Source organism: Pseudomonas sp. VMV1 (assembly GCF_056790235.1).
This window is the reverse complement of record NZ_JBXGSE010000001.1, coordinates 339,383-396,370: the sequence shown is the minus strand read 5'-3', so window position 1 is coordinate 396,370 and position 56,988 is coordinate 339,383. Positions and strand designations below refer to the sequence as shown.

The 56,988-nt window shown below is 66.7% G+C and carries 47 protein-coding genes and 2 pseudogenes (2 of these 49 only partly in view); 23 read left to right on the top strand and 26 right to left on the bottom strand.

The window, feature by feature from the left end; genetic code table 11:
- Positions 1 to 329, bottom strand: partial view of an RcnB family protein gene (locus tag ACUCV0_RS01775; RefSeq protein WP_059314126.1) — the 5' portion only. Its footprint begins 76 nt before the window's first position; the window shows 329 of its 405 coding nt (coding positions 1-329); its start codon is at positions 327 to 329; its stop codon lies off the left edge, out of view.
- A gap of 250 nt (positions 330 to 579) precedes the next feature.
- Between ACUCV0_RS01775 and ACUCV0_RS01770 the strand changes: the two genes are divergently transcribed.
- The 4 genes from ACUCV0_RS01770 (at position 580) to trmA (ending at position 6,151) form a co-directional block, all read left to right on the top strand.
- Positions 580 to 1,968 (top strand): MFS transporter, encoded by a 1,389-nt coding sequence (locus ACUCV0_RS01770; RefSeq protein ID WP_482211858.1) that lies wholly within the window; start codon positions 580 to 582, stop codon positions 1,966 to 1,968.
- Between the two features lie 218 nt (positions 1,969 to 2,186).
- A complete protein-coding gene (locus tag ACUCV0_RS01765) occupies positions 2,187 to 3,500 on the top strand; it encodes a methyl-accepting chemotaxis protein (protein WP_271654272.1) in 1,314 nt (437 codons plus the stop codon).
- A 205-nt stretch (positions 3,501 to 3,705) separates the two neighbouring features.
- Positions 3,706 to 5,001: an NCS2 family permease gene (locus tag ACUCV0_RS01760; protein ID WP_059314123.1), complete on the top strand. Its 1,296-nt coding sequence runs from the start codon at positions 3,706 to 3,708 to the stop codon at positions 4,999 to 5,001.
- Between the two features lie 61 nt (positions 5,002 to 5,062).
- The gene (trmA, locus tag ACUCV0_RS01755) at positions 5,063 to 6,151 is read left to right on the top strand and encodes a tRNA (uridine(54)-C5)-methyltransferase TrmA (protein ID WP_482211857.1); all 1,089 of its coding nucleotides are present in this window, start codon (positions 5,063 to 5,065) and stop codon (positions 6,149 to 6,151) included.
- Positions 6,152 to 6,586: 435 nt separating this feature from the next.
- On the opposite strand, the gene ACUCV0_RS01750 is transcribed toward trmA, so the two are convergent.
- Positions 6,587 to 7,507, bottom strand: a complete 921-nt coding sequence (locus ACUCV0_RS01750) for a Gfo/Idh/MocA family oxidoreductase (RefSeq protein ID WP_313649293.1) — start codon at positions 7,505 to 7,507, stop codon at positions 6,587 to 6,589.
- Between the two features lie 50 nt (positions 7,508 to 7,557).
- On the bottom strand, positions 7,558 to 8,442 hold the full coding sequence (ptrR, locus tag ACUCV0_RS01745; protein ID WP_482211856.1) for a putrescine utilization regulator PtrR: 885 nt from the start codon (positions 8,440 to 8,442) through the stop codon (positions 7,558 to 7,560).
- Positions 8,443 to 8,552: 110 nt separating this feature from the next.
- On the opposite strand from ptrR, the gene ACUCV0_RS01740 reads away from it, so the two are divergent.
- The 3 genes from ACUCV0_RS01740 (at position 8,553) to ACUCV0_RS01730 (ending at position 11,790) form a co-directional block, all read left to right on the top strand.
- Complete coding sequence (locus tag ACUCV0_RS01740) at positions 8,553 to 9,701, top strand: YbfB/YjiJ family MFS transporter (protein WP_271654266.1); 1,149 nt, start codon at positions 8,553 to 8,555, stop codon at positions 9,699 to 9,701.
- Positions 9,702 to 9,853: 152 nt separating this feature from the next.
- Positions 9,854 to 11,500, top strand: a complete 1,647-nt coding sequence (locus ACUCV0_RS01735) for an acetolactate synthase large subunit (protein WP_482211855.1) — start codon at positions 9,854 to 9,856, stop codon at positions 11,498 to 11,500.
- 104 nt (positions 11,501 to 11,604) lie between these two features.
- The gene (locus ACUCV0_RS01730) at positions 11,605 to 11,790 is read left to right on the top strand and encodes a hypothetical protein (RefSeq protein WP_482211854.1); all 186 of its coding nucleotides are present in this window, start codon (positions 11,605 to 11,607) and stop codon (positions 11,788 to 11,790) included.
- A gap of 398 nt (positions 11,791 to 12,188) precedes the next feature.
- On the opposite strand, the pseudogene ACUCV0_RS01725 reads toward ACUCV0_RS01730, so the two are convergent.
- Positions 12,189 to 13,058, bottom strand: a pseudogene (locus tag ACUCV0_RS01725) (LysR substrate-binding domain-containing protein).
- A gap of 134 nt (positions 13,059 to 13,192) precedes the next feature.
- Between ACUCV0_RS01725 and ACUCV0_RS01720 the strand changes: the two are divergent.
- Positions 13,193 to 13,843, top strand: coding sequence for a DUF998 domain-containing protein (locus ACUCV0_RS01720; protein ID WP_482211853.1), 651 nt, complete (start codon positions 13,193 to 13,195; stop codon positions 13,841 to 13,843).
- A gap of 22 nt (positions 13,844 to 13,865) precedes the next feature.
- On the opposite strand, the gene ACUCV0_RS01715 is transcribed toward ACUCV0_RS01720, so the two are convergent.
- The gene (locus ACUCV0_RS01715; RefSeq protein ID WP_017638984.1) at positions 13,866 to 14,126 is read right to left on the bottom strand and encodes a DUF2798 domain-containing protein; all 261 of its coding nucleotides are present in this window, start codon (positions 14,124 to 14,126) and stop codon (positions 13,866 to 13,868) included.
- 118 nt (positions 14,127 to 14,244) lie between these two features.
- Here ACUCV0_RS01715 and ACUCV0_RS01710 point away from each other — a divergent pair, with 118 nt between their 5' ends.
- Positions 14,245 to 15,159 (top strand): LysR family transcriptional regulator, encoded by a 915-nt coding sequence (locus tag ACUCV0_RS01710; protein WP_482211852.1) that lies wholly within the window; start codon positions 14,245 to 14,247, stop codon positions 15,157 to 15,159.
- A gap of 42 nt (positions 15,160 to 15,201) precedes the next feature.
- On the opposite strand, the gene ACUCV0_RS01705 is transcribed toward ACUCV0_RS01710, so the two are convergent.
- The 9 genes from ACUCV0_RS01705 to ACUCV0_RS01665 form a co-directional block, all read right to left on the bottom strand.
- The gene (locus ACUCV0_RS01705) at positions 15,202 to 16,053 is read right to left on the bottom strand and encodes a universal stress protein (RefSeq protein WP_482211851.1); all 852 of its coding nucleotides are present in this window, start codon (positions 16,051 to 16,053) and stop codon (positions 15,202 to 15,204) included.
- 16 nt (positions 16,054 to 16,069) lie between these two features.
- Positions 16,070 to 17,554 (bottom strand): SulP family inorganic anion transporter, encoded by a 1,485-nt coding sequence (locus ACUCV0_RS01700; RefSeq protein WP_313649299.1) that lies wholly within the window; start codon positions 17,552 to 17,554, stop codon positions 16,070 to 16,072.
- 263 nt (positions 17,555 to 17,817) lie between these two features.
- A complete protein-coding gene (locus tag ACUCV0_RS01695; RefSeq protein ID WP_454252654.1) occupies positions 17,818 to 18,519 on the bottom strand; it encodes an ATP-dependent Clp protease proteolytic subunit in 702 nt (233 codons plus the stop codon).
- Between the two features lie 104 nt (positions 18,520 to 18,623).
- A complete protein-coding gene (locus tag ACUCV0_RS01690) occupies positions 18,624 to 18,980 on the bottom strand; it encodes a YajD family HNH nuclease (protein ID WP_059314111.1) in 357 nt (118 codons plus the stop codon).
- A 128-nt stretch (positions 18,981 to 19,108) separates the two neighbouring features.
- Positions 19,109 to 20,002 carry a transporter gene (locus ACUCV0_RS01685; RefSeq protein ID WP_082696296.1) on the bottom strand — a complete coding sequence of 298 codons (894 nt, stop codon included), beginning with the start codon at positions 20,000 to 20,002 and terminating at the stop codon, positions 19,109 to 19,111.
- Positions 20,003 to 20,014: 12 nt separating this feature from the next.
- Entirely contained in the window at positions 20,015 to 21,991 is a 1,977-nt protein-coding gene (locus ACUCV0_RS01680) for an alkyl/aryl-sulfatase (protein WP_059314110.1), read from the bottom strand.
- Between the two features lie 123 nt (positions 21,992 to 22,114).
- Positions 22,115 to 23,734, bottom strand: a complete 1,620-nt coding sequence (locus ACUCV0_RS01675; RefSeq protein WP_454252652.1) for a bifunctional aspartate transaminase/aspartate 4-decarboxylase — start codon at positions 23,732 to 23,734, stop codon at positions 22,115 to 22,117.
- A 16-nt stretch (positions 23,735 to 23,750) separates the two neighbouring features.
- Complete coding sequence (gene aspT / locus ACUCV0_RS01670) at positions 23,751 to 25,448, bottom strand: aspartate-alanine antiporter (RefSeq protein ID WP_313649304.1); 1,698 nt, start codon at positions 25,446 to 25,448, stop codon at positions 23,751 to 23,753.
- A 481-nt stretch (positions 25,449 to 25,929) separates the two neighbouring features.
- Positions 25,930 to 26,361: a carboxymuconolactone decarboxylase family protein gene (locus tag ACUCV0_RS01665; protein ID WP_454252651.1), complete on the bottom strand. Its 432-nt coding sequence runs from the start codon at positions 26,359 to 26,361 to the stop codon at positions 25,930 to 25,932.
- 211 nt (positions 26,362 to 26,572) lie between these two features.
- Between ACUCV0_RS01665 and pdxR the strand changes: the two genes are divergently transcribed.
- From pdxR to cobF, 10 genes and pseudogenes are all read left to right on the top strand, one after another.
- Positions 26,573 to 27,976 carry a MocR-like pyridoxine biosynthesis transcription factor PdxR gene (pdxR, locus tag ACUCV0_RS01660; RefSeq protein WP_482211850.1) on the top strand — a complete coding sequence of 468 codons (1,404 nt, stop codon included), beginning with the start codon at positions 26,573 to 26,575 and terminating at the stop codon, positions 27,974 to 27,976.
- Between the two features lie 406 nt (positions 27,977 to 28,382).
- Positions 28,383 to 29,159 (top strand): annotated as a pseudogene (locus ACUCV0_RS01655) (CHASE3 domain-containing protein); the annotation flags it as partial.
- Positions 29,151 to 30,014, top strand: a complete 864-nt coding sequence (locus ACUCV0_RS01650) for a methyl-accepting chemotaxis protein (RefSeq protein ID WP_482212246.1) — start codon at positions 29,151 to 29,153, stop codon at positions 30,012 to 30,014. The pseudogene ACUCV0_RS01655 and the gene ACUCV0_RS01650, both read left to right, overlap by 9 nt.
- Before the next feature lie 118 nt (positions 30,015 to 30,132).
- On the top strand, positions 30,133 to 31,326 hold the full coding sequence (locus tag ACUCV0_RS01645; protein ID WP_059314104.1) for a DUF2252 domain-containing protein: 1,194 nt from the start codon (positions 30,133 to 30,135) through the stop codon (positions 31,324 to 31,326).
- A gap of 232 nt (positions 31,327 to 31,558) precedes the next feature.
- On the top strand, positions 31,559 to 32,074 hold the full coding sequence (locus tag ACUCV0_RS01640; protein ID WP_482211849.1) for a sigma-70 family RNA polymerase sigma factor: 516 nt from the start codon (positions 31,559 to 31,561) through the stop codon (positions 32,072 to 32,074).
- Positions 32,071 to 33,024 carry a FecR domain-containing protein gene (locus ACUCV0_RS01635; protein WP_454252648.1) on the top strand — a complete coding sequence of 318 codons (954 nt, stop codon included), beginning with the start codon at positions 32,071 to 32,073 and terminating at the stop codon, positions 33,022 to 33,024. Before ACUCV0_RS01640 ends, ACUCV0_RS01635 begins: the two co-directional genes overlap by 4 nt.
- A 138-nt stretch (positions 33,025 to 33,162) precedes the next feature.
- Entirely contained in the window at positions 33,163 to 35,559 is a 2,397-nt protein-coding gene (locus tag ACUCV0_RS01630) for a TonB-dependent siderophore receptor (RefSeq protein ID WP_454252647.1), read from the top strand.
- A gap of 131 nt (positions 35,560 to 35,690) precedes the next feature.
- The gene (locus ACUCV0_RS01625) at positions 35,691 to 38,306 is read left to right on the top strand and encodes an excinuclease ABC subunit UvrA (protein ID WP_482211848.1); all 2,616 of its coding nucleotides are present in this window, start codon (positions 35,691 to 35,693) and stop codon (positions 38,304 to 38,306) included.
- A gap of 105 nt (positions 38,307 to 38,411) precedes the next feature.
- Positions 38,412 to 38,543: a hypothetical protein gene (locus ACUCV0_RS01620; RefSeq protein WP_482211847.1), complete on the top strand. Its 132-nt coding sequence runs from the start codon at positions 38,412 to 38,414 to the stop codon at positions 38,541 to 38,543.
- A gap of 51 nt (positions 38,544 to 38,594) precedes the next feature.
- Positions 38,595 to 39,356, top strand: coding sequence for a precorrin-6A synthase (deacetylating) (gene cobF / locus ACUCV0_RS01615; protein WP_454252645.1), 762 nt, complete (start codon positions 38,595 to 38,597; stop codon positions 39,354 to 39,356).
- Positions 39,357 to 39,360: 4 nt separating this feature from the next.
- Here cobF and ACUCV0_RS01610 read toward each other — a convergent pair whose 3' ends face one another.
- A complete protein-coding gene (locus tag ACUCV0_RS01610; protein ID WP_482211846.1) occupies positions 39,361 to 39,879 on the bottom strand; it encodes a GNAT family N-acetyltransferase in 519 nt (172 codons plus the stop codon).
- Positions 39,880 to 39,981: 102 nt separating this feature from the next.
- Here ACUCV0_RS01610 and ACUCV0_RS01605 point away from each other — a divergent pair, with 102 nt between their 5' ends.
- The 3 genes from ACUCV0_RS01605 to ACUCV0_RS01595 all read left to right on the top strand — a co-directional run bounded on the left by ACUCV0_RS01605 (position 39,982) and on the right by ACUCV0_RS01595 (position 42,919).
- Positions 39,982 to 40,389, top strand: a complete 408-nt coding sequence (locus ACUCV0_RS01605; RefSeq protein WP_059314097.1) for a hypothetical protein — start codon at positions 39,982 to 39,984, stop codon at positions 40,387 to 40,389.
- Positions 40,390 to 40,477: 88 nt separating this feature from the next.
- Positions 40,478 to 41,857, top strand: coding sequence for a PepSY-associated TM helix domain-containing protein (locus ACUCV0_RS01600; RefSeq protein WP_482211845.1), 1,380 nt, complete (start codon positions 40,478 to 40,480; stop codon positions 41,855 to 41,857).
- Between the two features lie 453 nt (positions 41,858 to 42,310).
- The gene (locus tag ACUCV0_RS01595) at positions 42,311 to 42,919 is read left to right on the top strand and encodes an FMN-dependent NADH-azoreductase (protein WP_454252642.1); all 609 of its coding nucleotides are present in this window, start codon (positions 42,311 to 42,313) and stop codon (positions 42,917 to 42,919) included.
- Between the two features lie 132 nt (positions 42,920 to 43,051).
- On the opposite strand, the gene hutC is transcribed toward ACUCV0_RS01595, so the two are convergent.
- From hutC to ACUCV0_RS01550, 9 genes are all read right to left on the bottom strand, one after another.
- On the bottom strand, positions 43,052 to 43,765 hold the full coding sequence (gene hutC, locus ACUCV0_RS01590) for a histidine utilization transcriptional repressor HutC (RefSeq protein ID WP_271654243.1): 714 nt from the start codon (positions 43,763 to 43,765) through the stop codon (positions 43,052 to 43,054).
- A 76-nt stretch (positions 43,766 to 43,841) separates the two neighbouring features.
- Positions 43,842 to 45,374, bottom strand: coding sequence for a histidine ammonia-lyase (gene hutH / locus ACUCV0_RS01585; RefSeq protein ID WP_454252641.1), 1,533 nt, complete (start codon positions 45,372 to 45,374; stop codon positions 43,842 to 43,844).
- Positions 45,375 to 45,423: 49 nt separating this feature from the next.
- On the bottom strand, positions 45,424 to 46,815 hold the full coding sequence (locus tag ACUCV0_RS01580) for a purine-cytosine permease family protein (RefSeq protein WP_482211844.1): 1,392 nt from the start codon (positions 46,813 to 46,815) through the stop codon (positions 45,424 to 45,426).
- An 84-nt stretch (positions 46,816 to 46,899) separates the two neighbouring features.
- The gene (gene hutU / locus ACUCV0_RS01575) at positions 46,900 to 48,564 is read right to left on the bottom strand and encodes a urocanate hydratase (RefSeq protein ID WP_482211843.1); all 1,665 of its coding nucleotides are present in this window, start codon (positions 48,562 to 48,564) and stop codon (positions 46,900 to 46,902) included.
- A 34-nt stretch (positions 48,565 to 48,598) separates the two neighbouring features.
- Complete coding sequence (gene hutG, locus ACUCV0_RS01570; RefSeq protein WP_482211842.1) at positions 48,599 to 49,543, bottom strand: formimidoylglutamase; 945 nt, start codon at positions 49,541 to 49,543, stop codon at positions 48,599 to 48,601.
- Entirely contained in the window at positions 49,533 to 50,747 is a 1,215-nt protein-coding gene (hutI, locus tag ACUCV0_RS01565) for an imidazolonepropionase (RefSeq protein ID WP_482211841.1), read from the bottom strand. Before hutI ends, hutG begins: the two co-directional genes overlap by 11 nt.
- Before the next feature lie 154 nt (positions 50,748 to 50,901).
- Positions 50,902 to 51,258: a hypothetical protein gene (locus ACUCV0_RS01560; protein ID WP_482211840.1), complete on the bottom strand. Its 357-nt coding sequence runs from the start codon at positions 51,256 to 51,258 to the stop codon at positions 50,902 to 50,904.
- A gap of 27 nt (positions 51,259 to 51,285) precedes the next feature.
- Positions 51,286 to 52,167, bottom strand: coding sequence for a transglutaminase family protein (locus tag ACUCV0_RS01555; protein WP_482211839.1), 882 nt, complete (start codon positions 52,165 to 52,167; stop codon positions 51,286 to 51,288).
- Positions 52,167 to 54,647: a circularly permuted type 2 ATP-grasp protein gene (locus ACUCV0_RS01550; RefSeq protein WP_482211838.1), complete on the bottom strand. Its 2,481-nt coding sequence runs from the start codon at positions 54,645 to 54,647 to the stop codon at positions 52,167 to 52,169. The genes ACUCV0_RS01555 and ACUCV0_RS01550 overlap by 1 nt, the downstream gene beginning before the upstream one ends.
- Before the next feature lie 311 nt (positions 54,648 to 54,958).
- Between ACUCV0_RS01550 and ACUCV0_RS01545 the strand changes: the two genes are divergently transcribed.
- On the top strand, positions 54,959 to 56,158 hold the full coding sequence (locus ACUCV0_RS01545) for a zinc-binding metallopeptidase family protein (RefSeq protein WP_482211837.1): 1,200 nt from the start codon (positions 54,959 to 54,961) through the stop codon (positions 56,156 to 56,158).
- A 12-nt stretch (positions 56,159 to 56,170) separates the two neighbouring features.
- Here the strand turns inward: ACUCV0_RS01545 and ACUCV0_RS01540 are convergent, their stop codons facing one another.
- Positions 56,171 to 56,551, bottom strand: a complete 381-nt coding sequence (locus ACUCV0_RS01540) for a diacylglycerol kinase (protein ID WP_482212245.1) — start codon at positions 56,549 to 56,551, stop codon at positions 56,171 to 56,173.
- A 110-nt stretch (positions 56,552 to 56,661) separates the two neighbouring features.
- Positions 56,662 to 56,988, bottom strand: the 3' portion of a protein-coding gene (erdR, locus tag ACUCV0_RS01535; protein ID WP_482212244.1) for a response regulator transcription factor ErdR. Its footprint extends 321 nt past the window's final position; only the last 327 of its 648 coding nucleotides appear in the window; the start codon falls outside the window, past its right edge; the stop codon is at positions 56,662 to 56,664.

The following is a 56,988-nucleotide window of genomic DNA, read 5'->3' as shown; positions in this document are numbered from 1 at the left end:
ACCCACTGGCTGTCTTCGCCCGGCTGTTCCAGGCCGTGCTTTTTCCAATCCTTGATCACGTACTCATCGCGGATGTACTTGCGTGGCGCCCGACCACCTTCCTCGAGTTCAAAGGTAGGATGATCGGGATCGTGAGTAATGGCCTCATCGCTCTGATTGGCCTCTTTCTTGTTGACCTTGTTCTGATACTGCGAGTTGGTCGGCTCCGAGGCTTCCTTGTCGGCGGCGGGCTTCACCGGGGTCATGGATTCGGGAGCGGCCTGTGCCTGCAGGGCCCCGGCGAGGACGACGGTACCCAGTGCCAGAGAGAGCAGCGATTGCTTGATCATGGGTGTATCTCCTTTGCATTCGAAGGTTGGACCCCCGGGCTGCCGGAAAAGCTCCACGATCCCTTGCAGCGCTTCGCGTCAGCCGGGCCAGCGGTCCTCGTAGCGAGGACGACTGTCTTTTCTCGCCGTCAGCAGGCTGCCTCGGATGACGGCGGCCAATTCCTGACTGTCATGCACGGCCCTTGGACTGGCGGACTTCGCGCCACGTCAGGCAGAGTAGCCCCCCGTCTTAGGCCAGGGACCAAGACTCATGGAACGCTGGAAGCTGCTCGCCTGCCTGGTGAGCTTCACCTTTTTCATGGAAAACCTCGATGCCACCGTGATCGCCACGGCCCTGCCCCAGATGGCGGCGTCTTTCGGTCGCGATCCGGTGGATCTCAACCTGGGCATCAGCGCCTATCTGCTGGCCATCGCCGTGGGCATCCCCGTAAGCGGCTGGATCGCCGAGCGTTTCGGGCCACGCCCCGTCTTTACCCTGGCGATTGGCCTCTTCACCCTGGCCTCGCTGCTCTGTGGCATGGCGCTGTCCCTGGAACAGTTCATCGCCGCACGCATCCTCCAGGGCATCGGGGGCGCCTTGATGGTGCCGGTGGGCCGGCTGGCGGTGCTGCAGGTGACCGAAAAGCACGAACTGGTACGCGCCATCGCCCTCATCACCTGGCCGGGCCTGGTGGCACCGGTTCTGGGCCCGCCGCTGGGTGGCCTCATCACCACCTATGCCGACTGGCGCTGGATCTTCTATCTCAATCTGCCGCTGGGGCTGATCGCCCTGCTGCTGGCCTGGCGCCTGGTACCGGCCGACATCCCGACCCAGCGGCATCCGCTGGACTGGCGCGGCTTCCTGCTGCTGGGTGGCGCCTGCGTGGCCTTCATGTGGGGCGTGGAGCGACTCGGCCAGAACCAGGGCAGCCTGGGCAGCAACCTGGCCTGGATGGGAGTCGGGCTGATCCTCGGCGTCAAGGCCGTGCGCCACATGGCCCGGCTGGAACGGCCGCTGATCGATTTCAGCACCCTGCGCATTCCCACCTACCGGGCGTCCATCCTCGGCGGCGGACTGTTCCGCGTCTCCATCGCCACGGCACCCTTCCTCCTGCCGCTGATGTTCCAGCTGTCCTTCGGACTGGATGCTTTCCAGTCCGGGTTGCTCCTGCTGGCGCTGTTTGCCGGCAACCTGGCGGCCAAGCCCTTCACCACCGCTGCCATGCGCCGCTTTGGCCTGCGCCGCATCCTCACCGTCAACGGCCTGCTCAGCGCCCTGAGCCTGCTGGCTTGCGGCCTGCTCACCCCGGCCTGGCCCCTGCCGCTGGTGCTGCTCCTGCTATTCGCCAGCGGGGTGTTCCGCTCACTGCAGTTCACCGCCAGCAATGCCCTGGCCTTCGCCGACATCCCCAAGGCGCGGTTGAGCCATGCCTCGACCCTCTTCAGTACCAACTTCCAACTGGCCATGGGACTGGGTGTGGCCATCGCCGCCCTGCTGCTGCGCGCCTCGATGGAGTGGCATGGCCACCTGGATCCGCAGCTTCTGGACTTCCGCCTGGCTTTCATTGCCATCGCCGTACTGGGCGTGCTGAGTACCCTGGACAGCTTTCGCCTGGCGCGAGATGCGGGCGACGCGGTAAGCGGCCATCGCCTCCCCTGACAGCACCCGCCGGGAGCAGGCATCGTGCCCTCCTTGTCCACGGCGGCTCGCCCCGCCTGGCTGCAGGATCACCAGCCGCCCCTCTTGCCCCTCATCGCTACCTCTACGCTAGAAATCCCTCTAGCACGCTATAAAGCCCAAGCGAAGCCGGCCGATAACCTCTGACACTGCGCTAACAAAAAGCGTACTAATCATCCGTCTTCCAGGAGCTTTCTCGCATGTCGCTACTTCAGCACTCTGCAGTTCTGCGCGGCATCCGCGCTGCCATCACGGCGATCAACGCCCCGCAACAGGCGATCGGACCAGAACTGCTTCAGGGGCCTGCAGCGATTCGCGAACTGGGCCAGGCCCTGCAGCCTCTGCTCAAGCAGCAGCAGGATCAGCAAGTCCAGATGCAGGAGCTGCAGCAGGATATCCAGGACCTGACCGCCCGACTGGCAAACCGCGAGGCCGAGGTGCAGTTGCTGAAGACGCGCTTCGATCTGGTCAACCGGGCGTCCAGCGAAGGGCTCTGGGACATGGAAGTGGTGGCCGGCGATCCGGTCAACCCGCGCAATGCCTTCTGGTGGTCGGATCAGTTCCGTGCCCTGCTGGGCTTTCGCAATGAGTCTGACTTTCCCAACGAATTGGGCAGCTGGGCCAGCCGCCTGCACCCCGAGGACAGCCAGCCGACGCTGGATGCCTTCGCCCGGCACCTCAACGACCGCAGTGGCCGTACGCCCTACGACGTCGAGTACCGGGTCGCCACCAAGAGCGGCGAGTACCGCTGGTTTCGCGCCAGTGGCGAAACCCTGCGCGATGGCCAGGGCACACCACTACGGGTGGCAGGCTCGCTGCGCGACATCCATGACCAGCGCATGAAGGATGAAGAGCTCGACGTCACCCTGACCCGCTTCGATCTGTCGCGGGAAATGCTCAACGACGGCATCTGGGACATGGCGGTGATCGCTGGCGATCCAGTCAATCCCAAGAACCCCTTCTGGTGGTCACCGCAATTCCGCCGCCTGCTGGGCTTCGAGACCGTGGAAGAATTTCCGGACGTCCTGGACAGCTGGGCCTCGCGCCTGCACCCCGAAGACAAGCAGCGCAGCATCGATGCCTTTGGCGCCCACCTCAATGATCGCAGCGGCCAGACGCCGTTCGACATCACCTACCGGCTCAAGCTCAAGAACGGCGAATACCGCTGGTTCAGGGCCCGTGGCCAGACACGTCGTACCGCCAACGGCATGCCCGTGCGGGTGGTAGGCGCCCTGACCGACATCCATGCCAGCTACGAGCAGGAAGCGCTCCGCGAGCAGCAGCAGGCCCAGCATCAGTCGATGGAGGAAAACCTGTTCAAGCTGACCGAGATCGTGTCCTCCATTCAGGGCATCGCCGCGCAGACCAACCTGCTCGCGCTCAACGCCGCCATCGAGGCGGCCCGCGCTGGCGAGGCCGGCCGTGGCTTCGCAGTGGTCGCCGACGAGGTACGCAAGCTGGCCACCCGGACCGCCGAGGCCACCCAGCACGCGGCCGACATGATCAAGCGCTGATCGACGGGTTACGGCCACCCACCAGGGTGGTCGTGATTCCGCGCCCAGGGCAGCCTATGCTGGAGGCTTCAACGCGAATCCGGCTCCGCTGGCGGTCAAGCGAACGGATCTGATCCTGGTGTGGTCACGCCAGGCTACGGTCGTCGTCCGACCTGCTATCATGCGCGCCGTTTTTCCGATCAGACCGGCGCGCACGAGGCATCCCATGCTGGAACGACTCTTCCAACTCAAGGCCCACAACACCTCTGTCCGCACCGAACTGCTGGCGGGAGTCACCACCTTCCTGGCCATGGCCTACATCCTGTTCGTCAACCCGAGCATTCTCGGCGCGACCGGCATGGACAAGGGCGCGGTCTTCGTCGCCACCTGCCTGGCCGCGGCCATCGGCTCGGCGATCATGGGGCTGATCGCCAACTACCCCATCGCCCTCGCCCCAGGCATGGGCCTCAACGCCTTCTTCACCTACACCGTGGTGCTGCACATGGGGCACACCTGGCAGGCGGCGCTGGGCGCGGTGTTTCTCTCGGCGCTGATGTTCTTCCTGCTGTCGATCTTTCGCATCCGCGAGTGGATCATCAACAACATCCCCCTGGCCCTGCGCTCCGGCATCGCCGCCGGCATCGGCCTGTTCCTGGCGCTGATCGCCCTGCAGAACGCCGGCATCGTGGTCGATAACCCGGCCACCCTGGTGGGTCTCGGCGATCTGGCCAAGCCCGGCCCCATCCTTGCCGTGCTCGGCTTCTTCCTGATCATCGCCCTGGAAGCCCGTCGCATCACCGGCGCGGTGCTGATCGGCATCCTGGCGGTCACCGCCATCGCCATCGCCATGGGCGTCACCCCCTTCGGCGGCGTGGTGTCCATGCCGCCGTCGCTGGCGCCGACCTTCCTGCAGCTGGACATCAAGGGCGCCCTGGACATCGGCCTGGTCAGCGTGATCTTCGCCTTCCTGTTCGTCGACCTGTTCGACAACTCCGGCACCCTGATCGGCGTGGCCAAGCGCGCCGGCCTGATGGGCAAGGACGGCCACCTGCCAAAGATGGGCCGCGCCCTGATCGCCGACAGCTCCGCCGCCATGTTCGGCTCGCTGCTGGGCACCTCCACCACCACCAGCTACATCGAATCCGCCGCGGGTGTCTCCGCCGGTGGCCGCACCGGTCTCACCGCCGTGGTGGTCGCGGTCCTGTTCCTGCTGGCGCTGTTCTTCGCCCCCCTGGCGGGCAGCGTACCGGCCTTCGCCACCGCACCGGCGCTGTTCTTCATCGCCGTGCTGATGACCTCGGGTCTGGCCGAAATCGACTGGGAAGACCTGACCACCGCCGCCCCGGTGCTGGTCACTGCCCTGGCCATGCCGCTGACCTACTCCATCGCCAACGGTATCGCCTTCGGCTTCATCGCCTGGACCGCCATCAAGTTGTTGTCCGGCCGCACCCGCGAGCTGAATTCGGCGCTGATCATCCTGTCGATCCTGTTCGTCATCAAGCTGGGCTGGTTCAACGCCTGACCCCTCCCCTCGGGGCTTCGGCCCCGAGGTTCCCCGCCTCATCGCCTCTCCGGATTCGCCCATGTCCCAGCCCTCCTTCGCCCCCGCCGACTACCAGGTCCAACTCGACGCCAAGGCCACCCGCCTGCGCGAGCTGCTGGCGCCCTTCCAGGCTCCCGAAGCGGAGGTCTTCGCCTCGCCGCTGCAGCACTACCGCCTGCGCGCCGAATTCCGCCTATGGCGGGAGAACGAAGAACGCCACTACGCCATGTTCGCCCCGGGCGACAAACACTCGCCGATCCTCATCGAAGACTTTCCCATCGCCAGCCAGCGCATCAATGACCTGATGCCACGCCTCAAGGCCGGTTGGCAGGCGGACGTGGCCCTGTCGTTTAAGCTGTTCCAGGTGGAATTCCTCACTACCTTGAGCGGCGACGCCCTGATCACCCTGGCGTACCACCGCCCCCTGGACGCCGCCTGGCAGGCTGCTGCCGAGCGCCTGGCCGCCGACCTCGGCGTCAGCCTGATCGGTCGTTCCCGCGGCCAGCGCCTGGTGATCGGTCGCGATCATGTGATCGAAGAACTGGAGGTGGCCGGGAAGACCTACAGCTATCTGCAACCAGAGGGCGGCTTCACCCAGCCCAATGGCACGGTCAATCAGAAGATGCTCACCTGGGCCCATACCGCCTTGGGCGAGCGTGACGACGATCTGCTGGAGCTCTATTGCGGCAACGGCAACTTCACCCTGCCGTTGGCCAGCCGGGTGCGCCGGGTGCTGGCCACCGAGGTGAGCAAGACCTCGGTCAACGCCGCGCTGCACAATCTGGCCAGCAATGGCGTGGACAATATCGCCCTGATTCGTCTCTCCGCCGAGGAACTGACCCAGGCGCTCAACGAGGTCCGGCCCTTCCGCCGCCTGGCCGGCGTGGATCTCAAGAGCTACCAGTTCGGCACCGTCTTCGTCGACCCGCCCCGCGCTGGCATGGACCGGGACACCTGCGAACTGACCCGCCGCTTCGAGCGCATCCTCTACATCTCCTGCAACCCGGAAACCCTGGCCGAGAACATCGCCCAGTTGCACGACACCCACCGCATCACCCGCTGCGCCCTGTTCGACCAGTTCCCCTGGACGCACCATATGGAGAGTGGGGTGCTGCTGGAGCGGCGTTGAGGCACCCACGTGGAAAAGGCTGCGCCGTTTTCCACCCTACGCTGGGTCCAAGCGCCCCCTCTCCATCAGGGAGAGGGTTGGGGTGAGGGAACCGCTACCCCGTAGGTTGGGCTGAGACGGCTCCATCGTCGAAGCCCAATAGGTCCGTCCCGTTGGGCTTCGCTGCACTCAGCCCAACCTACGAGTACCGCGCGTAGAAAAGGCTGCACCGTTTTCCACCTACGCTGGGTCCAAGCGTCCTCTCTCCCTCAGGGAGAGGGTTGGGGTGAGGAAACCGCTAACCCGAAGGTTGGGCTGAGACGGCTCCATCGGCGAAGCCCAACAGGCCAGACACCCTTGTTGGGCTTCGCTGCGCTCAACCCAACCTACGAAAAACGCAGCGGTGGGTCTGGACGCCCCCTCTCCCTCGGGGAGAGGGTTGGGGTGAGGGTCGCCCTACTCGTGGAACTCCGCCACCGTCTCGCGACGGCCATAGAGGAAGGCGTCGGCCACGTGGCGGAGCGGTGCCACGTCCACGTCGGAGCGGTTCTGGGCGACCAGTTCGGCGAAGCGGGCATAGAGGCCGGCGTATTCCTGGTCGGGGCCTTGGTGGGTCAGTTGGCCGTCCAGGTACAGTTCGCTGCCGCCTTTGCTCAGGGTCAGGCGACCGGCCTCGGTATCGACGTGGATGTCCCAGGTCTGGGGTCCGGTCTGCAGGAAGTCGAAGTCGGCGGCGATGGGTACGCCGGCGCTGTCGACGAAGGCCAGTTGCGCGGCCACCGGAGTCTGGCAATTGCCGGGTACCTGCAGCGCGGCCTCCTTGAGAAAGAACGGCCGCGGCAGGATGGCGGTGACGATGGACAGGGCATTGATGCCCGGATCGAAGACGCCCATGCCGCCCGGTTCCCAGATCCAGGCCTGACCGGGGTGCCACACGCGCACGTCTTCCTTCCATTCGATGCGCACCGCCTGGATGCGCTTGCCTTCCAGCCATTCGCGGGCCGGCTGCACGCCCTGGGCATAGCGGGAGTGCCAGGTGGCGAACAGCGAAAGACCCGCCGCCTCGGCCTGACGGGTCAGGGCTTCCACTTCACTCAGGGTCGCCCCCGGGGGCTTTTCCAGCATCACGTGCTTGCCGGCGGCCAGGGCCTCGCGCGCCTGTTCGTAGCGCACCGCCGCTGGCGCGCAGAGGGACACGGCGTCGATGGCCGGGCCGTCTTCGAGCAGGGCGCTCAGGCTGGGATAGTGGGCGACGCCGTCGAGCTGGGCGTTGCGGCTGGCCACGGCGACCAGCTCGTACTCGGAATTGGCGGCGAGCGCCGGCAGGTGCTGGTCACGGGCGATCTTGCCCAAACCGACGATGGCTATTCTTATCATGATCGTCCTCGGTAGACGGTGGGAGTCCGCCGTCTAGGATCGGGCAATCATCACACCAAAGCAACAGCTTCGCGGTCGGTCTGCAGGCTCTCGCGCGACTCCAGCCAGCTGTGCAGATTGGCGCCCTCGCGGCCCTTGCGCCACATCAGCCAGGTAGTAGCCTGGGCGAAGCGCGCCTGGATCGCGTGGCGCTGCACCCGCTCGCGGCCAGGCAGGCTGTCGAGCATGGATTCCGGCATCAGCGCCACTCCACCAGTGATCACGCAGGCCAGCATGCTGTGGTAGGACTCGATCTCCATCACCGGCCCGCTGGGCACCCCCGCCGCGGCGTACCAGGTGTCCAGGTAGCGGCGATAGGAGCAGCCGGCGCGAAAGCCGAACACCGGGCGCCCCGCTACGTCGGCCGGCGAGCGCACAGGTCCGAGCTCCAGTCCGGTGATCAGCACCAGCCGCTCCTCGAACCAGGGCTGGCCTTCCAGCGCCGCATCGGGCGCCGGGCCGTCCACCAGGGCGGCGTCCAGACGGCCGGCCAGCAGCCCCTCCACCAGTTCGCCACTGGGGCCACTGTGCACCTGCAGATTCACCTTGGGATAGCGCTGGTGATAGCGCGCCAGCAGGCCGGGCAGATGGATGGCTGCAGTACTGAACATGGAACCGAGCACGAAGGTGCCGGCCGGCTCGCTACCCTGCACCGCGCTGCGTGCCTCGTCGGCCAGGGCGAACAGACGGTGGGCGTAGTCCAGCAGGCGATGGCCAGCGGCGGTCAGGTGCAGCCGCTGGCGCTCGCGCAGGAACAGCTCAACGCCCAGTTTGTCTTCCAGCTGGCGCAAGCGCGTGGAGAGATTGGACGGCACCCGATTGAGTCGCTCGGCGGCCTTCACCAGGGAACCTTCCTCGGCCACCGCCTGGAAGATGCGTAGCTCTGCGAACTCCATGGATCACCACCTTTCTCTTTAGCTGAACATCTATTTCTCTATTATTCGTTTTTATTGATCAACTTCAAGGCCTAGGCTGTCCACATCCACTTGCTTCCGGAGCCTTTTCGATGACCGCCACCACCCGCCTGCTGGCCTGCCTGCTGGCCCTGGCCACCGCCATGGGCATCGGCCGCTTCGCCCTCACCCCCGCCCTGCCCCATCTCATCGCCGAAGGCCAGATCGATCTCACCGGCGCCAGTCTGCTGGCCGCGGCCAACTACCTGGGCTATCTGCTCGGGGCCCTGGACGCCCTCTTCGCCCGTCGCACCCACGCGCGCCTGGTCGGTGGCCTCTGGCTCTGCGCCGGCCTGACCCTGGCGTCGCTGCTGGCCGATGGCCTGGCCGCCCAGGCGCTGCTGCGCTTCGGCACCGGCCTCGCCAGTGCCTGGGTGCTGGTGATGGTGACCGGTCTGAGCCAGCCCCTGGCCGCCGAAGCCGGACGGCCGCGGCTCGGCGCCCTGGTCTTTACCGGTCCCGGGGTGGGTATCCTCATCAGCGGTCTGATGGCCCTGGTCAGCAATCGCCTGGGTGGCGATTCCAACCAGCTGTGGCTGAGCTACGGCCTGCTCGCCAGCGTCGCGACCCTGGCGCTGCTGCCCCTGCTGCCGCGGCGTGGTCCCGTCACCCCGCTGCCTACCACCGCCGCGGCGCCGGCCAAGCGCTCGCCCGCCTTCAACCGGCTGATCCTGGCCTACGGCCTGGTGGGCGTCGGCTACATCCTGCCGGCCACCTTCCTGTCGCAGATGGCGGCCAGCCGCTTCCATGGCCAGTGGCAGGCCGACCTGTTCTGGCCGGGATACGGCCTGGCCGCCGCGCTGGGCGTGGTGCTGGTCAGCCTGAGACGCCCGGGCACCGATACCCGCCGCTGGTTGATCGCCACCCTCTGGTTGCAGGCTACGGGCGTCGTGCTCTGTCTGCTGCCGGGCAGTCTGGCGCTGTTCCTGGGCGTGCTGCTCTGTGGTGGCCCCTTCCTCGCCTGCATGCAGCTGGTGATGCAATACGGTCGCGAGCTGGCGCCGGCCACGCCGCAACGCAACGCCGGGGTGCTGACCGCCAGCTTCGCCAGCGGCCAGCTGCTCGGCCCGTTGCTGGGCGCGGTGAGCAGTCACTATGCCGGCAACCTGCAACCGGCGCTGGTGATCGCCGCCCTGGGCCTGCTCTTCGCCGGTCTGCAATTGCGCAGTGCCCGGGCGTCCCTGCAACGCTGCATCGCCTGAATCGTTTCCGCTGCGGCTATTCGTCACAGAAGTAAAACGGGGTCGCACCTTGTTTTGAAATGTTTCGCCGTTCCTGAGTACAGTGGCCGCTGCGCCTCATAGAGGAGGCGCCTCAGGCGCTCGCCACCCACCCTACAAGGAACACAACACTCATGATGAAGGCCTCCGATCTGGTCGTTCGCTGCTTGGAAAACGAGGGTGTGGAATACATCTTCGGCATTCCCGGCGAAGAGAACCTGGACCTGCTGGAATCCCTGCGTCGCTCCTCGCAGATCAAGCTGATCCTGACTCGCCACGAGCAGTCCGCCGGCTTCATGGCCGCCACCTACGGCCGCTTCACCGGCAAGACCGGTGTCTGCCTTTCCACCCTCGGTCCAGGGGCCACCAACCTGGTCACCGCCGGCGCCTACGCCTACCTGGGCGGCATGCCGATGCTGATGCTGACCGGCCAGAAGCCGATCAAGAAATCCAAGCAGGGGCGTTTCCAGATTCTCGACGTGTGCCGCATGATGGCGCCGCTCACCAAGTACACCCACCAGTTCGCCTCCGCCGACAACATCCCGTCGCGCATCCGCGAGGCCTTCCGCCTCGCCGAGGAAGAAAAGCCCGGCTCCGTGCACCTGGAACTGCCGGAAGACATCGCCGACGAGCACACCGAGAGCCTGCCGGTACCGCCGAGCCTGAGCCGTCGTCCGGTCGCCGAAGCCAAGGCCATCGCCGCCGCCGTCTCCAAGCTGGAAAACGCCCGCAGCCCGGTACTGGTGCTGGGCGCCGGCACCAACCGCAAGATGACCGCCCGGGTGCTGCGTCAGCTGATCGAGAAGACCGGCATCCCCTTCGTCACCACCCAGCTGGGCAAGGGCGTGGTCGACGAGCGCCATCCGCGCTTCCTGGGCAACGCCGCTCTTTCCGCCGGTGACTTCGTGCACCGCGCCCTGGAGTCCGCCGACCTTATCGTCAACATCGGCCACGATGTGATCGAGAAGCCGCCGTTCTTCATGACCCGGGGCGGCACCGAAGTCATCCACATCAACTTCCGCTCCGCCGAAGTCGATCCGGTGTACTTCCCCCAGGTCGAGGTGGTCGGCGACATCGCCAACGCCATCTGGGAGATCAAGGAGCGCATCGAGGTCCAGCCCACCTGGGACTTCGACCGCCTGCTGACCATCCGCGAAGCCAACGAGGCCCATGTCGCCGAAGGCGCGACCGATGACCGCTTCCCGGTCTATCCCCAGCGCCTGGTGGCCGATCTGCGTAACGTGCTGCCGTCCGATGGCATCGTCGCCCTGGACAACGGCATCTACAAGATCTGGTTCGCCCGCAACTACAAGGCCTACATGCCCAACACGGTGCTGCTGGACAACGCCCTGGCCACCATGGGCGCGGGCCTGCCGTCGGCCATGGCCGCGCGCCTGGTCTACCCCAATACGCCCATCGTGGCGGTATGCGGTGACGGTGGCTTCATGATGAACAGCCAGGAACTGGAAACCGCGGTGCGCCTGAAGATGAACCTGGTGGTCATCATCCTGCGTGACGACGGCTACGGCATGATCCGCTGGAAGCAGGCGCAGATGGGCTTCGAGGACTTCGGCCTGGACTACGGCAACCCGGACTTCGTCCGCTACGCCGAAAGCTACGGCGCCCACGGCCATCGCGTGGAAAGCGCCGCGGCCTTCGCGCCGCTGGTTCGGCATTGCCTGGACACCCCCGGCGTCCACGTCATCGACTGCCCGGTGGACTACTCCGAGAACGACCGCATCCTGCACCAGGACATCAAGGAGCGCAGCGCAGCGGTGTGATCGGGTAGCCTAGCCCCATGGGAAACGCCCCGGCCGTGAGGTCGGGGCGTTTTTGCTTGGCGGTGTCTTGCGCCAGCTTTGCACTACCGGAAGCTACAGCTGCGTTGGATTCGGCGCGTCCCCACCTGCTCCGGATCGAAGGTCTTGCCCGACTGGGTGAAGACGAGTCCGACAGTGAGCAAGGCAGTCGACCAGATCGAGCTACTAGCCCGGACATGGAATCCACCAAGGTCGCCATGACCACCCTGCGCAGCCATCCGCAGAAGACGATGGAACGCCTCAAGGTGTGATCCTAGCGCTCCTTGCGCCCGCTCCTTCCCCTCACCCCGGTCCTCTCCCCAAGGGAGAGGGAGCGCCTGGGATGGACTTCCAGCAGGAAGGAAAACGCGGCACAAAAGGTAGGCTGGGCTGAGCACAGCGAAGCCCAACATCAGTCAGGTGAAGGCTGGGCCGTTGGGCTTCGACGATGGAGCCGTCTCAGCCCAACCTACGGCTGGCTCTACCCGAGGGAGTGGGAGGCACCTGTCATGCCTGGCGTAGGGTGGAAAACGGTGTAGCCTTTTCCACGCTGGCACGAAGGCAGGTTGGGCTGAGCACAGCGAAGCCCAACGCCAGTCAGGTGAAGGCTAGGCCGTTGGGCTTCGACGGTGAAGCCGTCTCAACCCAACCTACGGCGCCACGACTTCCCTCACCCCACCCTCGCCTCTTCCAGCAGCCAACGTTCGAAACTTGCGAGCGCGGTATCGATTTCCGTCGTGGGACGGGTGACCAGCACATAGCGTTCGCGCAGTTCCGGCAGGACCGGCCAGGGCGCCTGGAGCCGGCCGGTGACCAGGTCCTCTTCGATGTAGTGCTCAGGTACCAGGGCCATGCCGAAGCCGGCCTTGGCGGCCTCGATCAGCAGCGAGTAGCGATCATAGGTAGGACCAACCGCCTGGGCGCCCAGGGGTAACCCGGTGAGCGTGGCATAACGGGCCTAGCTGTGCGGACTCTCCAGCTTGTGCAGGAGCGGCAGGCTGGCCGGAGGATTGCCCGCCAGGCGCGGATGACAGACCGCGACCAGCTGCGTCTCGAACAACGGCTGCACCCGCAGAGCGTGCCAGACCGGATGGTCATAGTTGATCGCGGCGTGCAGTCCGCTGTCTTCCAGGGCGAAGGGCTGCGTCCGCTCGCGCAGATTGACCTCGATGTCCGGATGGCGCTCCTGGAAGCGCGCCAGCATCGGGATCAGCCAGCGACCCGCCAGGGTCGGGATGACGCCGATCTCCAGCGCGGTGGTGCCGCGGGCCTGGGCGATCAGTTGCCGCGTGTGGCGTTCGATGTCGGCAAGGGCCGTGCGCATGTGCGCGGCATAGCGGGCTCCGGCAGCGGAAAGCTCGACGCGATTGCCGATCCGCAGAAACAGCCTGACGCCCAATGCAGCCTCCAGCTTGGCGATCTGCCGGCTGATCGCGCCCTCGCTGAGCGACAGCTCCTGCGCCGCCTTGGCGAAGCTGAGATGGCGGGCGGCCGCCTCCAGGGCCACCAGCGCCGTAGTACTGGGCAGGCGTCTAGTCATCAGCGGTCATCCTTGGCAGCGGGGCGCCCCAGGATGACGCCTGGGCAAGCTGCCTTGCAAAAAAATCCGTAACGCTTGCCCGCCAGCACCTCCTAGCCTGACCAGACGACACCAGGGAGGCAGCAGGAATGATGATGACGAGGACGTTCGCCTGGAACCGGATGGATCGGCTGCTGCTGGGCACGGGTCTGTTGATTCCGTTCTGGTTGACTATCGGCGTAGGGCTGACCGCCCTGGCGTATCCCGGTTACAGCCATGTCGATCATGCCCTGAGTCGGCTGGGGGCTGTCGATGCGCCCACTCAGGGATTTTCCGCCTGGCTCAATAACGTGCCTCTCGGCGTGCTCTTCGTGCTGGTCGCCCTGGGGCTGGCCAGACGTTTTCGCACGTCGCGCCTGGCCGGGTTGAGCGCGGCCCTGATCCTGCTCCACGGCCTGGCAAGCTTCGCCACCGGGCTGTTCCCCTGCGACCAGGGCTGCGCCCCGTTGCAGCCCTCCGTTTCCCAGCAGCTGCACAACCTGGCCGGCCTGGTGATGTTCCTGTCGCTGACCCTGGCGAGCGCGCTCTGGGCTTGGCTCGGCAAGCGGTTGCTGGCCTCGCCCGGCCTGGCGGTTTTCTCGGCGATCTGCACGATGCTGGCCCTGGTCACCGCGGGCATGATGGCGAGCGCGGTCGCCGACGGCCAAGGCTTCGGGCTCTACCAGCGCCTCAACTATGCCGTGGGCGTCGGCTGGCTCGCCGTCCTGAGCGGAATGGCCAGGCGCAGCCCAGGTGGCCAGCCGTGACCGACCAGCCGCCTGAAACCGCTCAAGCATGGACGGTCAGGGCGACGAGCCGGGCGACCACAGGCCGTACCAGCAACACACAGACGAAGGCGGACGGCATGGCGACCTGATAGGCACTCATCACATTCCTGAAGTAGTCGGCGTCGAAGCCGAACTCCGCCAGGGTGATCACCAGGCACATCAGCAGGGCCATGATGGTCGACATATAGAGGGCGAAGACATAGGGCGTCGCCCGCTTGGGAAAGCGGCGCTTGGTGGAAGTAGCAGGACTGATCGGATTCATCGGGTTGCCTCGGGTCAAGGAATCGAGGCCAAGCTTACAAGGGCGAATATCTGCCGGTAGCCTTCTCCGCCTTGGTTCACTATAAACAGAAATCAACGAATCCTTCGGCAGGGCCCCCATGGACATCCTGGGCTTGATCAGTACCTACATCAGGGTCGTGGAAGCGGGCAGCATCGCCGGCGCCGCCCGTGCTCAGGGCCTGAGCGCGGCCGCGGTGAGCCAGAGCATCGCTCGCCTGGAGGCACATCTGGGCGTACGGCTACTGTCGCGGACCACGCGCCGTCTCGCCATGACCGAAAGTGGCGCCCGCTATTTCGAGAAAGTCCGGCACATCCCCCAGGACGTCGAGATCGCCGCCCACCTGGCGACCCTGGCCAGCGAGCCGCAGGGATCGCTGCGGATAGCCACCACCGCCGCCTTTGGCCGCCACCTGCTCGCGCCGCTGCTGCCGGCGTTCAAACAGACCTATCCGGGCATCGACATCGAATTGATCGGCAGCGACCGGCGCCTGGATCATCGCCTGGAACAGATCGATGTCAGCCTGAGGATCAAGGCGCAGCTGAGCGACAGCCTGGTCGCCCGCCGGATCGCTTCTCGTGCCTTTGTGTTCTGCGCCGCGCCCGCCTATCTTGAACAGGCCGGCACACCCCGCACCCCGGAAGAGCTGCAGCAGCACGCCTGCCTGCTGTTCCGCTATCCCACCGATGGACGCTATCTGCCCTGGCGCTTCGTGCGCGCGGGTCAGACCTTCGAGGCGGCCACCCGCCCTGGCTTCGTCTGCGACGACATTGACATGATCGCCCAGCTCGCCGTGAACGGGGGCGGCATCGCGCGCCTGGCGGACTTCGTCGCCCTGCCGCTAATCGAGCGGGGCCAGCTGGTGCCGCTGTTCGACGCCCAGAGCCAAGGCGCCACCGCCGCGCAGTCGGAGCCGATGGACATCTATGCCTGCGTTTCCGAGCGTTCCGCGCTGAGCGGCAAGGTTCGCGCCTTCATCGACTTTCTCGAACAGGCCCTGCAGCCTGATTCCTGACAGGCGAAGGCCCTGGCCGTCGTAGCGACCAGGGCCTCTTTCTCAGGGGCGCAGTACCAAGGTGGTGATGTCGGTGTGGTGCAGCAGGTGGGACGTCTGACTGCCCAGCAGCAAGCGCCGGGCGGCGGAATGGCGGTAGGCGCCCATCACCAGCAGGTCGGCCCGAGAGGCCTGGACCCGCTCGGGAATCACCTCGGCCGGATGCCCTGCCACGAGGTGGGTCGTCACCTCGCTGCCGCCGGTACGCAGGAGCTCCGCAGCGGCCTCCAGTTCGGCCACGCGCGCCGGCGTGGACTCACCGACCTGCAAGACCTCGCCCTGCAGCCCTGCCAGCAACCCGCTCCTGGCGACTTCCAGCAGTCCCTGATGGGTAGCCTCGCTACCGTCGTAGGCGAGCAGAAAGCGCTGGGGTTCGCGGAAGTCGGCGGCGCAGACCAGGATGGGCTTGTGCAGTGTTCGCACCACCGTTTCCAGCTGGCTACCGATACCGCGGCGACCGGCGTGCTCGCCGCGCTTGCCGATCACCAGCAGGCTCATGTCCGCCTCCAGTTCGCGTAGGGTATCCACCAGGTAGTCGTGCCGCTGGAGCGTGGCAGGTGCCTTGACCAGCCCGCTGTCCTGCAACCGTTCCACGGCCCCGGCCAACAGGGCCGCGCCATCGGCACGCGCCAGACGCGCGCGCTGCTCGTCCAGCCGCGCCAGTTCCTCGAGCAGGTGCTCGCGCGAACCGAGGCCTATGGTGCCGCTGGCATCGAGGGCTGTGGGATAGAGGCTGCGCTCCAGGACATGCAGCAGGGTGAGGGGCAGCTCCAGCCGTTGTGCCAGCCAGGCGCCATGGTCGCAGACGCTGGCTGTCAGCGGCGAACCGTCGAGGCAGGCGATGATGCCTTTCATGGGTCTGTTCTCCCTCTCAGTGGCCCAGCAGCTGGCTGTCGGCCCCGGGTTTGTCGTGGATGCCAAAGCGGTCGACCAGGGTCGCGCTGGCCTGATCGAGGTCGAGGACCTGCACGGTCACGCCTTCCCGGCGATACCTGAGCACGACCTTGTCCAGGGCGGCGACGGCGGTGATGTCCCAGAACTGGGCCGCCCTGAGATCGATGCGGACCTCGTCCAGCACCTCCTTGAAATCGAAGGCCTCGATGAAGGCCGCGGTGGACGAGAAGAACACCTGGCCACGCACCTCGTAGACGCGAATGCCGGGCGCTTCCAGACGAGACGTCAGTGTCAGTTGGTGCCCCACCTTGTTGGCGAAGAACAGCGAAGCCAGCAGCACCCCGACCAGCACGCCGAGCGCCAGGTTGTGGGTGGCGACCACGACCACCACGGTGGCCACCATCACCAGGTTGGTGGAGAGCGGATGCCGCCGCAGATTGCGGATCGAATCCCAGCTGAAGGTGCCGATGGACACCATGATCATCACCGCCACCAGCGCCGCCATGGGAATCCGGGCGAGCCAGTCACCGAGAAACACCACCATCAGCAGCAGGAAGACGCCGGCGCAAAGAGTGGACAGCCGGGTGCGCCCGCCGGATTTCATGTTGATCACCGACTGGCCGATCATGGCGCAGCCCGCCATGCCGCCCAGCAGGCCGGCGGCGATGTTGGCGATGCCCTGCCCTTTGCACTCGCGATTCTTGTCGCTGGGCGTATCGGTGATGTCGTCGACGATGGTGGCCGTCATCAGGGATTCCAGCAGTCCCACCACGGCCAGCGCCAGGGAATAGGGCAGGATGATCAGCAGGGTGTCGAGATTCAGCGGCACCTGGGGCCAGAGCAGCACCGGCAGGGTATCGGGCAGCTGTCCCATGTCACCCACCGTGCGGATATCCAGACCCAGGGCGAGGGAGACGGCCGTCAGCACTAGGATGCACACCAGCGGCGAAGGCAGCAGCCTGCCCACCACCGGTAGCAGCGGGAACAGATAGATGATGCCCAGCCCCGCGGCGGTCATGGCGTAGACCTCCCAGCCGACATGGGTCAGCTCGGGCAGCTGGGCCAGGAAGATCAGGATCGCCAGGGCATTGACGAACCCCGTGACCACGGATCGGGACACGAAGCGCATCAGCGCACCCAGGCGCAGATAGCCAGCAGCGATCTGCAGCACCCCGGTCAACAGGGTCGCGGCCAGCAGATATTGCAGGCCGTGCTCCTTGACCAGGGTCACCATCAGCAGCGCCATGGCGCCGGTAGCCGCCGAGATCATGCCGGGGCGACCGCCGACGAAAGCGATCACCACGGCGATGCAGAAGGAGGCGTAGAGCCCCACCTTGGGATCGAGTCCCGCGATGATGGAAAAGGCGATGGCTTCGGGGATCAGCGCCAGGGCGACGACCAATCCGGACAGCACATCGTTCTTCACATTGGAAAACCAATGTGTCTTGAGGGTATTCAACATAGACAACTCGCACCTGTGCCTGACCCGTCAAGCGAGTGGCAGACGCCGGATCAGGCGTGAATTCCAGGGTTGGCAGCCGTCACGCCGCGGGCGCGACAGGACGGCAGACGTCCTTGCATCAGCGATGCAAGAACGGGAGAGGTGCGAGCTATGGGGGACTGGGTTGCCAGTCGCGGGAGGGGAAATGCATACCCGGAAGGTATCACGAAAGAACGAGGGTTTGTAGACCGCACCTGCCGGTCTGGCCGGGCGTCAACCTGCCCTCACCTGCTTCCGCCGTCGCTGACGAAGTAGGTAGCCCGGTCGGTCCCACGCGGCAGCCGGTCCGGTGCCCGGGTGATCAAACCGATGTCCTTGGCGGCGTCGTAGCCCAGTCGTCGCCTGTTGCTTTCGGAGGACAGCAGGGTGGTGAGCTCTTCTGGCGCCAGCTTGAGGCAGCCCTTGTAGATCTCACGGAACTTGAGGTTCTCGCGCTCGACGTCCTCGAACGCCTGCTTGGCCTGATCCGGCTTCATGTAGCCGTTGACGGCGATGGCCGCCGCGGCCGGATGCAGGAGAAAGCTGGCGAGTGGCGCCGCGTAACGATCTTCGGCCGCGCAATAGATCATGGTGGCGGATGAATCCGTCGCGGCGGCGTCGATGGTATTGATGTGCAGCGGATAGTGGCGGATGAATTCGTAGGCGACATAGCCCGCCTCCATGCTGCCGCCCGGGCTGTTGAGATAGAGGTTGACGTTCTTGGTGGCGGGGTACTTGAGGGCGATGTCGCTCAGGGCGGCCAGCAGGGAGCTGACCGAGCGGTCGTTGATACCGCTGTTGAAGTACACCGACGCGGTGTCGGCGCTGGCAGCCGTGCCCTCGCCGCGGATGACGGCCATCTCGGCGGAGGCCTCCGGCAGACAGCCTGCGGCCAGCACGACCAAGGCCCCGGCGGCCAACCGTTTAGCAACGCTCGAACGTCTCATCCCCTCTCGCTCCCAGGTCGGCAATCAGCCAAAGACCTGAAACGCTAGAGGGCGAGACTTAAGATCGGCTTAAGGCAGGACGGACTGCCTGGATCGCCGTGCGCTCAGTCCTTTTTCAGCAGTCCCGCCAGCCCCGCGAAGGGGTTGTGGGTGGCCTGGGCCACCTTGGGCGTGCCCAGGGAGCTGTCGCTGAAGTACTGCTGATCGGTGTAGCGGCTGTGCTCGTTGTCGTGGCAGTACAGGCAGAGCAACTCCCAGTTGGAGCCATCCTGGGGATTGTTGTCGTGGTTGTGGTCGCGATGATGCACGGTCAGCTCGCTCAGGCGCTTGCCGGCGAATTCCCGCGCGCAGCGACCACAGACGTGGGGATACATCTTCAGCGCCTTGTCACGATAGCCGCGTTCGCGCTCGCGCTGGGTCTCGGCGAGGATTCGATCCAGCTTCGAGGTATCGGTAGCCATGCTGCACCCTTAGGGGTCTAGAAGAGACCGTCAGTATAGCCTGCGCCCGGTGTCCTGGTATCGCGCCGGGACACCGGGCGCGGGAGCCTCAGGCTTGCGCGAGTTAGGCGCGTTTCCTCTCCCGCGAGTTAAAACGCATGGTTGACGTTTATCGAGAAGGTCGTGGCGGCCGGGGTGTAATCCTCGCGCAGGACGGTCCGGGTGACCGCTGTGCTCACCGCCGTCGTGGAGGTGAAACTGTAGCTGCCACTGACGCCCAGGCGCAGCGTACGCTGGCGATTGTCCTGATCCTCGTCACTCACGCGGGTGGTTCCGCCATAGGCATAGAAGGTATCCAGCGACAGCCAGGCGCGCTTACCTGCGTCATGGCTCAAATGAGCCTCGATACCGTAGAGCGGTGCCTGCTCCAACCGCCCGTTGCGATTCTCGCTGTTGTCACTGAAGAACTGCACGTTGCCATTGATCGCCAACAGGCCGCCCTGGCCAAAGGGTGCCCCAAAGGACAGTTGCGGCTTCAAGGCCCAGCGGTGCTTGCCTACGTTGAGCAGAGCATCCTTGTCGTAGTCGCCGGTTGGCAGGGTCACCGCCATCGAAGCGGTCAGGAAAGGGCCCGCGGTCCACGTCTGAAACTGCTGCCGAGTCAGAGCCGGAGCGCCATAGAGGTTTGCCAGAAAGATGGCGGTAATGTCGCCGAGGCCCTCGGTGTCGGTACTCAATCGCGTCCCCTTGAGCCGCGCATCGACGAAGCCGTAGGGCACTATCAACTGAAAGCCCGCCACGCGATCGCCCAGCGCGAAGGTGCGGGCATACCTCACCAGGGGAACATGGGCATCGACCTCCACCCCCTTGATCGGCAAGGAGGGATCGACCGACGCCTCGCTGTTCGAATAGGTGTAATAGAGAAACAGGATGTTGGTGTCGACGGGCACGTTTTCCCAGTCCCGGGCGCCGTCGGCCGTAACGTCTGCGGACCGGAGGATCAGGATGAAGGCCAGCGGAGCAAGGGGTATCCGGATGCCCATGATGCATGGCCCTCAAGGCGTCACGATGTTGAAGACATTTTCGAAGTCGTCGAGGTTGGCCAGCAGTTGAGTGACCGCCTCGCGACGTCCTTCGATGACGATGGCCCCGTCCTCGATGGCCTTGTCGAAGGTCGTCTGGCCCAGGTTGATGGTGTCGAGCGTGCTTCGCGAGAGCCGGACGGTGGCGTCCGCCGTCGCCACCGCCTGCGCCTTGCGATGCGTCAGGACCCCCGAACGCAGGGTCAGCACCTGCGTCTCGCCCAGGTCGTCGAAGATCCAGTTCAAGACGCTGTCGCCGGATCTGGCTGCCTTGGGACCATTCAGGCGAATGCCCAGGTAATCGAAATACATATCCAGGGTCAGGGCCTTGAGCGTATCAGGCGAGGCGGTAGTGGACGATGCGGGAGGGACACCGTTGCGGAGCTCGCTGGCGCCCATCAGCATGGCGTTGCGCCAGGTGCCTGCCTCGCTTTGGTAGCCCATCTGTTCGAGCGCATTCGCCAGGAGCTCCCGGCCACGCCGCGAAGCGGGGTTGGCGAACACCACGTGCTTCATGAGCTCCGCCACCCAGCGATAGTCGCCCTGGTCATAGGACACCTGAGCCTTGCTGACGACCTGCTCCTCGCCCCCCATGACAGCGACGTAGCGCCGGGCGGCCTCGACGGGCGGCAAGGGGTTGAGATTCGCGGGGTTGCCGTCGTAGAACCCCAGATAGCGCTGGTAGACTGCGCGTACGTTATGACTGAGGGTCCCGTAGTAGCCGCGGTTGTACCACCGCCGCGCCAACGGCTCCGGTAGGCTTTCGAGCGTATCAGCGATCTCCATGGGCGTCAGGCCGAGATTTATCAGCCGCAGCGTCTGGTCATGGATGTACCGATACATGTCCCTTTGATCCGCCAGCAGCGTCTCGACCCTGTCCCGCCCCCAGGTCGGCCAATGGTGCTGGGCGAACAGCACCTCGCTCCTGTTGCCGTAGCGAGCCAGGGTCTGGTCGAGATACTCGGACCATTTCTTGGCATCCCGCACTTCCGCGCCACGGATCGTGAGAATGTTATGCAGGGTATGGGTGGCGTTCTCCGCTGCGCCCAGCGCCCGATAGGCCGGGAGGTACATGTTCATTTCGGCCGGAGCCTCGGTTCCGGGTGTCAGCTGAAACTCGACCTCCAGGCCGTCGATGGTCCTGGTCACCTCAGCCTCGCCGTCGGCCCCGAGGATGTCGGTGGGCGCGATGAGACTCACCGTGCCCCGCGAGGTGGTCTTGCCCAGCCCGGCGCCGACCTGACCCGTGGGGCTCTTCGGCAACAGCGCCCCGTACATGTACTGGGCCCGACGGCTCATCGCGGTCCCGGCATAGACGTTTTCGGAAACCGCGTGCTCGAGGAAACCGTTCGGGGCATAGACCCTGACCGCTCCGGAGCGAACCTGGTCTTCGCTGACCACGCCCTTCACGCCGCCGTAGTGATCCACATGGGAGTGCGAATAGATGACGGCCTTCACTGGGCGATTGCCGCGCTGCTGGCGATAGAGCGCCAGTGCAGCGGCGGCGGTCTCGGTGGAAATCAGCGGGTCGATGACGATGACGCCGGTCTTGCCCTCGATGAGGGTCATGTTGGACAAGTCCAGCCCCCGCACCTGGTAGATACCCTCGGTGACCTGGAAAAGACCCGCGATGTTGTTCAGGCGCTCCTGCCGCCACAGGCTGGGATTGACGGTATCCGGCGCCTGCGGCGCCTCCAGGAACCCATAGCCCGCCAGGTCCCAGACCACCTTGCCTTTTTCATCGCGGATCACACCCTCGGGAAACGTCGCGATCCGCCCACGCAAGGCGTCATCGAAGTCGGAGGTATCGGCGAAGTCCAGCACGCCAAGGAGCTGCCGATTGGCCGTGATGGTTGCCGGGCTGGCGCCTTGCGGCGCGGACGCCTGCTCTGCCGCACTCGCCAGGGAGCCGATGAGGGAAAGGGGGATCATCCAGCCTGACAGACGCATGGGCGCTTTCCTCGACAGTGGGTTGGCCAGTCGCAGCGTCCGGGCACTTGGCGTTCATCGCCAGCTCCGGGTGCCCCAGGCGACACGGGCAGGTAGCGTCGGTAACTCGGGTGTGCAACGGGCTCAGGGCTGCGCCGGGTGGTTGCCGTCCTCCCTTTCAAACTCGGCGAAATACTGCTCCGCCATGGCTCGCAGCGAGCGGCCGATGTTGGCGTACTCGTATTCGTTGAGGTTGGCGAGGGACACCCGGGCAGCCGGTTGCTGAGTGCCGAAGCCCTTGCCGGGCAGGAGCACGATGCCGGTCTCCCTGGCGATGCGGAACAGCAGGTCACCACTGCTGAACTTGGCCTTCACCCAGGTGGCGAAGGCGTCGCCATGGAGCTTGCGGGCCAGGTCTTCCAGATCCAGCAGGGTGTAATAGTCGACGGCGTTGGGATCGCTCTCCGGGGCGACGCCCAGTTCGCGATAGAGGGCAGCTTCGCGGCGCCGCACCAGCTTCTTCAGTTCGGTCTTGTAGCCGTCGCTTTCGTCCATCAGGGCGAACAGCGCGAACAGCACCATCTGCACCTGCTGCGGCGTGGAAAGTCCGGCCGTGTGGTTGAGCGCCACGGTGCGGCTGTCGGCGACGAGCCGATCGAGAAACTTGAGGCCGCGCACGTCCGGCAGCAAGCTGCCATAGCGGCGGTCCAGGGAAGCCTTGGTCGCCTCGGGCAGCTCGGCCAGGGCCTGGTCGAAGATGCTGTCCTTGTGCGCGCCTATCACCCCCAGGCGCCAGCCGGTGGCACCGAAGTACTTGGAGAAGGAATACACCAGCAGGGTGTTGCGCGGGCAGGTGGCGAACAGCGAACGGAAGTCGTCGGCAAAGGTGCCGTAGACATCGTCGGTGAGGATGAAGAGGTCCGGACGCGCCTCGGCGACGAGGCGGGCGACAGTGGCCAGGCTGCGGTCGTCCATCTTCACCGACGCCGGATTGCTGGGATTGATGCAGAAGAAGATCTTGATCGTCGGATCGCGCAGCTTGTCGAGTTCGCTGTCCGGATACTGCCAGTTCGCCTGGGGGTCGGCGTGGATGTGCACCTGCTCCAGACCGAATTCTTCCAGCTCCGGGATCTCGATGTAGGGAGTGAAGGCCGGCATGCCGATGGCCACCTTGTCACCCCGCTTGACCAGGCCGTTCTGTTGCAGCGAATGGAAGATGTAGGTCATGGCGGCCGTGCCGCCCTCCACGGCGAAGAGGTCGACCGAGCCGGCGGGCACGTAGCCGCCGATCATCTCCTTGACGATGTAATGGCTGACTACCTGCTCGGAGATCTTGAGCATGCGCGGCGGCACCGGGTAGTTAGCGCCGAGGATGCCTTCCACCATCTCGTGGAGGAAGGCCGAGGCCGAAAGTCCCAGCTGGTCGCGCACATAGCTCAGGCTCTTGGCCAGGAACAGCACGCCGGGCTGGTCGCGGTGCTCGGCGGTATAGCGCTCGAAGCGCGCCTCGATGCCATCGATCTGCGGCAGGCCGCCGACCCCGTGGGGCATGTAGGAATAGGACAGTTCCGCCTCGCTGGTGGCGAACAGGCCGAGGCGGAAGAAGGCCCGCCTCGGCAGGGTCGCCAGGAAGTTGGGATTGCCGCGACCGGCGTTGAGCATCAGGCGGTTCTCGCTGCCCGAGGCGAGCTTGATCAATTCGTCCTTGAGTTCGAACGGACTCAGTTTGGCGTACTGGGCGTAATCGTCTTGGACTTCGCTCATGACTTGCTTCCTTCGGTTAGGCGAAGGCCACGACCAGTGGCCCGAGCAGGGTGAGAAACACATTGGCCAGGGCGTAGGTGACCGCGAAGGGCACCGTGGGGATCGAGTTGCCGGCCTTGTCCAGCACCTCGCCGAAGGCGGGGTTGGCGCTGCGCGCACCGGCGACGGCCCCGGCGAACAGCGCCAGGTTGCGGTAGCGCAGTACATAGTGACCGACCAGGATGGTGATGACGATGGGCACCACGCAGACCACCACCCCGATGAGGAAGATGGAGAGGCCCTGGGTGGCGATGGTCTCCACCGCCTGGCGCCCGGACTGCAGTCCCACCACCGCCACGAATCCGGCCAGGCCGAGGTCGCGCAACAGCGTCGAGGCCGGCAACGGCAGGTTGCCGCGGGTCAGGTGGCGACTGCGATACCAGCCAAAGACCAGGCCGGCGATCAGCGCACCGCCCCCGCTGCCCAGGGTCAGGGGGATGGCTCCCAGGCGGATCACGACCAGGCCGATGAGCAGCCCGACCGCCAGACCGAAGCCATGGAAGACGAAGTCGGTCTTGTCGCTGGGGACGATGATGGAACCGACTTGCTGGGCGACCCGCTGGATGTCGTCCGGGGTGCCATAGAGGGTGACCAGATCGCCTGCCTCGATGACGGTATCGGGCTCCAGCGACAGGGGCCGCCCGGCGCGTTTCACGCCAACCACGTAGACGCCGTGGCGCAGGGCCTGGCTGGCGGCCTGGCGGATCTCGACCACGCGGCGACCGATGAAGGCCGGGTTGTCGAGGCTGACGTCACGCTGCACCACCACCACATCCATGTCGGGCGAGGACTGCAGCTCGGCGCCCAGGCGCGCGGCGATGGCCACCACCCCGGCGCGCCGTCCCACCACCAGCACCACGTCGTCGGCTTCCAGCACCGTCGTCGGGGTCACCCCGACCAGGGCGCCGCCGCGCTTGATGCGCTCTATAGTGAGGGCCGCCTGGGGATCGCCCTGGTCGCTGACTTCCAGCTGTGCCACGGTCTGGCCAGCCGCCTGGTCGATGCGATAGAGCCGTCCCACCAGCGGCGGGATGGCGGGCAACTCCCCCGGGCCATAGACCTTGGCCCCGGCCAGCAACTCCGCCTCGGCCTGGGTCGCATCGTCGCGGATGCTGCGCTGCATGAACCAGGGCAGCACATTGACGCAGAGGATGATGGCGCCGAAGGAGCCGAAGATGTAGGTCACCGCATAGCCCACGGCGACGTTGCCCTGCAGTGCCTGGATCTGCTCAAGCGGCAAGTCGAGCTTGGCGATGGCGGCGCTGGCGGTGCCGATGATGGCGGACTGGGTCATGGAGCCGGCGGCGATCCCCGCGGCGATGCCCTTGTCGAGGCCGAACAGCCGGGCGCAGACGATGATGGTCAGGAGACCGCTGAGTGCCATCACCGCCGCCAGGACGATCTCGCGCAGCGATTGCCGACCCAGGGAGCGAAAGAATTGCGGCCCGCTCTCGAAACCTACGGCATAGATGAACAGCGCGAAGAGCACCGACTTGATGCCGTTGTCGATGCTAATGCCGACTTGGCTGATGACCACCGCCACCAGTAGCGAGCCGGCCACCCCACCCAGCTGGAACTTGCCGAACTGGATGCTGCCGACCCAGTAACCGATGGCCAGGGACAGGAACAGGGCAAGTTCCGGCGCCTGATTCAAGATCTGCTGCAGGTATTCCATGAGGGCTGCCTTCGACCAGGGATCCGCGAGCGGAACGAGGTGAAGTGACATCCGGCCTGGCCGTCTAGCGGCCCGGAGAGCCACGGCTCCACCTGCTACGCCACCTTGCCCTGCAGGAAACTCCTGACAGCGAGGGCGCCCCGCCGACGTTAGTCTGGTCATATGAAGACTTACGTCGGCATGGCCCAAAGAACCTAAGCACAGCATTTTAGAGCTGTCAAAAGCGCAGCCACCGCGAATCGGCGCCACGAAAACAGACTTTGCGGGCTTGAAATCCGCTCCCCATGGCCAGGCACGGTAGGACACCGGCAGCCCGCCGTCACTGACCTGGCATGGAGGTCGAACGCTCCTGCACCTGGCTTTTTTCGGATGGAACTCACCTGGCACCTGTACCTGCCATTCATCGGGTATTTCGGCGCAGTCCGTCCGGGTCTCGGCTGATCCTTTCGCTCCCGGCCGCCGCCTTTGGCCGCGTCACCGGCTAGAGCTTCATTCCCACCGCCAGCCGATTGAAGGCGTTCATCAGTGCCACGACAAAGGTCAGGTCGGAGACCTCGGCGTCACTGAAGTGCATCTTGAGTGGTTCGTAAAGGGCATCGGGTGCGCCCTGCTGGCTGACGGCAGTCAGGGCTTCCGCCCATTCCAGGGCAGCGCGCTCGCGGGCGTCGAACCGCTCGCTGATGCGCCAGCCGGCCAGACGATCCAGCTTGGCCTGGCTGACGCCCTGCTCACGCAGGGTCTCGGCATGCTTGCCCAGGCAGAAGGCGCAGCCGTTGATCTGGGAGATGCGCAAGTAGACCAGCTCAACCAGTTCCAGGCCGAGCGAACTCTGCGCCAGGGCCTGGCCCGTGGCGATCAGGCCCTGGTAGGCGGCGGGCGAGAGGGTGGAAAACGGCAGGCGCAGTTGGCTCATGGCTTACTCCAGGTAGTGGTCACAAGGTGGGCGAGATGGCTTCACGGAAGTGTTGTTCACGGGCGGTCGCCAGGGTCTCAGCAATGTCGGACGGGCCCTCCAGGTAGCTGAGTGCCCAAAGCCCTGGCGAGCGTTTCCGGGAAAGCTGCGCTCACTCTAGGCAGCCGATGGCCTAGGCTATAGAGCCAAGAAAGATACAAACGACCAGGCCATGACCCTGAATGCCGCCCTCGACAGCCGCCTCGCCCTGCCTCTCTATCGGCAGCTCTATCAGCGCTTTCGTCAGGCACTGGACGATGGGCGTTTGCGTCCCGGTGATCGGGTACCCGCGGTGCGTGCCCTGGCGGCGGAGCTGAACGTGGCGCGGGGAACGGTGGAGATGGCCTACCAGCAGCTGATCGCCGAAGGCTTCCTGCTGCCACGCGGTCCGGCCGGAACCATCGTCTCGCCCCAATGGAGTCGCTCCGCTGTACCGCCACCGATGAACCCCGTCGCGCCTCGGATGCTGACGACCCATGCTGGCGGGCCACCCCTGTCCCTGCAGCTGGGCCTGCCCGCCCTGGATGCCTTTCCGCGCAAGGTATGGACACGCCTGGCCGCGCGGCAACTGCGCCACCAGGGGCTGGAAGGGCTGGTCTATCCCGATGCCCGGGGTCATGCCGGCCTACGCACGGCCATCGCCACCTACCTGGGGTTGTCCCGGGGCATCGCCTGTCATCCAGCACAGGTGTTCGTCTGCGCGGGCTATCGCGCCTGCCTGGACCTGGTCGTCCAGACGCTGCTAACGCCCGGCGATGCCTGCTGGTTCGAGGAACCAGGCTATTTCATCGCCCGGCGCGCCTTGCAGATCGCGGGTCTCGAGCTGATTCCGGTGCCGGTGGATGACGCAGGACTGGATGTGGCCGCCGGTTTAGCCCAGGCACCCACGGCGCGTTGCGCGCTGGTTACCCCCAGCCATCAGAGTCCGCTGGGCGTAGCCCTGTCGCTGCCCCGGCGGCTGGCGCTGCTGGACTGGGCACAGCGCCAGCAAGCCTGGATCATCGAAGACGACTACGACAGCGAGTACCGCTACCAGGGCAAGCCGCTGCCGGCGCTCAAGAGTCTGGATGACCAAGGGCGGGTACTCTATGCCGGCACCTTCAGCAAGGTGCTGTTTCCCGGTCTGCGCCTTGCCTACCTGGTCGTGCCGCCCGAGCAGATCGAGGCCTTCACCCTTAGCGCCGATCACCTGCACAACCACGCGCCCCAGTTGCTGCAGGCCACGGTGGCAAGCTTTCTCGAAGAAGGCCATTTCGCTCGTCATCTCAACCGCATGCGTACCCTCTACCGGCAGCGTCGCCAGTGGCTGGCCGAGGCGCTGCTGGCAACCAACACCCCGGGGGTCCAAGTCGAGCTCCAGGCGGGCGGCCTACACCTGCTGGCACGCCTGATGGAGGGAGATGACCGCCCCTGGGCAACTGCCGCCCAGGCTGAGGGGTTGGCGGTCCAGGCCCTGTCACGCTGGTACCTGGAAACGCCAGAGCGGCAGGGCCTGCTGCTGGGCTTCACCAACGTCGCCAGCCCTGCGGAAGCCACCGAACTGGCTCGGCGACTGGCTCGGCTGAGGAATGCCTAGGCAACGCAACCTTGCACCTCCGAACCGCTGCTCACGCAGGACGACCTCTCCTAGTAGGCAGAAGCCAGTTCCCGCTCGCCCCTGGCGCACCCTCTGCGCCACCTGACGCCAACCGCAAAAATGTTTACTGCGTCACATAAAACTTTTCCCTGCCTCTTCGCTCAAACACCCAGCTCGAAGGCTCTGGCCTGCACCTCTTCAGTCGAAACCGTACTGCTTTCGCTGTACTCCGAGAGCGCGCCGAGCGAGCCACACCTTTCAGCGGTACCTGCACTACCAGGAGCCACGCTTCCCCGCCGTCGGCGCAAGACACGGATCAGTCGCGTTCCCCTCCGCTAGCTCGCTGTACCCCCCAAACGTCTGCCCGATGGGCCTGAGTCGACTACCTAGCGCTTGAGGTTTTCCCATGCTGCAACAGCTGACCATCTCGAACAAACTCAAACTCGGCTTCGGCGCGATCCTGGTCATCATCCTGGCGCTGATCCTGGCGGCCAGCCAGGGCTTCAACCAGGTCAATTCGGCGGTCCAGCAGAACATCCATTCCTACCACGTACTGCAGGATTCCGACGCCGCGCTGTTGGCGCTGGTCAACATGGAAACCGGGATGCGCGGCTTCGCCCTGACCGGCAAGGACGAATTTCTCGATCCTCTCAACCAGGGGAAACGCCAATTCGCCGAGCAGTTGCAGGAGCTGACCCAGCTCACCCGTGACAATCCCGAGCAGCAGGCCAGCCTGGTACAACTGGGTCAGGCCGAGGCGCAGTGGCACCAGGAGTCGGTGCAGCAGATCCTGGCGCTGCGGCGGCAGGTCAATGCTGGCAGCCAGCCGCTGGACGTCCTCACCAGCCGCATCGCCACCGCCCAGGACAAGGGCAAGATGGACGACATGCGTGACGTGCTGGGCCAGATCAAGACCCGTGAGACCCGCCTGCTGGACAGCCGTACCGAGTCGATGCAGGACGCCAAGCAGCACGCCATGTTGATCCTGATCAGCGGGGGCATTCTCGCCACCCTGCTGGCCCTGGTTATCGCCTGGTCGCTGTCGCGGACGGTGGTCGGCCGCCTGGCCCAGGCCGTCACCGTCGCTCGCGACATCGCCGCGGGCCAGCTGGATTCGCCGATCCCAGCCGCGGGTCGCGACGAAGTGGGTCAGCTGCTCGGCGCCTTTGGCCAGATGCAGGAAAAGCTGCGCGCCATGATCCAGGGCATCAAGCAGGGGACCGACCAGCTGGTCGCCGCCGCCCACACCATCTCCGCCAATTCCCAGCAGCTGTCGGCCGCCGCCCAGGAGCAGTCCAGTGCCGCCTCCAGCATGGCCGCTACCGTGGAGGAACTGACCGTGAGCATCAATCACGTGGCGGACAACGCCGGGGAAGCCCACGACCTCTCCAGCCAGTCGGGCCGCCTGGCCCAGGACGGCGGCCAGACCATCCAGGCCTCGGTGGACAGCATGAGATCCATTGCCGGCACAGTGCAGTCCTCGGCCACGCGCATCGGCGAGCTGGGCGAGCACTCCGAGCGGGTGTCCTCCATCGTCAGCGTGATCAAGGGCATCGCCGACCAGACCAACCTGCTGGCGCTCAACGCGGCCATCGAAGCGGCGCGGGCCGGCGAACAGGGCCGCGGCTTCGCCGTGGTGGCCGATGAGGTTCGCCAGCTGGCGCAACGCACCACCAACTCCACCCAGGAGATCGCCGCCATGATCGAGAAGATCCATGCCGCGACCCAGGCCGCCATGAGCGACATGGAAGTGGGCGTACGCCAGGTCAACGGCGGCGTCGACCTGGCCAACCAGGCCGGCGAGGCGGTGGTCAGCATCAATGCGTCCTCGGACAATGTGGTGCGGGTGGTCAACCAAATCTCCCTGGCGCTGCGCGAGCAGACTGCTGCCAGTCACGACGTCGCCCGCACCGTGGAGCGCCTGGCGCAGATGGCCCAACAGAACAGCGAAGCCATCGACGAGACGGTGCAGACCGCCGTCTCCCTCGATGCCCTGGCCAACGACCTGAATCGCCAGATCGGCCAGTTCCGCTGCTAGCCCTTCACCCGGCGGATCACGACCCCGGCCAGCTGCCGGGGTCAGGCCATGAAATACCCCGCAACATTCACTGAGCGAAGCGGTCACACAGGCGTATCCCTCGAGGCCTGCGCCCTGCATGAAAACCCCGCGTCCCGCTGATCGTATTCCCCGCCTCAACCAGCTGCGTAACCTGAAGATGGCCCGCTCCGCCCACGCCTATGTCCGCGGCAGCACGGTCCAGTTCTACGAGTGGCTGCACAGCCAACCTGGCCGCAGCCTGCCCAACGGGCCGGCGGTATGGATCTGTGGCGACTGCCACGCCGGCAATCTTGGCCCTACCGGCGACCTGCACGGCGCCACCGACGTCAACATCCGCGACCTGGACCAGACCGTGGTCGGCAATCCGGCCCATGACCTGGTGCGCCTGGCGCTGTCGCTGGCCACGGCGGCACGCGGCTCCGACCTGCCGGGTGTGACCACGGCGCGGATGCTCGAAGAAATGATGCGCGGCTACGAGATCGCCTTCGAAGACGACCTCGAGCGCGAGGTGCCGCGACCGGCCCAGGTCAAGGCCGGGATGCGCAGCGCGGTGCAACGCACCTGGAAACACCTGGCCCGCGAGCGTATGGAAAACACCCGCCCCAAGCTGCCGCTGGGCAAGCACTTCTGGCAGCTGAGCAAGGCCGAGCGCCAGGCCATCGCCGAGCTGTGCGAGACCCCGGGTATCCATGCCCTGGTGACCTCGCTCAAGGGCCGCAGCCACGACAGCCGCGTCGAGCTGCTCGACAGTGCCTACTGGGTCAAGGGCTGCAGCTCCCTGGGCTTGCGCCGTTACGCCGTGCTGCTGGGCGTGGACGATGGCGACGATCAGGACTACTGCCTGATCGACGTCAAGCAGGCGGTGGCCGCCGCCGCTCCGCGCGTGGCTCACGCGACCATGCCACGCGATAACGGCAAACGCGTAGTGGAAGGGGCACGCCAGCTCTCCCCCGCGCTGGGCAATCGCATGCTGGCGGTGCGCATGCTCGATCACTCCTTCTTCATCCGTGAACTGCTGCCCCAGGACCTCAAGCTGGAGCTGGACGAACTCAGCGCCCGCGAAGCCATGAGCGCCGCGGCCTACCTGGCGCGCGTGGTCGGTCGCGCCCACGCCCGACAGATGGACCTGGCCACCCGCGTGGAGTGGATGAGCGATCTGCAACGCAATCGCACCCGCACCCTGGATGCCCCCTCCTGGCTATGGAGCAGCGTGGTGCAGCTGGTGGGCGCCCACGAAATGGGCTACCTCGCCCATTGCCGCGCCTATGCGCTGGAGCATGCGCAGGACTGAGCTCGTCGTGAAGCCGGCTTGAGGCTGTCCGCCTCAGGCCGCGCTCTTGGCATGGCCTCCCCTGGGACCTGCCCGCCAGGCTCCGTCGGCCAGGGCTGCGCTCACCCCCGCTTTCGCTTGCCCCTTACCCGCTTCGTCGATCCACGCAATCGCGCATTGTGCGATGTCTGTCCTTTAAATAAAATGAGACGCTTTATCATTTAGAGGCTGGCGCTCGCGCCAAGGATCTTCCATGCACCCTGCCCTGCCTGCCGGCTCGCCGACCGTCGTGCTGGACCAACTCTATCGCGACCATCATGGCTGGCTCAGTGGCTGGCTGCGCGGGCGGCTGGGCAATGCGCCGGATGCGGCGGATATCGCCCAGGACACCTACCTGCGCATCCTGACCTCCGGGCGCCTCCCAGGTCGCGAGGACTCGCGGCGTTATCTGGCGCAGGTGGCCAAGGGACTGGTGATCGACCTCTGGCGGCGGCAAGAGGTGGAGCGTGCCTACCGTGAAGCCATCGCCCACCTGCCCGAAGCCCGGGTGCCCTCGCCGGAGACGCACTGGCTGATCGTCGAGGCCCTGCTGCGCATCGATGCCATGCTCGACGGCCTGCCCGCGCCGGTACGGGAGGCCTTTCTGCTGGCGCAATTCCAGCGGCTGACCCTGGCCGAGATCGCGGTGCGGCTGGACCTGGCGGTGATCACGGTGCGCCGCCACATCCAGCGCGCCCTGGTCGCCTGCCTGGTGGCCAGCGAGGCATGACCCGTCCCGCGCCACGCCTGCTCGAAGAGGCGGCCGAGTGGCTGCTCACCCTCAATTTCGATGAAGCCGACGAGGCACAGCGCCAGGCCTTCGAGCGTTGGCGTGGGCAAAGCGAGGCCCATCGCGCCGCCTGGGCGCGGGCCGAACGGGTCATGGGCACCTTCGCCAGCGTTCCCACCGACATCGGTCAGCAGGTGGTGCGGCGTGCGGGTGACCGGACGCTCAGCCGGCGACGCACCCTGCGCCTGCTCACGGCCCTGCTGGTGGGGGTTCCTGGCGGCTGGCTGGCCCTGCATAGCCTGCCGCTGGGCGAACCGGAGGCCGACCTGGCCACCGCCACGGGCGAGCGCCGGAGCCTGGTGCTCGCCGATGGCAGTCAGCTGGTCCTGAACACCGCCTCCGCCCTGGACGTGCGCTTCGACGCGCAGGTGCGGCGCCTGCGACTGCGGCGCGGCGAGGTGCTGGTGACCACCCATACCGATCCCCTGGTGCCACGGCGACCGTTCGTGGTCAGCCTGGCGCAAGGCGAGGTCGAAGCCCTGGGTACCCGTTTCAGCATGCGCCTGGAGGAGGACCTCTGCCGAGTGGCGGTCTTTGCCCATGGCGTGGAAGTGCGGCCGCAGCAGGGCGCGGCCATACGCCTGGCCGCGGGGCAGCAGGCCTGGTTCGACGCCCGCGGCGTACAGCGCCTCGCCCCGGTGGACGAGGACGCCAGCCTCTGGACGCGTGGCATGCTGCTGGCCCACGACCGCCCCCTGGCCGAGGTGCTGGCGGAACTGGGTCGCTATCGCCCTGGGCTGCTGCGCTGCGACCCGGCGGTGGCCGAGTTGCGGGTATCCGGCGCCCTGTCGCTGGATGACACGGACCAGGCCTTGCTGGCGCTGGAACGCACCCTGCCGATCCGCGTCACGCGCCGCACCCGCTACTGGGTCGCGGTGGGTGCGCCCTGAACGGCAGCGGCGGATGCGAAAAAATAAAGTGCGCCGCCCCTGAGCACTTTCCCGCGCTCGTCCGGGATAGCTGCAGACACCCTCATGGAGAGCGGTGGCAGCCCGCGCCTGGCGCGCTCTAGAGGACGGCAACACGACATGGCAAAGATCCACCGGCAGCAACCCGGCACCCGAGCCTTCACCCCACTGATCCTGGCCGTCGCCCTGCAGGGCGTGCCCCTGGCCGCTACTGGACTGGCCCTGCTGCCGCTGCCGGCCCTGGCCGCCGCGGAGGTGCGTGACTACCGGGTTCCCGCCGGTCCGCTGACTGCGGTGCTGGCCCGTTTCGCCGCCACCGCCGGGGTCCAGCTGGTATTCGATCCGGCGCCGCTGGCCGGGCGCAGCAGTCCGGGACTGCAGGGCCGCTATACCCTCGACCAAGGCTTCGAGCGCCTGCTGCGTGGCAGCGGCTATCGCTGGAGCGAACGTGGCGCCGGCATCTATGCCTTGGAAGCCGGCAGCGCCGAGGCCGCCCTGGCCATGCCTGAAACCACCATCCAGGCCAGCGCCACGGGCGGTGGCGCGGATGTCGGCTACCAGCGCCCGGTCAGCTCCAGCACCACGCGCCTGGGCCTGACCGAGCGGCAGACACCCCAGGCGATCACCACCCTGACCCGCGACCAGGTCGAGGATTTTCGCCTGCAGAGCATCAAGGAAGCCTTGCGTGCCGCCCCGTCGGTGACCGTCGAGCAAACCGAGACCGACCGCACCCAGTTCACCTCGCGCGGCTTCGACATCAACAGCTTCCAGTACGACGGCATGGGCATGCCCTTCGTCAGCACCACCCTGGTGGGCGACCAGGACCTGGCCGAATACGAGCAGGTGGACGTCCTGCACGGGGCCAATGGCCTGATGAGTGGCACCGGCAATCCCTCCGCGGCGGTCAACTTCGTGCGCAAGCGGCCCACCGCCGAGTTCCAGGCCAGGCTCGGCGCCAGCGTCGGTTCCTGGGACAGCCGCCGGGTGGATGCCGATGTCTCCGGGCCCTTGACCGAGACCGGCAACGTGCGCGGGCGCTTCATCTACGCCCACGACAAGGGCAATTCCTGGCTGGATCGCTATGGTCATGAAAAGAACGTTGCCGCCGGCCTGGTAGCCTTCGACCTCAGCGACGCCGATACCCTGACCCTCGGCTTCTCCCAGCACAACAGCGACGCCAACGGCAGCTCCTGGGGCAACCTGCCGCTGGCCGATGTGGACGGCAATCCCCTCCACTACGGCAGTCGCAGCGCCAGTGTCGGCCAGGACTGGACCTACTGGAATCTGGACACCCAGCGCGTCTTCGGCGAATTCACCCACGACTTCGGCAACGGCTGGCAGGGTACCCTCACGGCGACCGGCGTCACCGAGCGGCAGAACGCCGACATGTACTACCTCTTCGGAGTCAGTGGCGATGACGCCACCGCCTTCGGCGACCACTCCGCCAGCAAGGCGCACCAGCTGATCGGCGAGGCCAGGCTGTCCGGCCCCTTCCAGCTGTTTGGCCGTGACCACGAACTCACCCTGGGCGCCAGCTACGGCCGGACCCACCAGAAGCTACGCGAAAAGATCCTCGCCGAGGACGGCTACTACCCCACCACCCTCTCCGGCTCCCTGGCCGGCGTCCCCGAGCCGTCGCTGCAATACACCGACGATATCGGCCATACCCAGGACTTCACCGATCGCCAGAAGAGCCTGTTCGCCGGTGCCCGCTTCAACCTGATCGACGACCTGCACTGGATCGTGGGCGCGCGGATGCTCAGCGCCGATGCCAGCGGTCTGAGCTATGGCGACGATTACTACACCCGCGTCCATGGCGAAGTCACCCCCTACACCGGTCTGGTCTACGACCTGAGTCCGCAGTGGAGTCTCTATGCCAGCTGGACCAAGATCTTCAGCCCGCAATACAGCTTTGGCCTGGATGGTCGGCTGCTCGACCCGCTGGAGGGCAAGAGCCTGGAAGCCGGCATCAAGGGCGGCCTGTTCGACGATCGCCTGAGCCTCACCGCCGCGGTGTTCAAGACCGAGCAGCGCAACGTCGCCTCGACCTCGGTGCTCACGGGTTCGCGTACCCTCTACGACACCACCGACTACCGGAGCCATGGCCTGGAGCTGCAGGTCTCCGGCGAGGCGCTGCCCGGCCTGGACCTGCTGGCCGGCTACACCTATGTGCGCATCGACGACGCGGACGGCGAGCGGGCGCGCAAATTCGTGCCCAGCCACAGCCTGCGCGGCCTGGCGACCTATCGCCTGCCGGGCCTGCCCCAGGCCAAGGTCGGCGCGCGGCTGAGATGGCAGAGCGGTATCGAGAACGACAACAACAGCCGCATCCACCAGAACGCCTATGCGCTGGTGGATCTACTGGGCAGCTACGACTTCGACGAGCACTGGAGCACCCAGCTCAATCTCAACAACCTCACCGACCGCAAATACCTGCTGTCGCTGTACAACAACGCCACCAGCGGCAACTACGGTGCGCCGCGCAACGCGACGCTGTCGGTCAGCTACACCTTCTGAGCCCGCTGCAACCTTGAGCCTGGGCAACCGGACGATGAGACCTCTGTCCCGTCGTCCGGTATCGCCCGGCGATCCTTTGCGCCGTGCCGCGGTCCGAATCTGCACGCTCTCAGACAAGGTTTCCGCCCGTCATGCCCTCCTCCCCCCGTCCCGGTTTCGTCTCCGTCCGCGGTGCCCGCGAGCACAATCTGAAGAACGTCGACGTGGATATCCCCCGCGATGCCCTGGTGGTCTTTACCGGGGTGTCGGGCTCGGGCAAGTCGTCGCTGGCCTTCGGCACCCTCTATGCCGAGGCCCAGCGGCGCTATTTCGAATCCGTGGCGCCCTATGCGCGGCGGCTGATCGACCAGGTGGGGGTGCCCCAGGTGGAGGCCATCGAAGGCCTGCCACCGGCGGTGGCCCTGCAACAGCAGCGCGGCCAGCCCAACAGTCGTTCGTCCATGGGCAGCGTGACCGGGCTTTCCAGCCTGGTGCGGATGCTCTATTCCCGCGCCGGTCGCTACCCCGCCGACCAGCCAATGCTCTATGCCGAGGATTTCTCGCCCAACACGCCCCAGGGCGCCTGCCCCGAGTGCCACGGCCTGGGCCGGGTCTACGAGGTGACGGAAGCCTCCATGGTGCCGGACCCCTCGCTGACCATCCGCCAGCGCGCCATCGCCGCCTGGCCCACCGCCTGGGGCGGGCAGAATCTGCGCGATATCCTGGTCACCCTGGGCTATGACGTCGACATTCCCTGGCGCGACCTGCCGCAGAAGCAGCGCGACTGGATCCTTTTCACCGAGGAGCAGCCCACCGTCCCGGTCTATGCCGGCCTCACCCCCGAGCAGGCCCGCGCCGCGCTCAAGCGCAAGGCCGAGCCCAGCTACCAGGGCACCTACACCGGCGCGCGGCGCCATGTGCTGCACACCTTCGCCAACTCCCAGAGCGCCAAGATGAAGCAGCGCGCGGCGCGCTTCATGATTGGCCAGACCTGCCCGCTGTGCCAAGGCAAGCGGCTGACCCGGGCGGCGCTCTCGGTGACCTTCGCCGGCCTGGACATCGGCGAGCTGTCACGCCTGCCGCTGGATGACCTGAGCGTGCTGCTGCGCCGGGTGGCCGCGGGAGATTTCGACGACACCCAGGACAGGGGCGTCCTGGACGCCAAGGCCGGTAAGCAGGATCGCGCCCGGCGCAAGGCCGCTGGCGGCAGCGATCATGCCAGTGCCCCGGACGTGCGCCGTACCCCCGATCTCTCGCCGGAGAAACGCCTGGCCGCCCAGCGCATGGCCACCGAATTGCTGGAACGGCTGCAGACCCTTACCCGCCTGGGCCTTGGTTATCTAGCCTTGGAGCGCAGCACCACTACTCTTTCCTCCGGTGAATTGCAGCGCCTGCGGCTGGCCACACAGCTGGTGTCCCAGCTGTTCGGCGTGGTCTATGTGCTGGACGAGCCTTCCGCTGGCCTGCATCCGGCCGATGGCGAGTCCCTGCTGGAAGCCCTCGACGGCCTCAAGGCCCAGGGCAATTCGCTGTTCGTGGTGGAGCACGACCTGGCCACCATGAAGCGTGCCGACTGGCTGGTGGATGTCGGCCCCGCGGCCGGCGAAGGCGGTGGCCGGGTGCTCTACAGCGGTCCCCCCGCGGGTCTGGCCGAGGTCGCGGAGTCGGTGACGGCACGCTACCTGTTCGCCGCGCCGCAACGCGAGACCCGACCACCCCGCAAGCCCCAGGGCTGGCTGCGCCTGGCCGGGGTCACCCGCAACAATCTGCAGGGGCTGGACGCCGCCTTTCCCCTGGGCTGCCTGACCGCGGTGACCGGCGTCTCCGGTTCCGGCAAGTCCAGCCTGGTCAGCCAGGCGCTGCTGGAGCTGGTAGGCGCCGAACTAGGCCAGCGCGCCGCCGAGGACGGGGACGAAACGCCGGAACTGGACGGCGACGCCCTGCCCGCCACCACCGGCCAGGTGGTCGGCGGCCTCGGTGGCATCCGTCGCCTCGTGCCGGTGGACCAGAAACCCATCGGCCGCACGCCACGCTCCAACCTCGCGACCTACACCGGCCTGTTCGACGGGGTGCGCAAGCTGTTCGCCGCCACCCCCGAGGCCCAGGAACGCGGCTTCGATGCCGGGCGCTTCTCCTTCAACGTCGCCAAGGGCCGCTGCCCGACCTGCGAAGGCGAGGGCTTCGTCAGCGTCGAGCTCCTGTTCATGCCCAGCGTCTACGCCGCCTGCCCCACCTGCCAGGGCGCGCGCTACAACCCCGAGACCCTGGAGGTGCGCTGGCAAGGCAAGACCATCGCCGAGGTCCTGGGCCTGACGGTGGACGAGGCCCTGGCCTTTTTCGCCGAGGAAGCCCCGGTGGCGCGGGCGCTGCGGGTGCTGGTCGACATCGGCCTGGGCTACCTGCGCCTGGGTCAACCGGCCACCGAACTCTCCGGTGGCGAGGCCCAGCGCATCAAGCTGGCCACCGAGCTGCAGCGCACCAGCCGTGGCACCACCCTCTATGTGCTGGACGAACCCACCACCGGCCTGCACCCGGCCGACGTGGAGCGGCTGATGCGCCAACTGCACGGCCTGGTCGACGAAGGCAATACCGTGGTGCTGGTGGAGCACAACCTGCAGGTGGTGGCCGGCAGCGACTGGCTGATCGACATCGGCCCCGGCGCCGGCACGGCGGGCGGCCGCATCGTCGCCTACGGCACGCCGCGCGCAGTGGCGGAGGATCCCGCCAGCCCCACGGCGCCCTATTTGCGGCCCTCGTTCGACGCCTGAACCGAGCGGCGCTGACGGATACCCAACAGGCGTTGGAACGGCGGGCACTCCAGGTAGCGGGGTGCCGGGCAGACGGCAGCGTGGCGCACGCCGTCGCGCAGGGCGGTGGGCCGGCCCAATGTAGGCTCTATTGAAGTCCCGCTGGGCTGGCTGCTGCACTGCCCTATCGGCATCACCTGGACTGGCCTGCCGGTGCTGGCGAAGAACGTGGCCGACGATGGCGAACGGCTCTCCTGAGGCCACGTCCCTGGTTACACTGGAGCCCCCGACCTGCGCTGAGACGACGCCATGAAAACGCTGCTGGTCATCGGCATAGGCGCCGGCGATCCCGACCACCTCACCCTCCAGGCCATCAAGGCGCTGAATCGCGCCCGGGTGTTCTTCCTGTTCGACAAGGGCGCCGAGAAGGACAGCCTGATCCACCTGCGCGAAACGATTTGCGCCCGCCACATCCGCGAACCGGGCTATCGCTTCGTTAGCGCGCCCATCCCCGAACGTCGCCGCGAGGGTGACTACCGCCAGGCGGTGGACGACCTCAACACCGCCAAGCAGAGGCTGATGGCGCGGATGATCGAGGAGGAACTGGGGCCGGACGACTGCGGTGCCTTCCTGGTGTGGGGCGATCCGGCGCTGTACGACAGTACCCTGCGCATCCTCGCCGCCCTCCGGCGTGAGGGGCACCTGGTTTTCGACTACGAGGTGATCCCCGGGATCTCCAGTGTCCAGGCCCTGGCTGCCCGTCATCGGGTGCCGCTCAATCGCATCGGCCAGGCGCTGGAGATCACCCCCGGTCGGCGCCTGGAGCGCTTTCCCGCTCACCTCGACAGTCTGGTGGTGATGCTCGACGCCCACGAAGCCTATCGCCGCCTGGACGAGCCCGGCCTGCATATCTACTGGGGTGCCTATGTGGGCACGGCGGACGAGATCCTCATCGCCGGTCCGCTGCAGGAGGTGGCCGAGACCATCCACCAGACCCGCAGCGCCGCCCGTGCCCGGCACGGCTGGATCATGGATACCTATCTGCTCTGCCGAGGGCCGGCAGACGCCTGAGCCGCTACCGCGCGGCCCTTAGCCGGCGATCCAGATGGATGGTCTGCCAGGGCAAGGCCGACTCCCGTTCGACGACCTGAAAGCCCTGGCCAAGCCAGAACGCCTCGGCACCGGGCAGGAAGGGATGGGTGTGCAGGTAGAGACGCGCCACGCCGTCCCGCCCTGCCTGTGCCAGCAGCGCGCCGAACAGCCGTCGCCCCAGGCCCTGGCGGCGGTAGGGGGGTGCGACATACAGGCGAACCACTTCGACCACCCGCTCGCCAGGATAGGCCAGCTGCGGAAAACGCCGGTCATAGGGCCGATAGGCGATGCTGCCGATGGGCTTGCCAGAGGCGTCGCGAGCGATCAGCAGGCAGCCCTGGCCAACGCCATAGTGATCGGCGAAAAGACGCAGATCCTTCGGCACGGGCGCGGCATCGGCGCGGCTGGCGAACACCTCGCGATAGCTCGCCAGCAGAAAGGTGGCCATCCCGTCATCCGCTGAGATGATCCGATCCAGGGTGATGATTGGCGCTTCGCTCATGGTCTCTTCTGGTCTGGGCGGCCCACGGGGGCGCGACATTTCGGCGCAGGGCGGCGCCCGCCGGGCTGTGCGCTGCCTACGACGATGATACAGTCCCCTGCCATGAAAACCGTCCGTTCCCCACGCGCTTCGCTCGCCTGGATGCTGCTGGCCTGCATCCTGTTGAACGGACTCGTCTGCGCCCTGGGCCACGGTCAGATGCTGGCGCGCCTTACCCTGCCGGCCTCGCCCCTCTCCACGCAGGTGCACGAGCACCACCAGGGCGCCCAGTCACAGGCGGCCCAGGACGACATGGCCGGCATGCACGCCGGCCTGCCGGGTGGCAGCATCACCACGCTCTCGCCCACCGGCGATTGCGTCTTTGCCGCCACCCTGTTCCTGGCCACCCTGCTGGCCATCGCCCTGCAATGGCTGCTGCGGCCCGGCGATCCCCATCGCCGCCGCTACCAGAGCGCCCTGCCGCCCCCACCACGGGCCTATCGCTCCGCGCTTCACCCCCAGGCCCCCTGACGCCCCGGCTACGAAAACTGCTGTGCTCTTTTTTCGTAATCCCGCACGCGGCCAACGGCTGGCCGCGTGCCGAGCCGTGGTGAACGCTATGACTTCGCACCCCTCCGCTCCGGCCGCCAAGACGCCGGGGCCGCTGCTGCAACTGCTGGCACGGCTGCATTTCCTGATTGGCCTCTTCGTCGGCCCCTTCCTGCTGGTGGCTGCCGCCAGCGGCCTGCTCTATGCCCTGACGCCGCAACTCGAAGCACGTCTCTATGCCGAGGCCCTGCACACCCCCAGTCGCGGTGAGACGCTGCCACTGGCCGAGCAGATCCGTGCTGCCCAGGCGGTGGTGGGCCCGGCCTTGAGCCTAGGCGCCGTGCGTCCGGCCCCGGCGGTGGGCGACACCACCCGGGTGATGTTCAACGATCCGTCCCTGGGCGAATCGGCCCATCGCGCCCTCTTCGTCGATCCGGTCACCGGCACCATTCGTGGCGACCTGACCGTCTATGGCACCAGCGGCATCCTGCCACTGCGCACCGTCATCGATCAGTTCCACCGCAGCCTGCTGCTGGGTGAGCCCGGACGTCTCTACAGCGAACTGGCCGCCTCCTGGCTGTGGGTCGCCGCCCTCGGCGGCCTGACGCTCTGGCTGGTGCGCCGCCGCCGACGCCGTCCGGCCCGAGGGCTGCGCGGCCTGCACGCCAGCACCGGTGTCTGGATGCTGGGCGGGCTGCTGTTCCTGTCCGCCACCGGCCTGACCTGGTCGCGCTTCGCCGGCGACAACATCGGCGTGCTGCGCGCCCACTACGGCTGGTCCACCCCCAGCGTGAAGACCGCCCTGGGCAGCGCCCCGGCCCCGGCCATGGCCCACGACGAGCATGCTGAGCACCACGGCCATGGCGCGATGCACATGGCCAAGGCGCCGTCGCTGGATCCGACCACCTTCGACCAGGTGCTGGCCAGTGCCCGTGCGGCCGGTATCGACGCCGGCAAGCTGGAGATCCGTCCGGCTCGCAGTGACGACAAGGCCTGGACGGTCAGCGAGATCGATCGCCGCTGGCCGACCCGGGTGGACGCCGTCTCCGTCGACCCGACCAGCCTGAAAGTGGTGGATCAGGTGCGCTTCGCCCAGTACTCGCTGCCAGCCAAGCTGACCCGCTGGGGGATCGATGCCCACATGGGCGTGCTGTTCGGCCTGGCCAACCAGCTAGTGCTGGTGGCCATCGCCCTGGGGCTGCTGGTGATGACCGTCTGGGGCTACCTGCTCTGGTGGCGCCGCCGTCCCACCCGCGACCCGGCGCAACCCGGTCTGATCGCCCTCTGGCGTCAGCTGTCGCCCCTGCCGCGCCTGCTGGTCCCGGCGACGGCCGTGCTGCTCGGCTTGTGCCTGCCAGTGCTGGGCGGCAGCCTGTTGCTGTTCCTGCTGCTGGACACCCTGCTCGGCCTACGCGGCCCGGCTCTGCGTGCGGAGGCAGGTTCGGCCTGAGGTGGGGATGGATAATTGTTGGGCTTCGCTGCGCTCAGCCCAACCTACGCAGCTACCTCCTCACCTAGCCGTAGCGTGGAAAACCGCGCAGCGTTTTCCACCTGTGCCCATGCCGCACACGTGGAGCGCAGCCTCCCGCTCACACCAATCCGCCCCCTCTCCCTCTGGGAGAGGGCTGGGGTGAGGGCCCGTCCCCAATCGCAGCCGTAGCGTGGAAAACCGCCCAGCGTTTTCCACCTGTGCCCATGCCGCACGCGTGGAGCGCAGCCTCCCGCTCACACCAATCGGCCCCCTCTCTCCTGGGGAGAGGGCTGGGGTGAGGGTCCGCCCAACACCAATCGTCACTCCAGGAACCGCCCCCCAGACCATCCATCGGCACACCCCATTCGAGGCTGGCACGCTCCAGCGAGACGCTTATAGTTATCGCAATCCCCATCGAGCGAGGATCTGCCCATGCCCCGACTGCTGCACGTGATAGGTTCGCCCCGCCAGGATCGCTCCGCCTCCCTGGACGTCGCCAACGCCTTTATCCAGGCCTGGCAGGACAGGCATCCAGACGCCGAGGTGGACACTCTCGATGTCTGGCACTGCGACCTGCCGGAATTCGACGGTCCCATTCTCGACGCCAAGTACGCCGGCATCCAGGGCGAGTCCCTGAGCGCCGAGCAGGCGCACGCCTGGACGGTCGCCAAGGCGCTGGCGCAGCGCTTCAAGGCGGCGGATGTGCTGCTGTTCGGTGTGCCCTGCTGGAATTTCGGCATCCCCTACAAGCTCAAGCAGCTGTTCGACGTGGTCAGCCAGAAGGACCTGCTGTTCACCTTCGACGACCGCGGCCTCAACGGCCTGCTCGGCGGCCGCCAGGCACTGGTGATCGCCGCCCGCGGTGCGGCCCTGGATCGCCAGGAGCATCAGGAATCCTATCTGCGCACCTGGTGCGAGATGGTCGGCATCGACCGGATGCATACCGTGGTGGTGGAAAAGACCCTGTTCGGTGCCGAGGTCGATCAGGCCTCGCGCGACCAGGCCAAACAGGATGCCGTGGCGCTGGTGGGCAAGCTCTGATCGCTGGCTGCAGGGGCTACCCTCACCCCAACCCGCTCCCAGGGGGAGAGGGGGCAAATCGGCGCGTGCGAACAGTCTCGTAGGTTGGGCTGAGCGCAGCGAAGCCCAACACCCCTCCCCACATCAAGCCCCTCAGCGATGCCGGGTCGTCGAGCTCAGCTTGTACCTGTCGCCCGGATGCAGCAGCCGTACATAGCTGACCAGGTGTTCGTCCGACCAGGTGCGGCGGATCATCGACAGGCAAGCCGCCCCCTCGGCGATCTCCAAACAGCGCGCCGTCTGGGCGTTGGCCAGCACCGCCTCGACGATATGCTCCACATCACTGATCGGACAGCTGGCCACCAGCACCTCGTTGGGCGTCTGGCGACTGAAATCACTCTCCAGATAATGCGGCACCCAGCGCGGATTGACGTAGCGGTCTTCCAGCTGGATGGGCACGCCATCCTCGCGGTGTACCAGGATGCTGTGAAAGACCTGACTGCCGATCCGCAGCCCCAGGCGCAGGGCCACCTCGTCATCGGCGGCGACGGCCTCGCTGCGCAGCACCTCGTTGGAATACTGGTGCCCCCGGGCACGTACCTCGGCAGCGATGTTCATCACCTCGTGCAGCGAGGATTCGGCCTTGCGCTCGATGACGAAGGTGCCGAGGCCCGCCTGGCGCATCAGGTAGCCCTGTTGCACCAGGCGGGTGATGGCCTTGTTGGCGGTCATGCGGCTGACGGCGAAATCCCGCGCCAGCTGTTCTTCGGTGGGGATCTGGTGATGCACCGGATAGGCACCACCCTGGATGCGTTCGAGCAGGAAGTCCTCGATCACCTTGTAGCGCGGGGGTGTCGTGCTGCTCACGCGAACTCCAGGCCGGAAAATGGGAAGCCGATGATAACGCGCGGTCTGGCCTTCTGGCTGCCGGACCGCGTGTGTCTCAAAGACTGGGCAGCAGCCGCGGCGTGACCAGCGCGTTCAGGCAGCCGCTGGCCAGCAGCGCGCTGGCGGCCTCAATGTCCGGGGCGAAGAAGCGGTCTTCCTGATAGTAGGGCACCCGCTCGCGCAGGATGCTGCGCGCCCTTTCCAGTCGCTCCGAACTCTTCAGGCCGTGACGGAAATCCAGGCCCTGGCAGGCGCCCAGCCACTCGATGGCGAGGATGCCACGCACGTTCTCGGCCATGGCCCACAGGCGCTTGCCGGCGTTGGGCGCCATGGACACGTGGTCTTCCTGGTTGGCCGAGGTGGGCAGGCTGTCGACGCTGGCCGGATGGGCCAGCGCCTTGTTGTCGCTGGCCAGGGCCGCCGCGGTGACCTGGGCGATCATGAAACCGGAATTGACCCCGCCGTTCTCCACCAGGAAGGGCGGCAGCTGGGACATGTGCCTATCCATCATCAGCGAGGTGCGCCGCTCCGACAGGGCGCCAATCTCGGCCAGCGCCAAGGCCAGATTGTCGGCGGCCATGGCCACCGGCTCGGCGTGGAAGTTGCCGCCGGAGATGACATCGCCCTCCTCGGCGAATACCAGGGGGTTGTCGGACACGGCGTTGGCTTCGACCTCCAAGACCTCGGCCGCCTGGCGCAGTTGGGTCAGGCAGGCGCCCATCACCTGGGGCTGGCAGCGCAGCGAATAGGGATCCTGGACCTTGTCGCAATTGGCGTGGGAGCGGGAGACCTCGCTGCTGGCGGTGAGCAGTTCGCGATAGGCCGCGGCCACGTCGATCTGGCCGCGCTGGCCCCGCGCGGCATGGATGCGCGCATCGAAGGGCGCCCGGGAACCGAGCATGGCCTCGACGCTCAAGCCGCCGCAGACCGTGGCCGCGGCAAACAGGTCTTCGCCTTCGAACAATCCGCGCAAGGCATAGGCGGTGGACACCTGGGTGCCATTGAGCAGCGCCAGGCCCTCCTTGGCGGCCAGGGTCAGGGGTTCGAGACCCGCCACCGCCAGCGCCTCGCGGGCCGGCAGCCACTGGCCCTGGTAACGCGCCTTGCTCTCGCCGATCAGCACCAGCGACATGTGCGCCAGCGGCGCCAGGTCACCCGAGGCGCCCACCGAGCCCTTGAGCGGAATATGCGGATAGACCTCGGCGTTGATCAGGCGGATCAGGGCTTCGATGACCTGGCGGCGGATGGCGGAGAAGCCACGGGCCAGGCTGTTGACCTTGAGCAGCATGATCAGCCGCACCAGGTCATCGTCCAGCGCCTCGCCGACGCCAGCGGCATGGGACAGGACCAGGGAGCGCTGCAGCTTTTCGAGATCCGCCGGCGCGATCCGTGTCGAGGCCAGCAGGCCGAAACCGGTGTTGATGCCATAGGCAGTCCGGCCTTCGGCCAGGATGTTTTCCACGCAGGCCACACTGGCGTCGATGGCCGCATAGGCCGCTGGATCCAGCTCGACGCACAGTGGCTGCTGGTAGGCCTGGCGCAGCTGGGCTAGATCGAGGGTGCCGGGTTTCAGGGTCAGGGTGTTCATCTAGGACTCCAGAGCCGCACACCGCAGGTGTCGGCGTTGATCGAGAAATTCAGATTGCCGCCGGGCGCGTGTTCGGCAGGGGTTGGCGACGGGCCAGCAGGTAGTAGAGGACCGCCGGCACCAGCAGGCCGATGATCCAGGAGATGTCCACGCCGCCCAGATGCGCCACCAGCGGGCCGGTGTAGAGTTTGGTCGAGAGGAACGGCAGCTGGATCAGCACCCCGACGCCGTAGGCGAGCAGGCCGGCCCGATTCCAGCGACCGTAGCGCCCGTCAGGATCAGCCAGGGCGGCCAGGTCGTAGCGGCCGTGGTTGACGGCGTAGTAGTCCACCAGGTTGACCGCGCTCCAGGGCGTGAAGAAGGTCAGCAGGAAGAGGATGAATGACTTGAAGGCGCCGAGGAATTCCCGCTGGCCAAGCAGCGCCACCAGGGTGGCGGCGCCGACGATGGCGAGCACGAAGAACAGCCGCTGGAGCCGCGACACCTCCAGATGACCGCGAAAGCCACTGATCACCGTGGCGATGCACATGAAGCTGCCATAGGAATTGAGCGTGGATATGGTGATCTTGCCAAAGGCGATGCTGAAGTACAGCAGCGCCGCGGTCACACCACTGCCGCCAAGGCCGACGATATAGGCCACCTCGCGCCCGGCGAACTGGCCGTTCGCCAGGGCTGCAGCCAGCACGCCGAGGATCATGGCCGCCTGGGCGCCGAGTATCGAACCGGCCCCCACGGCGGCAAAGGTTTTCCAGCTCGAAGTAGCGCTCGGCAGATAACGGGAATAGTCCGCCACATAGGGGCCATAGGCGATCTGCCAGGAAGCGGCCAGGGACACCGCCAGTAGAAAGGACGCCCAGCTGAAGTGGCGGATCTGCAGCAAGGCGCCCAGGTCGCCCAGGCTGATCAGCCGGGCGAACAGGTAGCAGAAGGCGAGGATGCCCAGGACGCTGGCCAGCCGACCGACCCAGTGGATCACCCGGTAGCCGAGGACCGTGGCCACCACGATGCAGGCCGCGAAGACCAGGATGCCGGCACTGTCGCTGATGCCGGCCAGCTGGGCGATCGCCTGGCCGGACAGCACGGTGCCCGTGGCGGTGAAGCCCAGATACATCAGGCACACCAGCACGATGGGAATCGCCGCGCCATAGACGCCGAACTGCACCCGACTGGAGATCATCTGCGGCAGGCCGAGCCGAGGGCCTTGGACGGCATGCAGGGCCATCACCCCACCGCCCAGCAACTGGCCGATGAACAGCCCGATCAGCGACCAGAAGACATCACCCCCCAGCACCACGGCGAGGGCACCGGTGACGATGGCGGTGATCTGCAGGTTGGCGCCCAGCCAGAGGGTGAACTGGCTGTAGAGCCGGCCGTGCCGCTCGGTCTCGGGAATGAAGTCGATCGAGCGCCGCTCGATCAGGGGGGTGTTGGCCTTGGGCATGGTTCGCGCTCCACGGCGCCGAAGGTCGGCGCTCTTGTTGTTGTCGGGAACGGGACGCCGGTGCTACCACCGGCATCAGGACGCTCAACTCTTGATCATGGGCAGATTCAGGCCCTGCTCGCGGGCGCAGTCGATGGCGATCTCGTAGCCGGCATCGGCGTGGCGCATCACTCCGGTGGCCGGGTCGTTGTGCAGGACCCGGGCGATGCGCGCCGCGGCGGCATCGGTGCCATCGCAGACGATGACCATGCCGGAGTGCTGGGAAAAGCCCATCCCTACCCCGCCGCCATGGTGCAGCGAGACCCAGGTGGCGCCGCTGGCGGTATTGAGCAGGGCATTGAGCAGCGGCCAGTCGGAGACGGCATCGGAGCCGTCCTGCATGGCCTCGGTCTCGCGGTTGGGGCTGGCCACCGAGCCGGAGTCCAGATGGTCGCGACCGATGACGACGGGCGCCTTGAGTTCGCCGCTGCGCACCATCTCGTTGAACGCCAGGCCCAGCTTGGCCCGCTGGCCCAGGCCGACCCAGCAGATGCGTGCCGGCAAGCCTTGGAAGGCGATGCGTTCACGGGCCATGTCCAGCCAGCGGTGCAGGTGGGCATCGTCGGGGATCAGCTCCTTGACCTTGGCGTCGGTGCGGTAGATGTCCTCGGGATCACCCGATAGCGCCGCCCAGCGGAAGGGACCGATGCCGCGGCAGAACAGCGGCCGGATATAGGCCGGGACGAAACCCGGGAAGGCGAAGGCATCGGCGACGCCGGCGTCCTGGGCCATCTGGCGGATGTTGTTGCCGTAGTCGAAGGTCGGGATGCCCCGGCGCTGGAAGTCCAGCATGGCCTGGACATGCACGGCCATCGACTGCTTGGCCGCGGCCACCACCGCGGCTGGATCGGTCTGGGCGCGATCGCGGTATTGCTCCCAGCTCCAGCCAGCCGGCAGGTAGCCGTTGAGCGGGTCGTGGGCGCTGGTCTGGTCGGTCACCATGTCAGGACGCACGCCGCGGCGGACCAGCTCGGGGAGGATCTCGGCGGCGTTGCCCAGCAGGGCGACGGAAACCGCGGCCCCGGCGGCGGTGTGCCGGGCGATGCGCGCCAGGGCGTCGTCCAGGTCGCTGGCCTGTTCGTCCACGTAGCGGGTCTTGAGGCGGAAATCGATACGGCTCTGCTGGCACTCGATGTTCAGCGAGCAGGCGCCGGCCAGGGTCGCGGCCAGTGGCTGGGCGCCGCCCATGCCACCGAGGCCCGCGGTCAGCACCCAGCGTCCGCGCAGATCGCCCTGATAGTGCTGGCGGCCGGCCTCGACGAAGGTCTCGTAGGTGCCCTGGACGATGCCCTGGCTGCCAATGTAGATCCAGCTGCCGGCGGTCATCTGGCCGTACATGGCCAGGCCCTTGGCATCCAGTTCGTTGAAATGCTCCCAGCTGGCCCAGTGCGGTACCAGGTTGGAGTTGGCGATCAGCACCCGCGGGGCATCGGCGTGGGTCTTGAACACCCCCACCGGCTTGCCCGACTGCACCAGCAGGGTCTCGTCGTCGCCCAGCACCTTGAGGGTGGCGACGATGCGGTCGTAGCTTTCCCAGTTGCGCGCCGCCCGGCCGATGCCGCCGTAGACCACCAGTTCCTGGGGATTTTCCGCGACCTCGGGATCCAGGTTGTTCATCAGCATGCGTAGCGGCGCTTCGGTCAGCCAGCTCTTGGCATTGAGCTGGGTGCCGCGAGGGGCGCGAATCTCACCTTCACGAAAGCGGGTCATGGTGGTTCCTCTTTTGTTGTTTTCGAGGCGGGACCTAAACATCCAGCGCCAGGGTATGGATCAACCGCGCCGCGACCCGGGCCGTGCGGCCGTCCTGATCGAGCGCGGGGTTGAGTTCGGCCACATCGGCCAGGCGCAACTTGCCGCTGGCCTTGAGCCGGCGGACCAGCGGCTCCAGCAGCGCCAGGCCGACGCCATGGGCGGCGGGCGCGCTGACTCCAGGCGCATCGCCTGCGGGCAGTACGTCTAGGTCGAAGGTGAGATAAAGGGCATCACAGTCGGCGGCGAAGGCGTCGAGCTCTGCGCCGATGCGCGCCAGGCTGCCCTCACGAATCTCGTGGTCTTCATGGATCAGTACGTCCAGCTCGGCGGCGCGCCTGAGCAGCGTGCGGGTATTGGCCGCCTGACTCAGCCCCAGGCAGGCATAGCGGAAGGGCCAACCGTGGCTGGTGCAGTGGGCAGCGATCTGAGCGAAGGGTGTACCGGAAGTGGGGCCTCGTGACGGATCGCGCAGGTCCAGATGAGCATCGAAGTTGACGATGCCAATACGCGGCTTGGGCAGGGTCCTGGCCAGGTGCAGCGCCAGGCCCGACCAACTGGCCCAGGCCACCTCATGACCGCCCCCCAGCACCAAGGGCAGATGGCCGGCGTCCAGCAGCTGGCGTACGCCATCGGCCAAGCGCGCCTGGGCGCCCTCCAGATCGCCGTCGGCGCAGCGGACATCGCCGGCGTCATAGGCCGGCCCTTGCCGCTGCCAGGCCACATTGGCCAGGGCGCGGCGAACGGCGATGGGACCTTCGGCAGCGCCCACGCGACCCTGGTTGCGCCGTACGCCCTCGTCACAGGCGAAGCCCAGCAGGGCCACGCCGGGCGCGCTGTCCACGGCGAGTGGCTGGATGCACTGGTGCCAGCGCAAGGCATCCGGCTCAGGATCGATGCGACCGCTCCAGATTTCCAGAGTCTGGCGATCAGCGAACACGCTGCACCTCCCCGGCGAAGACGCGCTGCCGCAAGCGACCCGGCCGCACCTCGTAGGCCAGTTCCGCCGGTTGATCGACGTCCCACAGGCAGAGATCCGCCGGGGCGCCCACCTGGATACGGCCCAACTCCGGGCGCCCCAGGGCCTGGGCGGCATGGGCGGTCATGCCGGCCAGGGCCTCGCGTGGCGTGAGGCGAAACAGGGTGCAGCCCAGATGCGCGATCAGGGTGGGCAGATAGAGCGGCGAGGTGCCGGGATTGGCGTCACTGGCCAGGGCCATGGGCACCCCGTGCCGGCGTAGCAGCTCCACCGGTGGCTGCTGGGTTTCGCTTAGCATCAGGAAGGCACCGGGCAGGAGCACGGCGACGGTACCGGCTGCTGCCATGGCGCGCACGCCGGCTTCGTCGAGGTACTCAACATGATCCGCCGACAGGGCGCCCAGGCTCGCGGCCAGGGCGCTGCCGCCCAGATTGGACAGCTGCTCGGTATGGGCCTTGATCGGCAGGCCGTGCGCCCGTGCTGCCTGGAAGACCCGCTCGCATTGGGCCGGCGAAAAGGCGATCCCCTCGCAGAAGACGTCCACCGCATCGGCCAGACCCTCAGCCACTGCGGCGGGGATCATCTCCTGGCAGACCAGATCGACGTAGCCATCGGCATCGCCCTGGAATTCCGGTGGCACGGCATGGGCGCCCAGCAGCGTGGTCATCACCCGGACTGGTAGCGCCTCACCCAACCGGCGAGCGACACGCAGCAACTTGAGTTCGTCAGCCACCGTCAGGCCGTAGCCGGACTTGATCTCCACGGTGGTGACACCCTCGTCGGCCAGGGCCTGCAAGCGCGGCAAGCTCAAGGCGAAGAGTTCCGCCTCGCTGGCCGCCCGGGTAGCGTGCACGGTACCCAGGATGCCGCCACCCGCGCGGGCGATTTCGGCGTAGCTGGCGCCTTCCAGACGCTGCTCGAATTCCCCGGCGCGCTGGCCGGCGTAGACCAGATGCGTATGGCAATCCACCAGCCCGGGCGTCAGCACCCCGCCCTGCCCGGCCAGCTCAGCCCCTTCGCCCAGTGCGGGCTGGAAGTCGGCTTCCGGCCAGAGCCCGACGATGCGGCCAGCGTCCACTCGAACGGCCATGGGCGTGGGCCAGGTCTGGAAGCCATCGAACAGGGTGACGTGGCGCCAGAGCAGCGGTTGGGTAGTGACGGACATGATGACCTCTCCGGTTAATGTATATACATTTAATTGAGAGAACACTACCCGTCAAGCTTCAAGAAGTTCTGCGCGGAAGAATGAAGCGTGCCGTTGGATGGCTAATGTGCGAAGGACAGGAGCGCACGACAAAACCCCTTATTTGTATAGACAATTAAAGGATAGCGGTAAACCAGGGATCGCATTGCCGCCAAAGCCAGGCGGACACTGGCCGCATCAGAGGCTCTGCCTTGAAAATCGCCATGACCAAAGCTCCTCTTGCTAGCACGACCAGCATGGGCGCGAAGGTATAACGACAACGTCGTTTCCAATCGTCCAGCCACTTGAGATGGGTAAGCACCATCCAGGTCAGCGGAAGACCGATCAATAGCAGATACAGCCAGGCTTCCGGTGTCCTGGGCCGACCGACCTGAACGCACAGGAGCGCCGCCAGGATGGCGTTGATGCAGAACAGGAAGGTATTGGGCCGTGAAGGACCGAGCGGGATGTTCAGCCGCCTGGGATCTTTCATCGATGGAGTCCTTTCCAAACCGGCACGCTACAGCGGCATCACCGTCACCTCCACCACCGGATCGTGGTGACCGCCACCGAGGATCACCCCGCGCAACGGCGAGACATCGGTGAAGTCGCGGCCCCAGGCCAGGGTGATGTGTTCGAGATCCGGCAGGACGTCGTTGGTGGGATCGAAGTCGACCCAACCCAGCACCGGACAATGCACGCTGATCCAGGCATGGGAGGCGTCGGCGCCAATGAGGCGCGGCTTGCCGGGCGGTGGGCGGGTCAGCAGATAGCCACTGACATAGCGCGCCACCAATCCCAGGCCACGCAGGCAGGCCAGCATCAGGTGGGCGAAGTCCTGGCAGACGCCATGGCGATGCGCGAGCACCTCGCGCAGGGGCGTGGCCACCTGGGTAGCGGTAGCGTCGAAGCGGAACTCGCGATGGATCTTTTCCATCAGCGCCCGGCAGCCCAGCAACAGGGGCCGCCCGGGCGGAAAGCAGTCCTCGGCGAAGCGGGCGAAGATGCCGTCGAGGGGCACCGCCGGCGATTCGAAGCGAAAGTGATGCACCTCCAGCGCCGCGCGGGCAGCTGGATAGCGCAGCCCGTCGCGTACCTGCTCCCAGGCGGGCGAGTCCGCAAGCGGAAGACCTGCGCGGGAGTCCACCTCCACGTCCAGTTCGGTCCCGACATAGAGTTCGTCGTGCGGGCGCTCGAAAGACAGTCGGGTCAGCGGATTGCCGAAGGCGTCCCAGGCGTCCTGGCGTTGCGTCGGCTGCGGCACGATCGCCAGTTGCCGGGACAGGCAACGCTGCCAGGCGCAGTCGCGCGGCAACAGGTGCAGCAACTGCTGCGAGAGCGATACCGGCGCCTCGTAGCGGTAGTGGGTATCGTGCTGGATGCGATAGCGGACCGGGCTCATCACATGGATACCGTGCGCTGGCTGACCGCGTCGACATGGGCGAAGCAGCGATAGATGACCCGCTCGGACAACTGGCCGCTGGCCCCGGCGATCTGCCGCAGCAGGCGCGCCAGGCCCTGCTGCACCTCGACCCGGCCGGCATCGCCGAACAAGGTGTTTTCCAGGGTGCCGAGGTCGAAGCGACGCAGCCGGTCATAGGCGTCGTGCAGTGCCGGATCGGGCGGCAGGCCATGGTAGCGCTCCAGATGCTCCACGGCGTTGATCAGCGCGTGCAGCTGGAAGCGGATCGAATAGGGGTTGTGCTCGTGCAGCATCAGCAGGTCCAGCACCGGGATCAACTGAGGCGCGGCCTGGTAGCGCGAGCGATAGGTGATGATGCTGTTGCCCAGCTCCAGCAGCCACTCCAGACCGGCCGCATCCCAGGTGGCGCCACCTTCGAGAAAGTGCGCCAGGCTGCCGGCGAGGAACTGCACCCGCTCGATGCGCCGGCCGATCATCAGAAAGCGCCAGCTCTCGTCGTGGGTCATGTCGTCGAAGGTGAAGCCGGCCACCGCGGCGAGCGCCATCACCAGCCGGTTGAGACTCTGCAGCGCTTCGCCCGGCTCGCTGCCTACCTGGCCCAGGCCATGGGCCTCGCGCTCCACCTCGCGAATGGCGCGCCAGTTCTCCGGCGACAGCCGTCCGCGTACCTGAGCCGCGGCCCAATGCAGGCGCTGCAGATTGGCGCCCAGGCCGCTGGGAAAGTCGCCCGGCCCGAGGGCTGCATGCAGCTGCTCGGCGAGCCCGCCCTGCCCCGGCAGCCATTCCAGGGCAGTGGCCAGGTCGATGGCCGATTGCACCGCCGGCCCCCCATCGTCGGCGTCAAGGTAACGGCTCAGCACGATCCGCAGCAGACGCGCGGCATCCTCGCAGCGCTCGCTGTAGCGGCCATACCAGAACAGATTTTCCGCAGTGCGCGAGGGCAGGAAGGGGTCCTTGCGCACCAGGTCGCGCACCCCCAGCACCCGGGCCCCGGGCACCTCGGCGGCGCCGCGGCTGCCGCCCAGCACCCAGGTATCCTTGCTCGACCCACCGCGTTGCATGGACACCACGGCAGCGCCTTCGTGGGCCACGCGGGTCAGGCCACCGGGCATGACCCAGTAGCCGTCTTCGCTGGCCACTGCGTAGACACGCATGCCGATGGCCCGTGACTGCAGGCTGCCGCCCTGCCAGACCGGCGCCTGCGAGAGCTGGATGCGCTCCTGGGCCACATAGGCATGGGGCGTGGCCAGGATGCGTTCACGCAGGGCGGCCAGGCCCTGAGCATCCAGTTCCTTGCCGAACACCGGCTCGAATCCCTGGCCGGGATAGGCGGGCTTGATCACCAGTTCCGCCAGCCGCGCCAGGGCCGCTTCCCGGACCGGCGTCTCGCCACACCACCAGGTGGCGACGGAGGGCAGCGCCAGGGTCTCGCCCAGCAAGGCCTGGCAGACCCCCGGCAGGAAGCCGAGCAGGCCGGGCGATTCCAGCAGGCCGCTGCCCAAGGCGTTGGCCATGATGACATTACCCTGGCGCACAGCCTCCAGCAGGCCAGGCACGCCCAGGGCCGAGTCGGTGCGCAGCTCCAGGGGATCGCAGAAGTCGTCGTCCAGCCGGCGAAACACCGCATGGACGCGACGCAGCCCGCTCAGGGTTTTCAGGTACAGGCAGTCGTTGCGGACCGTGAGGTCCTGGCCTTCCACCAGCGGAAAGCCCAGCTGGCGCGCCTGGTAGAGGTGCTCGAAGTAGGTCTCGTTGTAGCGCCCCGGCGTCAGCAGGACCGCCAGCGGCGGTTCGTCGCCGGTGTCCAGGCCCGTGCTCAGGGTGCGTTGCAGGGCCTGGAAGTAGCCATTGAGGGGCTGGGCCTGCAGATCACGGTGCAATTCGGGAAAGGCCCGCGCCACGATGTGCCGGTTTTCCAGGGCATAGCCGGCACCGGAGGGCGCCTGGGTACGATCCGCCAGCACCCACCAGCGGCCGTCAGGGGCCCGCGCCAGATCCACCGCATAGACGTGCAGCCAGGTATCGCCCGGCGGTCGCAGGCCCTGGCAGGCCCAGAGAAAGTTGTGATGACCGAATACCAGCTCTGGCGGCAACAGTCGCTCGTGCAGCAGACGTTGCTCGCCATAGAGATCGCCCAGTACCCGGTTCAACAGCCGCGCCCGTTGCGCCACCCCGGCGGCCAGGGGTGCCCACTCCTCCGCCGAGATCAGCTGCGGCAGGAGATCCAGCGCCCAGGGCCGGTCACTGCCCTTGGGATCGGCATAGACGTTGTAGGTCACGCCGTTTTCCTGGATTTGCCGGGCGATCAGGGCCTGGCGCTGGTCGAGCTGCGCCGGGCGCAGCCCCGCCAGGTGTCCATAGAAGCGCCGCCAGGTCGGCCGCACGCCACCCCGCGGACTCCAGAGTTCGTGGTAGCTGCCGGTCATGTCGCTGGCATTGTGGGAGGCGATCGGGGGCATGGTCGGACGACGGCTGACAGGATACGAGAGCAGGTTCGCAAGAGCCGAACGGGCCGACGCCGTGGGGGCGCGCGACAGTGTCGACGGTAACCTAGGGTAGTGGTGCGCGCCTGGATGCGCCACCGCTAACGCGGGCCGCCGATGCGCGCGGGCTGGCCTCTGGTCCGGGCGCCGATTCCATAGCCCTTGCCAGCGCCCCCAGGCGACGAACAACCCGGAACTCCAGGGTCGGGCCGCTCTACTAAAGCGCTAGCAAGACGCCGGCGCTCCGCCTGGCGTCCGACGCGGCCGCTCTCGCCAGGTATTCCCCCATGCGCAATTTTCTCGGAAGCTACAGTTCGAATCGCCAGCAACGCAATGTCCTGCGCGCCCTGCCCGTCCAGCGCAAGGTCGCCAACTGCACCTGCGGCCAGGCCATCTTCTTTCCCAACAGCGAATGCCTGGCCTGCGGCAATGCCCTGGGCTACGCCCCGGACCAGGGCACGCCGACGGCACTGCTGCCGGCGGAAGGTGGCCTCTGGCAACTGCCCGAGACGACCAGCGGCCTCTATCGCCGCTGTGCCAACCTGGATACCCCGGCCGCCTGCAACTGGCTGGTGCCAGCCGAATCGGGCGACGGCTTCTGCGTGGCCTGCCAGCTCAACCACACCATTCCGGACCTGTCCTTCGAGGGCAACGGCGAGCGCTGGCGCAAGCTGGAGCTGGCCAAGCGGCAACTGGTCGCCCAGCTGCTGGGCCTGGGGCTGCAGGTAATTCCCCAGACGGTCGATGCCGAGCGCGGTCTCGCCTTCGACTTTCTCGCCCCTGACGCCACCGGTACCCCTACCACCGGCCATGCCAACGGCCTCATCACCCTGAACATCCTCGAAGCGGACGATGCCCACCGGGAAAAGGTCCGCGCCGACATGCACGAACCCTATCGCACCCTGCTCGGCCATTTCCGCCACGAGGTGGGTCACTACTACTTCGATCGTCTGGTCGCCGGCACCGCTTGGGAAGAGCCCTTCCGCGTCCTGTTCGGCGATGAGCGCGCCAACTATGGCGACGCCCTCAAGCGCCACTACGAGCAAGGGGCTCCGGCCAACTGGGAAAGCCAGTACGTCAGTGCCTACGCCACCATGCACCCCTGGGAAGACTGGGCGGAGACCTGGGCGCACTACCTGCACATGATGGACACCCTGGCCACCGCGGCCAGCCTGGGCATGAACGCCGGCAGCCTGCAGCTGGACTTCCAGCCGTTCACCCGCGAGGCGCTCTATGAGGCCGAAGACCGCAGCGACGACGAATTCCTCGGCTTCGCCAATGCCTGGATCGAACTGGCCGCCATGCTCAACGAGCTGTCGCGCAGCATGGGCCAGCCGGACTTCTATCCCTTCGCCCTGCCGGCCCCGGTGATCGCCAAGCTGCACTTCATCCACAAGGTCATCCATTCGGCCCAGCCCAGCGTGCTGGAACAGCGCCTGGCCGCGGATGACACCGCAGCGGGTGCCACCTTGGGCGCTACCGTCTGATCCTTCTCCTGCTCAGCCGAGCAGGACGATGCCCCAGACCAAGGCGATGATGATCATGGCCACGAACTGCGCAGCGCTGCCAAGATCCTTGGCGTTCTTCGACAGTTCGTGCCAGTCCAGGGAAATGCGATCCACCACCGCCTCGATGGCGGCGTTGAACAGTTCGACCACCAGCGACAGCAGGCAGACCGCCACCAGCAGCGCCCGCTCGCCGCGACTGACGTCCAGCCAGAAGGCCAGCGGCACCAGCACCAGGTTGAGCACCACCAGCGAACGAAAGGCCGCTTCCTGGCGAAAGGCCGTGCGCAGCCCGGCCAGGGAGTAGCCCGTGGCATTGATGACCCGGCGTAGACCGGTCTTGCCTTTGTAGGGAGAGATCACCGAAAGCTCCATCCAGCAGAATCGCACTGCCGATCCCGGCGGACGGCAGTTACAAAAAAGGGTGAGGACCGGGGGCCGCGCACAAGGCGACCGCCCATCGAAAGCGGCAACGGCAACCGAAGCTAGCTGGAGGTGCTCTCCAGCTGTTGCAGCAGGAGCGCCGCCTGGGTGCGGGTACGGACCCCGAGTTTACGGAAGATGGCCGTGGCATGGGCCTTGACCGTGGCTTCGGAGACATTCAGCTCGAAGGCGATCTGCTTGTTGAGCAAGCCTTCGCAGAGCATGGTGAGCACCCGGAACTGCTGCGGCGTGAGACTGGCAAGCCCGGCGCTGGCCGCCTTGGCCTCCTCGCTCAGGGCCACGGCACCTTCCACCTGCGGTGGCCACCAGGTGTCGCCGTCCAGCACCTGACTGACGGCCTGCTGCAGGGTACTCAGATCGCTGGACTT

Excerpts from the sequence above, each read along its gene's own strand:
- ACUCV0_RS01770 (WP_482211858.1), top strand. The coding sequence starts at position 580 with ATGGAACGCTGGAAGCTGCTCGCCTGCCTGGTGAGCTTCACCTTTTTC.
- ACUCV0_RS01765 (WP_271654272.1), top strand. The coding sequence starts at position 2,187 with ATGTCGCTACTTCAGCACTCTGCAGTTCTGCGCGGCATCCGCGCTGCC.
- ACUCV0_RS01760 (WP_059314123.1), top strand. The coding sequence starts at position 3,706 with ATGCTGGAACGACTCTTCCAACTCAAGGCCCACAACACCTCTGTCCGC.
- trmA (WP_482211857.1), top strand. The coding sequence starts at position 5,063 with ATGTCCCAGCCCTCCTTCGCCCCCGCCGACTACCAGGTCCAACTCGAC.
- ACUCV0_RS01750 (WP_313649293.1), bottom strand. The coding sequence starts at position 7,507 with ATGATAAGAATAGCCATCGTCGGTTTGGGCAAGATCGCCCGTGACCAG.
- ptrR (WP_482211856.1), bottom strand. The coding sequence starts at position 8,442 with ATGGAGTTCGCAGAGCTACGCATCTTCCAGGCGGTGGCCGAGGAAGGT.
- ACUCV0_RS01740 (WP_271654266.1), top strand. The coding sequence starts at position 8,553 with ATGACCGCCACCACCCGCCTGCTGGCCTGCCTGCTGGCCCTGGCCACC.
- ACUCV0_RS01735 (WP_482211855.1), top strand. The coding sequence starts at position 9,854 with ATGATGAAGGCCTCCGATCTGGTCGTTCGCTGCTTGGAAAACGAGGGT.
- ACUCV0_RS01720 (WP_482211853.1), top strand. The coding sequence starts at position 13,193 with ATGACGAGGACGTTCGCCTGGAACCGGATGGATCGGCTGCTGCTGGGC.
- ACUCV0_RS01715 (WP_017638984.1), bottom strand. The coding sequence starts at position 14,126 with ATGAATCCGATCAGTCCTGCTACTTCCACCAAGCGCCGCTTTCCCAAG.
- ACUCV0_RS01710 (WP_482211852.1), top strand. The coding sequence starts at position 14,245 with ATGGACATCCTGGGCTTGATCAGTACCTACATCAGGGTCGTGGAAGCG.
- ACUCV0_RS01705 (WP_482211851.1), bottom strand. The coding sequence starts at position 16,053 with ATGAAAGGCATCATCGCCTGCCTCGACGGTTCGCCGCTGACAGCCAGC.
- ACUCV0_RS01700 (WP_313649299.1), bottom strand. The coding sequence starts at position 17,554 with ATGTTGAATACCCTCAAGACACATTGGTTTTCCAATGTGAAGAACGAT.
- ACUCV0_RS01695 (WP_454252654.1), bottom strand. The coding sequence starts at position 18,519 with ATGAGACGTTCGAGCGTTGCTAAACGGTTGGCCGCCGGGGCCTTGGTC.
- ACUCV0_RS01690 (WP_059314111.1), bottom strand. The coding sequence starts at position 18,980 with ATGGCTACCGATACCTCGAAGCTGGATCGAATCCTCGCCGAGACCCAG.
- ACUCV0_RS01685 (WP_082696296.1), bottom strand. The coding sequence starts at position 20,002 with ATGGGCATCCGGATACCCCTTGCTCCGCTGGCCTTCATCCTGATCCTC.
- ACUCV0_RS01680 (WP_059314110.1), bottom strand. The coding sequence starts at position 21,991 with ATGCGTCTGTCAGGCTGGATGATCCCCCTTTCCCTCATCGGCTCCCTG.
- ACUCV0_RS01675 (WP_454252652.1), bottom strand. The coding sequence starts at position 23,734 with ATGAGCGAAGTCCAAGACGATTACGCCCAGTACGCCAAACTGAGTCCG.
- aspT (WP_313649304.1), bottom strand. The coding sequence starts at position 25,448 with ATGGAATACCTGCAGCAGATCTTGAATCAGGCGCCGGAACTTGCCCTG.
- ACUCV0_RS01665 (WP_454252651.1), bottom strand. The coding sequence starts at position 26,361 with ATGAGCCAACTGCGCCTGCCGTTTTCCACCCTCTCGCCCGCCGCCTAC.
- pdxR (WP_482211850.1), top strand. The coding sequence starts at position 26,573 with ATGACCCTGAATGCCGCCCTCGACAGCCGCCTCGCCCTGCCTCTCTAT.
- ACUCV0_RS01650 (WP_482212246.1), top strand. The coding sequence starts at position 29,151 with ATGCAGGAAAAGCTGCGCGCCATGATCCAGGGCATCAAGCAGGGGACC.
- ACUCV0_RS01645 (WP_059314104.1), top strand. The coding sequence starts at position 30,133 with ATGAAAACCCCGCGTCCCGCTGATCGTATTCCCCGCCTCAACCAGCTG.
- ACUCV0_RS01640 (WP_482211849.1), top strand. The coding sequence starts at position 31,559 with ATGCACCCTGCCCTGCCTGCCGGCTCGCCGACCGTCGTGCTGGACCAA.
- ACUCV0_RS01635 (WP_454252648.1), top strand. The coding sequence starts at position 32,071 with ATGACCCGTCCCGCGCCACGCCTGCTCGAAGAGGCGGCCGAGTGGCTG.
- ACUCV0_RS01630 (WP_454252647.1), top strand. The coding sequence starts at position 33,163 with ATGGCAAAGATCCACCGGCAGCAACCCGGCACCCGAGCCTTCACCCCA.
- ACUCV0_RS01625 (WP_482211848.1), top strand. The coding sequence starts at position 35,691 with ATGCCCTCCTCCCCCCGTCCCGGTTTCGTCTCCGTCCGCGGTGCCCGC.
- cobF (WP_454252645.1), top strand. The coding sequence starts at position 38,595 with ATGAAAACGCTGCTGGTCATCGGCATAGGCGCCGGCGATCCCGACCAC.
- ACUCV0_RS01610 (WP_482211846.1), bottom strand. The coding sequence starts at position 39,879 with ATGAGCGAAGCGCCAATCATCACCCTGGATCGGATCATCTCAGCGGAT.
- ACUCV0_RS01605 (WP_059314097.1), top strand. The coding sequence starts at position 39,982 with ATGAAAACCGTCCGTTCCCCACGCGCTTCGCTCGCCTGGATGCTGCTG.
- ACUCV0_RS01600 (WP_482211845.1), top strand. The coding sequence starts at position 40,478 with ATGACTTCGCACCCCTCCGCTCCGGCCGCCAAGACGCCGGGGCCGCTG.
- ACUCV0_RS01595 (WP_454252642.1), top strand. The coding sequence starts at position 42,311 with ATGCCCCGACTGCTGCACGTGATAGGTTCGCCCCGCCAGGATCGCTCC.
- hutH (WP_454252641.1), bottom strand. The coding sequence starts at position 45,374 with ATGAACACCCTGACCCTGAAACCCGGCACCCTCGATCTAGCCCAGCTG.
- ACUCV0_RS01580 (WP_482211844.1), bottom strand. The coding sequence starts at position 46,815 with ATGCCCAAGGCCAACACCCCCCTGATCGAGCGGCGCTCGATCGACTTC.
- hutU (WP_482211843.1), bottom strand. The coding sequence starts at position 48,564 with ATGACCCGCTTTCGTGAAGGTGAGATTCGCGCCCCTCGCGGCACCCAG.
- hutI (WP_482211841.1), bottom strand. The coding sequence starts at position 50,747 with ATGTCCGTCACTACCCAACCGCTGCTCTGGCGCCACGTCACCCTGTTC.
- ACUCV0_RS01560 (WP_482211840.1), bottom strand. The coding sequence starts at position 51,258 with ATGAAAGATCCCAGGCGGCTGAACATCCCGCTCGGTCCTTCACGGCCC.
- ACUCV0_RS01555 (WP_482211839.1), bottom strand. The coding sequence starts at position 52,167 with ATGAGCCCGGTCCGCTATCGCATCCAGCACGATACCCACTACCGCTAC.
- ACUCV0_RS01550 (WP_482211838.1), bottom strand. The coding sequence starts at position 54,647 with ATGCCCCCGATCGCCTCCCACAATGCCAGCGACATGACCGGCAGCTAC.
- ACUCV0_RS01545 (WP_482211837.1), top strand. The coding sequence starts at position 54,959 with ATGCGCAATTTTCTCGGAAGCTACAGTTCGAATCGCCAGCAACGCAAT.
- ACUCV0_RS01540 (WP_482212245.1), bottom strand. The coding sequence starts at position 56,551 with ATGGAGCTTTCGGTGATCTCTCCCTACAAAGGCAAGACCGGTCTACGC.